This window comes from Cycloclasticus sp., from assembly GCF_019090545.1.
GTDB classification, from domain to species: Bacteria; Pseudomonadota; Gammaproteobacteria; order Methylococcales; family Cycloclasticaceae; genus Cycloclasticus; species Cycloclasticus pugetii.
The window spans coordinates 1-57,101 of record NZ_JAHRVT010000009.1 but is presented as its reverse complement, the minus strand read 5'-3'; the positions used below and the strand labels follow the sequence as shown (position 1 = coordinate 57,101).

The 57,101-nt window shown below is 43.3% G+C and carries 58 protein-coding genes (1 of these 58 running past the window's edge); 22 read left to right on the top strand and 36 right to left on the bottom strand.

What is annotated here, in order from left to right:
• The 21 genes from tatC to def all read right to left on the bottom strand — a co-directional run.
• Window positions 1-279, bottom strand: the 5' end (the start) of a protein-coding gene (tatC, locus tag KUG63_RS02345) for a twin-arginine translocase subunit TatC (RefSeq protein ID WP_015006927.1). It extends 474 nt beyond the left edge of the window; 279 of the gene's 753 nt are visible here — the first part of the coding sequence; it begins with the start codon at window positions 277-279; its stop codon lies beyond the left edge, outside the window.
• Window positions 280-321: 42 nt separating this feature from the next.
• Window positions 322-534 (bottom strand): Sec-independent protein translocase subunit TatA, encoded by a 213-nt coding sequence (gene tatA / locus KUG63_RS02340; protein WP_015006926.1) that lies wholly within the window; start codon window positions 532-534, stop codon window positions 322-324.
• Window positions 535-570: 36 nt separating this feature from the next.
• Window positions 571-888 carry a phosphoribosyl-ATP diphosphatase gene (locus KUG63_RS02335; RefSeq protein ID WP_015006925.1) on the bottom strand — a complete coding sequence of 106 codons (318 nt, stop codon included), beginning with the start codon at window positions 886-888 and terminating at the stop codon, window positions 571-573.
• The gene (gene hisI / locus KUG63_RS02330) at window positions 881-1,270 is read right to left on the bottom strand and encodes a phosphoribosyl-AMP cyclohydrolase (RefSeq protein ID WP_015006924.1); all 390 of its coding nucleotides are present in this window, start codon (window positions 1,268-1,270) and stop codon (window positions 881-883) included. The genes KUG63_RS02335 and hisI overlap by 8 nt, the downstream gene beginning before the upstream one ends.
• Complete coding sequence (gene hisF / locus KUG63_RS02325; RefSeq protein ID WP_015006923.1) at window positions 1,267-2,040, bottom strand: imidazole glycerol phosphate synthase subunit HisF; 774 nt, start codon at window positions 2,038-2,040, stop codon at window positions 1,267-1,269. The genes hisI and hisF overlap by 4 nt, the downstream gene beginning before the upstream one ends.
• Before the next feature lies 1 nt (window position 2,041).
• Window positions 2,042-2,776, bottom strand: a complete 735-nt coding sequence (gene hisA, locus KUG63_RS02320; RefSeq protein WP_287553895.1) for a 1-(5-phosphoribosyl)-5-[(5-phosphoribosylamino)methylideneamino]imidazole-4-carboxamide isomerase — start codon at window positions 2,774-2,776, stop codon at window positions 2,042-2,044.
• 64 nt (window positions 2,777-2,840) lie between these two features.
• Window positions 2,841-3,503 (bottom strand): imidazole glycerol phosphate synthase subunit HisH, encoded by a 663-nt coding sequence (gene hisH / locus KUG63_RS02315; protein ID WP_073023244.1) that lies wholly within the window; start codon window positions 3,501-3,503, stop codon window positions 2,841-2,843.
• A gap of 20 nt (window positions 3,504-3,523) precedes the next feature.
• Window positions 3,524-4,117 carry an imidazoleglycerol-phosphate dehydratase HisB gene (gene hisB / locus KUG63_RS02310; RefSeq protein WP_287553892.1) on the bottom strand — a complete coding sequence of 198 codons (594 nt, stop codon included), beginning with the start codon at window positions 4,115-4,117 and terminating at the stop codon, window positions 3,524-3,526.
• Between the two features lie 86 nt (window positions 4,118-4,203).
• The gene (locus KUG63_RS02305) at window positions 4,204-4,458 is read right to left on the bottom strand and encodes a MoaD/ThiS family protein (protein WP_015006919.1); all 255 of its coding nucleotides are present in this window, start codon (window positions 4,456-4,458) and stop codon (window positions 4,204-4,206) included.
• Between the two features lie 61 nt (window positions 4,459-4,519).
• Window positions 4,520-6,379, bottom strand: a complete 1,860-nt coding sequence (locus KUG63_RS02300) for an aldehyde ferredoxin oxidoreductase family protein (protein WP_015006918.1) — start codon at window positions 6,377-6,379, stop codon at window positions 4,520-4,522.
• A 338-nt stretch (window positions 6,380-6,717) separates the two neighbouring features.
• The gene (typA, locus tag KUG63_RS02295; RefSeq protein ID WP_015006917.1) at window positions 6,718-8,538 is read right to left on the bottom strand and encodes a translational GTPase TypA; all 1,821 of its coding nucleotides are present in this window, start codon (window positions 8,536-8,538) and stop codon (window positions 6,718-6,720) included.
• A gap of 66 nt (window positions 8,539-8,604) precedes the next feature.
• Window positions 8,605-9,003: a rhodanese-like domain-containing protein gene (locus tag KUG63_RS02290; protein ID WP_016390842.1), complete on the bottom strand. Its 399-nt coding sequence runs from the start codon at window positions 9,001-9,003 to the stop codon at window positions 8,605-8,607.
• A gap of 46 nt (window positions 9,004-9,049) precedes the next feature.
• A complete protein-coding gene (locus tag KUG63_RS02285) occupies window positions 9,050-9,646 on the bottom strand; it encodes a class I SAM-dependent methyltransferase (protein WP_015006915.1) in 597 nt (198 codons plus the stop codon).
• Window positions 9,646-11,085, bottom strand: coding sequence for a TrkH family potassium uptake protein (locus KUG63_RS02280; protein ID WP_015006914.1), 1,440 nt, complete (start codon window positions 11,083-11,085; stop codon window positions 9,646-9,648). Before KUG63_RS02280 ends, KUG63_RS02285 begins: the two co-directional genes overlap by 1 nt.
• 2 nt (window positions 11,086-11,087) lie before the next feature.
• On the bottom strand, window positions 11,088-12,488 hold the full coding sequence (gene trkA / locus KUG63_RS02275) for a Trk system potassium transporter TrkA (protein WP_287017738.1): 1,401 nt from the start codon (window positions 12,486-12,488) through the stop codon (window positions 11,088-11,090).
• A gap of 12 nt (window positions 12,489-12,500) precedes the next feature.
• Window positions 12,501-13,868: a sigma-54-dependent transcriptional regulator gene (locus tag KUG63_RS02270; protein WP_015006912.1), complete on the bottom strand. Its 1,368-nt coding sequence runs from the start codon at window positions 13,866-13,868 to the stop codon at window positions 12,501-12,503.
• A gap of 28 nt (window positions 13,869-13,896) precedes the next feature.
• Entirely contained in the window at window positions 13,897-16,044 is a 2,148-nt protein-coding gene (locus KUG63_RS02265; RefSeq protein ID WP_015006911.1) for an ATP-binding protein, read from the bottom strand.
• Window positions 16,026-16,622 (bottom strand): DUF4390 domain-containing protein, encoded by a 597-nt coding sequence (locus KUG63_RS02260; protein ID WP_016390847.1) that lies wholly within the window; start codon window positions 16,620-16,622, stop codon window positions 16,026-16,028. Before KUG63_RS02260 ends, KUG63_RS02265 begins: the two co-directional genes overlap by 19 nt.
• Complete coding sequence (gene rsmB / locus KUG63_RS02255) at window positions 16,604-17,920, bottom strand: 16S rRNA (cytosine(967)-C(5))-methyltransferase RsmB (RefSeq protein WP_015006909.1); 1,317 nt, start codon at window positions 17,918-17,920, stop codon at window positions 16,604-16,606. The genes KUG63_RS02260 and rsmB overlap by 19 nt, the downstream gene beginning before the upstream one ends.
• A gap of 1 nt (window position 17,921) precedes the next feature.
• Window positions 17,922-18,845, bottom strand: coding sequence for a methionyl-tRNA formyltransferase (fmt, locus tag KUG63_RS02250; protein ID WP_015006908.1), 924 nt, complete (start codon window positions 18,843-18,845; stop codon window positions 17,922-17,924).
• A 13-nt stretch (window positions 18,846-18,858) separates the two neighbouring features.
• Window positions 18,859-19,389, bottom strand: coding sequence for a peptide deformylase (gene def / locus KUG63_RS02245; RefSeq protein ID WP_015006907.1), 531 nt, complete (start codon window positions 19,387-19,389; stop codon window positions 18,859-18,861).
• Window positions 19,390-19,529: 140 nt separating this feature from the next.
• On the opposite strand from def, the gene KUG63_RS02240 reads away from it, so the two are divergent.
• Genes KUG63_RS02240 through hemF form a run of 7 tightly spaced genes read left to right on the top strand, consistent with a single transcriptional unit; the run spans window position 19,530 to window position 26,535 of the window.
• Window positions 19,530-20,546, top strand: a complete 1,017-nt coding sequence (locus KUG63_RS02240; RefSeq protein WP_016390850.1) for a LysM peptidoglycan-binding domain-containing protein — start codon at window positions 19,530-19,532, stop codon at window positions 20,544-20,546.
• Between the two features lie 2 nt (window positions 20,547-20,548).
• A complete protein-coding gene (gene dprA / locus KUG63_RS02235) occupies window positions 20,549-21,709 on the top strand; it encodes a DNA-processing protein DprA (RefSeq protein WP_015006905.1) in 1,161 nt (386 codons plus the stop codon).
• A gap of 21 nt (window positions 21,710-21,730) precedes the next feature.
• Entirely contained in the window at window positions 21,731-22,207 is a 477-nt protein-coding gene (locus KUG63_RS02230) for a DUF494 family protein (RefSeq protein ID WP_015006904.1), read from the top strand.
• 8 nt (window positions 22,208-22,215) lie between these two features.
• Window positions 22,216-24,507, top strand: a complete 2,292-nt coding sequence (gene topA / locus KUG63_RS02225) for a type I DNA topoisomerase (RefSeq protein WP_015006903.1) — start codon at window positions 22,216-22,218, stop codon at window positions 24,505-24,507.
• 18 nt (window positions 24,508-24,525) lie between these two features.
• Window positions 24,526-25,041 carry a 5-(carboxyamino)imidazole ribonucleotide mutase gene (purE, locus tag KUG63_RS02220; protein WP_015006902.1) on the top strand — a complete coding sequence of 172 codons (516 nt, stop codon included), beginning with the start codon at window positions 24,526-24,528 and terminating at the stop codon, window positions 25,039-25,041.
• A 7-nt stretch (window positions 25,042-25,048) separates the two neighbouring features.
• Window positions 25,049-25,603, top strand: coding sequence for an L-threonylcarbamoyladenylate synthase (locus KUG63_RS02215; protein ID WP_016390853.1), 555 nt, complete (start codon window positions 25,049-25,051; stop codon window positions 25,601-25,603).
• A 17-nt stretch (window positions 25,604-25,620) separates the two neighbouring features.
• Window positions 25,621-26,535 (top strand): oxygen-dependent coproporphyrinogen oxidase, encoded by a 915-nt coding sequence (gene hemF, locus KUG63_RS02210; protein ID WP_015006900.1) that lies wholly within the window; start codon window positions 25,621-25,623, stop codon window positions 26,533-26,535.
• Window positions 26,536-26,547: 12 nt separating this feature from the next.
• On the opposite strand, the gene KUG63_RS02205 is transcribed toward hemF, so the two are convergent.
• Entirely contained in the window at window positions 26,548-27,213 is a 666-nt protein-coding gene (locus KUG63_RS02205; protein WP_016390855.1) for a phospholipid-binding protein MlaC, read from the bottom strand.
• A gap of 305 nt (window positions 27,214-27,518) precedes the next feature.
• On the opposite strand from KUG63_RS02205, the gene hemB reads away from it, so the two are divergent.
• Both hemB and aroE read left to right on the top strand, forming a co-directional pair.
• Entirely contained in the window at window positions 27,519-28,532 is a 1,014-nt protein-coding gene (gene hemB / locus KUG63_RS02200; RefSeq protein ID WP_016390856.1) for a porphobilinogen synthase, read from the top strand.
• Window positions 28,532-29,344, top strand: a complete 813-nt coding sequence (aroE, locus tag KUG63_RS02195) for a shikimate dehydrogenase (protein ID WP_287017563.1) — start codon at window positions 28,532-28,534, stop codon at window positions 29,342-29,344. The genes hemB and aroE overlap by 1 nt, the downstream gene beginning before the upstream one ends.
• A gap of 31 nt (window positions 29,345-29,375) precedes the next feature.
• On the opposite strand, the gene KUG63_RS02190 is transcribed toward aroE, so the two are convergent.
• Together KUG63_RS02190 and KUG63_RS02185 are read right to left on the bottom strand one after the other, a co-directional pair.
• Entirely contained in the window at window positions 29,376-30,548 is a 1,173-nt protein-coding gene (locus KUG63_RS02190) for an EAL and HDOD domain-containing protein (RefSeq protein ID WP_287553886.1), read from the bottom strand.
• A gap of 59 nt (window positions 30,549-30,607) precedes the next feature.
• Entirely contained in the window at window positions 30,608-31,144 is a 537-nt protein-coding gene (locus tag KUG63_RS02185; RefSeq protein WP_287553884.1) for a gamma carbonic anhydrase family protein, read from the bottom strand.
• Between the two features lie 52 nt (window positions 31,145-31,196).
• Between KUG63_RS02185 and KUG63_RS02180 the strand changes: the two genes are divergently transcribed.
• From KUG63_RS02180 to KUG63_RS02165, 4 genes are all read left to right on the top strand, one after another.
• On the top strand, window positions 31,197-31,769 hold the full coding sequence (locus KUG63_RS02180) for a LemA family protein (RefSeq protein ID WP_015006894.1): 573 nt from the start codon (window positions 31,197-31,199) through the stop codon (window positions 31,767-31,769).
• Complete coding sequence (locus KUG63_RS02175; RefSeq protein WP_277642196.1) at window positions 31,769-32,707, top strand: hypothetical protein; 939 nt, start codon at window positions 31,769-31,771, stop codon at window positions 32,705-32,707. The genes KUG63_RS02180 and KUG63_RS02175 overlap by 1 nt, the downstream gene beginning before the upstream one ends.
• A gap of 101 nt (window positions 32,708-32,808) precedes the next feature.
• Window positions 32,809-34,884, top strand: a complete 2,076-nt coding sequence (gene prlC, locus KUG63_RS02170; RefSeq protein ID WP_287553882.1) for an oligopeptidase A — start codon at window positions 32,809-32,811, stop codon at window positions 34,882-34,884.
• A 1-nt stretch (window position 34,885) separates the two neighbouring features.
• On the top strand, window positions 34,886-35,521 hold the full coding sequence (locus KUG63_RS02165; RefSeq protein WP_016390861.1) for a TIGR04211 family SH3 domain-containing protein: 636 nt from the start codon (window positions 34,886-34,888) through the stop codon (window positions 35,519-35,521).
• Window positions 35,522-35,591: 70 nt separating this feature from the next.
• Here the strand turns inward: KUG63_RS02165 and KUG63_RS02160 are convergent, their stop codons facing one another.
• Complete coding sequence (locus KUG63_RS02160) at window positions 35,592-35,822, bottom strand: sulfurtransferase TusA family protein (RefSeq protein WP_015006890.1); 231 nt, start codon at window positions 35,820-35,822, stop codon at window positions 35,592-35,594.
• A gap of 62 nt (window positions 35,823-35,884) precedes the next feature.
• Here KUG63_RS02160 and ubiD point away from each other — a divergent pair, with 62 nt between their 5' ends.
• Window positions 35,885-37,351 (top strand): 4-hydroxy-3-polyprenylbenzoate decarboxylase, encoded by a 1,467-nt coding sequence (gene ubiD, locus KUG63_RS02155; protein WP_015006889.1) that lies wholly within the window; start codon window positions 35,885-35,887, stop codon window positions 37,349-37,351.
• Here the strand turns inward: ubiD and KUG63_RS02150 are convergent.
• From KUG63_RS02150 to KUG63_RS02125, 6 genes are all read right to left on the bottom strand, one after another.
• A complete protein-coding gene (locus tag KUG63_RS02150; RefSeq protein WP_083857001.1) occupies window positions 37,348-38,568 on the bottom strand; it encodes a heme biosynthesis HemY N-terminal domain-containing protein in 1,221 nt (406 codons plus the stop codon). The genes ubiD and KUG63_RS02150 overlap by 4 nt on opposite strands.
• Window positions 38,569-38,579: 11 nt before the next feature.
• On the bottom strand, window positions 38,580-39,833 hold the full coding sequence (locus KUG63_RS02145) for a uroporphyrinogen-III C-methyltransferase (protein ID WP_287553879.1): 1,254 nt from the start codon (window positions 39,831-39,833) through the stop codon (window positions 38,580-38,582).
• 121 nt (window positions 39,834-39,954) lie between these two features.
• Window positions 39,955-40,698, bottom strand: a complete 744-nt coding sequence (locus KUG63_RS02140) for a uroporphyrinogen-III synthase (RefSeq protein ID WP_287553877.1) — start codon at window positions 40,696-40,698, stop codon at window positions 39,955-39,957.
• Entirely contained in the window at window positions 40,688-41,617 is a 930-nt protein-coding gene (gene hemC, locus KUG63_RS02135) for a hydroxymethylbilane synthase (protein WP_020931938.1), read from the bottom strand. Before hemC ends, KUG63_RS02140 begins: the two co-directional genes overlap by 11 nt.
• Before the next feature lie 65 nt (window positions 41,618-41,682).
• Complete coding sequence (locus tag KUG63_RS02130) at window positions 41,683-42,423, bottom strand: LytR/AlgR family response regulator transcription factor (RefSeq protein WP_020931939.1); 741 nt, start codon at window positions 42,421-42,423, stop codon at window positions 41,683-41,685.
• Window positions 42,420-43,475: a sensor histidine kinase gene (locus tag KUG63_RS02125; protein ID WP_020931940.1), complete on the bottom strand. Its 1,056-nt coding sequence runs from the start codon at window positions 43,473-43,475 to the stop codon at window positions 42,420-42,422. Before KUG63_RS02125 ends, KUG63_RS02130 begins: the two co-directional genes overlap by 4 nt.
• Window positions 43,476-43,566: 91 nt before the next feature.
• On the opposite strand from KUG63_RS02125, the gene argH reads away from it, so the two are divergent.
• From argH to KUG63_RS02110, 3 genes are all read left to right on the top strand, one after another.
• Window positions 43,567-44,958: an argininosuccinate lyase gene (gene argH, locus KUG63_RS02120; RefSeq protein ID WP_015006882.1), complete on the top strand. Its 1,392-nt coding sequence runs from the start codon at window positions 43,567-43,569 to the stop codon at window positions 44,956-44,958.
• 83 nt (window positions 44,959-45,041) lie between these two features.
• Window positions 45,042-45,839 carry a GGDEF domain-containing protein gene (locus KUG63_RS02115; protein WP_016390868.1) on the top strand — a complete coding sequence of 266 codons (798 nt, stop codon included), beginning with the start codon at window positions 45,042-45,044 and terminating at the stop codon, window positions 45,837-45,839.
• A gap of 3 nt (window positions 45,840-45,842) precedes the next feature.
• The gene (locus KUG63_RS02110) at window positions 45,843-48,683 is read left to right on the top strand and encodes a class I adenylate cyclase (protein WP_287553874.1); all 2,841 of its coding nucleotides are present in this window, start codon (window positions 45,843-45,845) and stop codon (window positions 48,681-48,683) included.
• Between the two features lie 76 nt (window positions 48,684-48,759).
• Here the strand turns inward: KUG63_RS02110 and KUG63_RS02105 are convergent, their stop codons facing one another.
• The 5 genes from KUG63_RS02105 to KUG63_RS02085 all read right to left on the bottom strand — a co-directional run bounded on the left by KUG63_RS02105 (window position 48,760) and on the right by KUG63_RS02085 (window position 53,273).
• Window positions 48,760-49,275 carry a peroxiredoxin gene (locus tag KUG63_RS02105; protein WP_020931943.1) on the bottom strand — a complete coding sequence of 172 codons (516 nt, stop codon included), beginning with the start codon at window positions 49,273-49,275 and terminating at the stop codon, window positions 48,760-48,762.
• A 109-nt stretch (window positions 49,276-49,384) separates the two neighbouring features.
• Window positions 49,385-50,266 carry a LysR substrate-binding domain-containing protein gene (locus tag KUG63_RS02100; protein WP_020931944.1) on the bottom strand — a complete coding sequence of 294 codons (882 nt, stop codon included), beginning with the start codon at window positions 50,264-50,266 and terminating at the stop codon, window positions 49,385-49,387.
• 48 nt (window positions 50,267-50,314) lie between these two features.
• Complete coding sequence (locus tag KUG63_RS02095) at window positions 50,315-50,674, bottom strand: diacylglycerol kinase (protein WP_015006877.1); 360 nt, start codon at window positions 50,672-50,674, stop codon at window positions 50,315-50,317.
• Between the two features lie 33 nt (window positions 50,675-50,707).
• Window positions 50,708-52,402 (bottom strand): phosphoethanolamine transferase CptA, encoded by a 1,695-nt coding sequence (gene cptA, locus KUG63_RS02090; RefSeq protein WP_287553871.1) that lies wholly within the window; start codon window positions 52,400-52,402, stop codon window positions 50,708-50,710.
• Window positions 52,403-52,601: 199 nt separating this feature from the next.
• Window positions 52,602-53,273: an alpha/beta hydrolase gene (locus KUG63_RS02085; protein WP_287017575.1), complete on the bottom strand. Its 672-nt coding sequence runs from the start codon at window positions 53,271-53,273 to the stop codon at window positions 52,602-52,604.
• A 97-nt stretch (window positions 53,274-53,370) separates the two neighbouring features.
• On the opposite strand from KUG63_RS02085, the gene lptM reads away from it, so the two are divergent.
• The 5 genes from lptM to KUG63_RS02060 form a co-directional block, all read left to right on the top strand.
• The gene (lptM, locus tag KUG63_RS02080) at window positions 53,371-53,490 is read left to right on the top strand and encodes an LPS translocon maturation chaperone LptM (protein ID WP_015006874.1); all 120 of its coding nucleotides are present in this window, start codon (window positions 53,371-53,373) and stop codon (window positions 53,488-53,490) included.
• Complete coding sequence (gene lysA / locus KUG63_RS02075) at window positions 53,490-54,761, top strand: diaminopimelate decarboxylase (RefSeq protein WP_015006873.1); 1,272 nt, start codon at window positions 53,490-53,492, stop codon at window positions 54,759-54,761. The genes lptM and lysA overlap by 1 nt, the downstream gene beginning before the upstream one ends.
• A complete protein-coding gene (gene dapF, locus KUG63_RS02070) occupies window positions 54,755-55,582 on the top strand; it encodes a diaminopimelate epimerase (RefSeq protein ID WP_319023242.1) in 828 nt (275 codons plus the stop codon). Before lysA ends, dapF begins: the two co-directional genes overlap by 7 nt.
• Window positions 55,579-56,283: a DUF484 family protein gene (locus tag KUG63_RS02065; protein ID WP_015006871.1), complete on the top strand. Its 705-nt coding sequence runs from the start codon at window positions 55,579-55,581 to the stop codon at window positions 56,281-56,283. Before dapF ends, KUG63_RS02065 begins: the two co-directional genes overlap by 4 nt.
• Before the next feature lie 2 nt (window positions 56,284-56,285).
• The coding region (locus KUG63_RS02060) for a tyrosine recombinase XerC (RefSeq protein ID WP_287553867.1) at window positions 56,286-57,101 on the top strand (816 nt) is incomplete at its 3' end.

The following is a 57,101-nucleotide window of genomic DNA, read 5'->3' as shown; positions in this document are numbered from 1 at the left end:
GTAGAAAACCCATGGAATGCTAATAAAAACGGACAACATTAGGGTCAGCTTTAGCGGTGTTAGGAAGGGTGAAATCACTTCAATTGCGACCATGCTAGTGCCTTCTGGCATATGGGTTAGCAGCGGTTGAGCGACCAATGAGTAGATGTCATTCGCGAAAGGAGCCAGTGGCAAAAAAACGACGAGCAGACCAATGATCGCGTGAATAAGACGCGTTCGCAATTCAACTAAGTGCGAAACGAAGCTGGTTTCTTGGTCGTTAGGGTCAATGTCTGACATAAGGTAAAACGTTATCAGCAATGAACGCCAATAAAGCGTTAATTACTGCGTCGAGTCGTCTTTTTTAGTATCGTCGTTAGCAACTGATTTTTGATGATCAGTGTCTTTTTCTTTTTCGCCTTCCTTCATCGCGCCTTTGAAGCCTTTGATTGCGCCACCTAAGTCGCCACCAAGGTTACGTAAGCGTTTCGTGCCAAATAATAAAAGCACAATAACGAGAATAATAATTAATTGCCAAATGCCGATGCCACCCATGGTAACCTCTAATTGAAAGTTGTAGTAAGAATCATTCTACTTGGTTCTATTGGCTTTTTCATCTAGCCCAGATAGCCCAAAGCGGCGCTCAAGTTCCTTCAGCACATCGTCAGCACTTAAGTCTTGTTGTGCTAATAAGACCAGTGAATGAAACCACAGATCTGCCGTTTCGTAAATAATTTGTGTTTTATCGCCAGACTTGGCGGCAATGACCGTTTCTGTTGCCTCTTCGCCAATTTTCTTAAGAATGGTATCAAGCCCTTTATCATATAAACTGGCAACATAGGATGCTGTGGGGTCATCTTGCTTGCGCTGCTGCAAGATGGTTTCAAGTCGCTTCAGTATGTTACTCATTTGAATAAATATTTTTGGGGTCTTTTAAAACAGGGTCTGTGTCTTGCCATTGTTCATCGACTAATTGCCGATAAAAGCAACGTTCCCGGCCAGTATGACAAGCAATACCGCCTTTTTGTTCAACAGACAGTAGGATAACATCTCCATCGCAGTCTAAGCGAATATCATTGATGATTTGTTGGTGACCAGATTCTTCACCTTTATGCCAAAGTTTATTGCGAGAACGCGACCAATAAACAGCGTGCCCTTGTTCAACGGTAAGCTGTAAAGCTTGTTGGTTCATCCAAGCAAACATAAGTATTTTGCCTGTTTTGTGGTCTTGAGCTATAGCAGGGAGAAGGCCTTTTTCATCCCATTTTATTTCGTCAAGCCAGGTGCTCATAAGCGAACCTCTATACCATTATCTTGCATGTGCTGTTTTGCTTCACCAATACTAAACTCTGCAAAGTGAAATATGCTAGCAGCGAGGACTGCATCGGCTTTACCTTTAGTGACGCCATCGACTAAATGGTCTAAGGTGCCAACACCGCCAGAGGCAATAACGGGTACTTCAACCGCTTCGCTGATGGCGCGGGTGAGTTCAAGATCAAAGCCAATTTTAGTACCATCACGGTCCATACTGGTGAGTAAAATTTCACCGGCGCCTAAGGCAACCATTTTTTTTGCCCATTCGATGGCATCGATACCGGTTTCTTTTCGGCCACCATGGGTGAATATTTCCCAGCGTTTGGGTTCGCCGTTGGCGCTAACGCATTTAGCGTCAATAGCGACAACAATGCATTGTGAACCAAATCGCTCGGCGGCTTCCTTAACAAAGTTAGGGTTAAAAATAGCTGCGCTATTAATGCCAACTTTGTCTGCCCCTGCTTTTAGCATGCGGCTAATATCGGCTAATTCGCGAATACCTCCACCGACGGTTAGGGGAATAAAGACTTCATCGGCAACTTGTTCTATAACGTGCACAATGGTTTCGCGGTTATCCGAGGTGGCGGTAATATCAAGAAAGGTGATTTCATCCGCTCCTTCTTGGTCATAACGTCTGGCAACTTCAACGGGGTCGCCAGCATCTCGAATATCAACGAACTTGACGCCCTTAACAACACGGCCATTGTCTACATCTAGGCAAGGAATAATACGTTTGGCCAGTGCCATATTAAGCAAACGTCTCGGCTAGTTTTTCACCTTCAGCAAAATCAAGCGTGCCTTCGTAAATAGCCCTACCGGTTATGGCGCCCATGATGCCATCATCGGCCACCTTACCTAGGGCATAAATGTCATCCATATTGGTAATACCGCCAGAGGCAATAACTGGAATACGAATAGAGCGGGCGAGTTTGGCGGTGGCTTCAACATTGACGCCTTTCATCATGCCATCTCGACCGATATCTGTATAAATAATAGACTCAACACCGTCATTTTCAAAATGCTGTGCTAGGTCGATAACATCGTGATTAGATAGTTTTGACCAGCCATCAATAGCGACTTTGCCATCCTTTGCATCTAGGCCAACGATAATATGGCCAGGGAACTCTGCGCAGACATCACCAACAAAGTGGGGGGCGCTGACTGCCTTCGTGCCGATAATGACGTATTGTACGCCAGCATTAAGGTAGGTCTGAATAGTATCTTCGTCGCGGATACCGCCGCCAACTTGGATGATTAAATCGGGGTGAGCCTGCGCAATATCGTGAACAACACCTGCGTTTACAGGCTTGCCAGCAAAAGCACCGTCCAAGTCAACGAGGTGTAGCCGCTTAGCGCCTTCATTTACCCAGCGTGAAGCAACCTCTATAGGGTTGTCTGAAAAAATAGTTTCATCATCCATGCGGCCTTGGCGTAAGCGAACGCACTTACCTTCTTTAAGATCAATGGCGGGAATAAGAATCATGTTAGTTGTTCCTGGTGGTGTTAAGGGTTGCGTTTAAAGGGTATCTGTTTGATTGGAAAAATAGTTAAGCATGTCCATTTGATTCAGCTGTACCATCCCATTTTAAGAAGTTTCTAAGTAACTGCAATCCTGCATGTTGGCTTTTTTCAGGGTGGAATTGTACAGCGACTATATTTTTCCACATAAGCGCACAGGGAAAGGGGTCTGGGTAGTTTGTGGTAGCAGAGGTGTGTTCTTCGCCCACTTCGCTAGCATGATAGCCATGAACAAAATAAAATCGTTCGTTTTGAGCTATATTATTAAAAAGTGGGTTTTTATTTGTGTAATTAACTTCATTCCACCCCATGTGTGGAATTTTAATAGCATTTCCCTGTTCATCATATGTTCCTGATGGAAACTTTATAACATTTCCAGGGATAATGCCTAAGCATGTAACCCCATTGTTCTCATCGCTATGTTGCAATAACGCTTGCATACCAAGACAAATACCGAGTAAAGGTTTGTTCTGTGCGACTTGTTTAATGATGTCATCTAAACCTGTTTTTTGTAGTGCAGCCATACAGTCACGAATAGCGCCTACGCCAGGGAAAACAACGTGATCAGCAGATAAAATAGTATTTTTATCGGCCGTTACAATAACAGTAGCGTTTGGGGAAGCAGTTTTTAGTGCTTTTTCGATGGAGTGTAAGTTCCCCATCCCATAGTCAATAACGGCAACGGTGGCCATAATTTAGATCTCGTTTAGTGTTACAAGCAACCTTTTGTTGAAGGGATGATGCCTTCCATACGGGGGTCTCTTTCTAATGAAAAACGAAGAGCCCGGCCAAACGCTTTAAAGATAGTTTCAGCAACGTGGTGTGCATTAAGGCCTTTTAAATTATCTATATGTAAAGAGATGTTGGCATGGTTTACGAAACCTTGGAAAAATTCACGAAATAAATCAACGTCAAAATCTCCAATTCTTGCGCGAGGGAATTCGACATCGTAAACAAGTCCCGGGCGCCCAGAAAAATCGATTACAACCCGAGATAAAGCTTCGTCTAGTGGTACGTAGGCATGACCATAACGATAAATGCCTTTGCGGTCGCCCAGCGCGTCAGTAACAGCTTTGCCCAATGTAATGCCTAGGTCCTCAACGGTGTGATGAGCGTCGATATGCAAATCGCCCTTGGCATTAATGTCCAAATCTATCATGCCGTGACGAGCAATCTGGTCAAGCATATGTTCGAGAAAGGGGATTCCCGTAGAAAAGTTTGTTATACCGTTACCGTCTAAGTTAATAGAAACTGAGATTTGGGTTTCTAGGGTGTCGCGATTAACAGTTGCTGTTCTGCTATCCATTTTTAAAGTATATGCTATGTTGCGAGTAAGCTGGCATTTTCCCAATAACGAGAAAGGATAGCAAGCAGGAAATAGGCGTTTATCTGTTAGCCGCCAACAACCGGAGGCCAGAGACTTAACGTGTCGCCATCTTTAAGCAGTGTGGAGTCACGTTTGTCTTTGTCGATATAAGTGCCATTTAAAATAACTAAATGGAGAGTCTTATGCGATAAATTTTCACGATCGGCAATGCTGGTGATGGTATCACCTGCTTGAATAGGAACCGTTCTAATTTCTCCGCCTATATTTTCAGGTGCTATTTTAGCTAAAGAGGCGAAAAGTTTGAGGGTGATTGTAGGCATGTTCTATATGGTAAAGACAGAGCAGTCACAACGACTGCTCTGTCGGATAAAAAGTGATAATTTACAAACTTAGGCGTTGTTTTGTTGCTTCTTTAAGTGTGCCGTCTTGATTCCAACCACGAACTTCGTAGTATTCGGGCAACATTCTATCTAGCTCACAAACTTCACCTTTTGCAGGGCCTGCTTTGACAGGCTCACTTAATAAGCGAGGTGGAAGCGTGTCATCGGCAGCTGTGAAACCAGCATTGTTGTTGAACTCACGCTCAAGGTTCCAAACGCGCTCGCCTAATTGGCCGAGTCTTTCAGCTGTCCAGTCGCCTTCGCATGCAGCATCAATTTGTTCTGCCACTTCTTCAATGCCTTGTGCGAAGGATGAGAAGGTGCAGATGCCGGCAGAATCAAACACACTGGTTGTATCTTGGAATGCCATCAGTAGTTCTGCTTTTCCTTCATAGGCTAATGGATCTGTTTTGAAAGGTATCCCGGCTGTTTCTGAGCCGTTAGTGTAACCACGTACGTGACAAGCGCCACGGTTTGATGTGGCATATCCAAGGCCCATGCCTTTTACAGCGCGAGCATCATAGGCTGGGAACTCTTGCCCTTTAACAACAATAGCGAGGTCTGGGCGGCCGTATTTTTCACAAAAACGAAGTGAGCTTTGAGCGAGTTCTTGTCCAAAGCCTTCATGTTTTGCAATCAGTTCAATACATTCCACCATCGCTTCAGCATTGCCAAAGTTCATTTCAATGCCGCCGGTATCTTCTTTTGTGAGTATGCCTAGCTCATATAATTCCATGGCTGCAGCAATAGTGGCGCCTGCTGAGATGGGGTCAAGAGCTTGCTCATTACAGACAAAGTTAGCATAGGTCACGGCGTCTAAATCATCAACGCCGGTATCGCAACCCAATGCCCATGCTGCTTCATATTCGTTACCACCAGAGTTGCCTTTAAAGTGCTTGTGGATGTCATCACGGTTTTTAATGCTGAAATGCTCTGGGTCGATTGTTGAGATGCGTCCGCAAGATATAGTGCAGGCAAAGCAGCCGGCATTTCGTGTTAAATTTGGCTTGCCGTCACTTTCTCTTGGCACAGCCATCGCTTCACTTGACAGTTTAGGTGCATTGTCAAAGGTGCTGTCTTGCCAGTTTCTAGCCGGTAAAGCACCCACTTCGTTCATATGGTTCATCATGACATTGGTACCTAAGGCGCTGAGACCTTGAGTCATTTCACTGTCAGCGATAATTTTTTTAGCTTTGTTGGTGGCTTCGAAGAAACGTTTTGGATCTTTTATATTGCCAACACCTTTGCTGCCTCTAAGGGTCACCGCTTTGACATTTTTTGAACCCATAACAGCGCCTACGCCGGAACGCCCAGCAGCACGATGTAAGTCATTAACGATAGCAGAATATAGGTTGCCCTTTTCACCAGGTAGGCCAATAGCAGCGATTCTTAGTTGAGGGTCTTGGTGTTTATTATGAAGCCATTCATCGGCTTCCCAAACAGATTTGCCCCAAATTTCATCCGCCGGCAGGATCTCGCATTTTTCATCAACGATGCTGATATAAACTGGGGAGCTTGCTTTGCCTTCTAGGATAATCATATCCCAGCCAGCACATTTCATTTCGTTGCCAAAAAAACCACCTGAATTTGAGCAAGCCAGAGCATTGGTTAAGGGGCTTTTAGTGACACAAGAGTAACGACCACCCGTTGAAGCCATGGTGCCTGTTAGTGGGCCTGTTACCATATACAGCTTGTTTTCTGGCGCTAGAGGCTCGACGGTTGGGTCCACTTCTTCTGTAAGGTACTTTGTCGCTAGCCCTCTCTGGCCTAGATAAAGTTCTGCCCACTCCATATTGAGAGGTTCTTCAGAAGATGTCCTGTTTGTTAGATTTATGCGTAATACTTTTTTAGTCCAGCTCATGATCTACACCCTGAATATATTAGAATTGGTTTAGTATAGTAAGTCTGATGTGGATGAAAGACAATATGTTTTGATGAAATAAACGTTGTAGGGTGTAAGGATATGCTTACCCTGATTGAGGTTGTAGATGATTATTTACTAGGGATATCAGGTCTATACTTTTAACGTCGCTAGAAAATTTATGAGAAGGATCTCACCAAACAAGGATTGTTTGCTAGGGAAGTGTAAAGGATTACACAATCAGTATGGATGCTGGTAAGGGTCAAATTTTTTGCCAACCAAGCAATGCGACCACTTAACCGGCGGAGTTTACTCCGCCGGTTTTTTTGTGCCTGATATTAAGACTTTGGTGCGCGTGAGGCACGTTTACGTTCGTTTTCGGTTAGTAATTTTTTTCTTAGACGAATATGGTGAGGTGTGACTTCAACTAACTCGTCATCTTCAATAAACTCAAGCGCTTGTTCTAGCGTCATGACGACGGGAGGAACGAGTGTTAAGGCTTCATCTGTGCCCGATGCACGCACGTTAGTAAGCTGTTTGCCTTTGGTCGGGTTGACGACTAAATCATTACCGCGTGAATGAAGCCCCACGATTTGTCCTTCGTAGACTTCTTCGGCATGACCTAAGAATAATTTACCTCTTTCTTGCAGGTTGAATAAGCCGAAAGCCAATGTTTTGCCTTTGACCATAGAAACTAAAACGCCGTTTTGTCGAGAGGTGATTTCGCCGTCTTTCACTTGACCATAATGATCAAAGACACTGGTCATGATACCCGAGCCAGACGTCAGCGTTAGGAAGTGACCGCGGAAGCCGATTAAACCACGCGAGGGGCTCATAAATTCAAGTCGTATGCGTCCTTTACCGTCAGGCTCCATATTGGTTAGCTCGGCTTTACGTAAACCCATTTCTTCCATAATGGGTCCTTGGTGCTGTTCTTCAATGTCAATTACAACCATTTCGAACGGTTCCTGCATTTTGCCATCAATTTCTTTTTGGATGACTTCAGGGCGAGCAACACCTAGTTCAAAGCCTTCACGTCGCATGGTTTCTATCAGCACAGATAAGTGCAATTCGCCTCGACCAGATACGATGAATTTGTCAGGTGAGTCGCCGGGCTCAACACGCAGAGCAACGTTATGGATAAGTTCTTGGTTAAGACGGTCTTTAATATTGCGCGAAGTGACAAACTTACCATCTTGTCCAGCAAAAGGTGAGTTGTTAACAGAAAAGGTCATGCTAACGGTTGGTTCGTCTACAGACAGCGCAGGCATGGCTTCAACATGATCAGGATCGCAGAGTGTGTCAGAAATTCCAAGACCGTCGATGCCGTTAATGCAAACGATGTCGCCAGCGAATGCTTCGTCAACGTCTATACGTTCAAGGCCTAAATGACCTTTTACGTTTAGTACTTTGCCTTTACGCTGTTTGTCATTGCTATCAATAATAGTAACGGTTTGCCCTGGTTTTAAGCTGCCACGAGTAATGCGACCAACACCAATAACACCCACATAGCTATCGTAGGCCAGTGATGAAATTTGCATTTGGAATGGGGCGTTTACATCAACAACAGGCGTGGGAACGTTGTCTCTAATAATTTCAAATAATGGGGTCATATCATCGGCTAGCTCATCTGCTTCTGGGCCAGCAATACCATTAATGGCAGAGGCATAAATAACAGGAAAATCGAGCTGTTCATCGGTGGCGCCAAGTTTGTCGAACAGGTCAAAAACCTGGTCAATAACCCAGTCAGGGCGTGCGCCTGGCCTGTCAACTTTGTTGATAACAACAATGGGCTTTAAGCCTTGTTCAAAAGCTTTAGAGGTTACAAAGCGTGTTTGTGGCATTGGGCCATCAACTGCATCAACCAATAATAGGACACAATCAACCATTGAAAGAACTCGCTCAACTTCGCCACCAAAATCGGCATGGCCCGGGGTGTCCACAATATTAATATGAAGACCTTGCCACTCAATCGCTGTGTTTTTTGCGAGGATGGTGATGCCGCGCTCTTTTTCTTGGTCGTTAGAATCCATGATTCTTTCTGTACCAGAGTTTTTACGGTCTAATGTGCCGGATTGTTCTAGTAATTTGTCAACGAGGGTGGTTTTGCCATGGTCAACGTGGGCGATAATGGCGATATTACGGAGGTTCTGTTTCACGAAATTAGGTTCCTTTGATTGGGTGAGTATCGGTTGATATGAATATGAGTTATGTATAGAGCGACGTTAGCTTTGTTCCCAAGGGAGTTGATGATAGCGCCAGCCCCCTAGCTTGCCTCGATGGTTGTTTTTATCTTTATCGCCTTCAAAGCCTTCATTCATGTTGTATAAGGACTGGTAGCCAGCCTCTTCTAATAATTTAGCCGCTTCCATTGAGCGTGCGCCACTGCGGCACATTAAAACAATGGTTGTTGACTTTGAAGGGACGTGCTTTTCAACCTGTTCAACAAAATCGGGTAAAGGTTTCCAGTTAGGTGGTCTTTTAAGCGGTACGTGGATAGCGCCAATGGGGTGGCCTACAAAAGAAAATTCAATAAATGTACGGGTGTCGATCAATACGGCATGAGAGTCGTTGTTAAGAATTTCGTAAGCCTGGGTAGGCGAGGTGCTTTTGATGCTAGTCATGGATTGACCTAAATTAACGTTAGCCGCTTATTATACAATGATATTTCTAGTTGAGTGGGGGTTTCAGCATTGCGGGCTTTTGAGCAATGAGAATGGCTTCATTTCGAAGGCCTTTACTAGCGTCGCCAATAAGGCCCTCCTCATGATAAATAATAGGTGTTAGTTGAGAAAAAAGGGATAATAACTCTCCTTTTTTCAGCAAAAAATCAGGGTTGCTTGGCCCGCCCGGTTGCGCTTTTTCACGCGTAAATGTTTGATAAAAAAGCAGCCCTTGTGGCTTTAGTGTGGTGATGATGTCGTCAATGTGTTGTCGGTCTAGAAAGTATGAGACCGTAACAATATCGTAGTAATTTTTTGCAAACACACCATCGTTAATATTAACAACCGAGGTGCGTATATTGTCTGCAGGCCCTTTGCGCTGATCGATCTGACTGATAGCAACCGGTGAAATATCCCAAGCATCGACAGTTAGTCCTCGTTGAGCTAAAAAGAACGTATTGCCGCCCACGCCACAAGCTAGATCGAGGGCACGTCCTTGCTTGGGCAATAGGTGTGAATATTGAGATAACATAGCAGCCGGTTTAGGATCAGCTGCTTCTCGCTGACTATAGATACGGTCCCACTTGTGTTGTAAATCCGACACTAATCGCGCCAAAAAACAGGGCTAAATAAGACCAGCAAGGTGAAAATTTCTAGTCGGCCAAGCAGCATGGAAAAGCAGGCAATCCACTTGCTTGTGTCTGGAAGGGTTGCGTAGCTACTACTAATATCGCCTAGCCCCGGTCCGAGATTGTTAAGGGTTGCTGCAACGGCTGAAAAAGCGGTGATTTGGTCTAGTCCTGTCATCATCATTAAAATCATTAACAGACCAAAAGATAAAATATAGGCAGAAAAGAAACTCCAAACTGCATTGATAACCGGCCTTGAAACGACACGTTGATCAAGTTTTATTGGCATGTCGGCATGTGGATGGATCAAATGTGTTATCTCTTTGCCAAGCTGTTTGAGCAAAATTAAAATGCGGATAACCTTAATGCCGCCTGCTGTAGATCCGCCGCAACCACCATAGAAACTCATAAAAAGAAGTAACACCGGGATGAATAAAGGCCAGTTGGCGTGGTTGGAGGAAGTAAACCCTGTCGTTGTGGCGAATGAGACGACTTGAAATAGGGTTTGTTCAATAATATCAACATGACCTAAAAAAAGTAGGACTCCCGATATCAACAGAGTGTGTACAACGAGAATGCTGAGATAGGTTTGAAACTCATTATTATGAGTATAAACTTTAAGGCTGAGTGATTTGGCTGCTCTAAAGTGAAGTGCGAAATTTATACCCGCAACAAGCATAAATACAATGCAAATATAATTTAAGGCGGTACTGTCAAAAAAAGCAAAGCTCAGGTCATGGGTTGAAAAGCCTCCAATAGAAACGGTACTAAAACTATGTGTTAGTGCGTCAAAAAATGTCATGCCACCGATCCAATAGGCCAGTGTACATGCGATGGTTAAGCCAAGGTAGATCTCCCATAGTGCTTTGGCTGTTTCGGTGATACGGGGTGTCAATTTTGCATCTTTAACGGGCCCAGGCATCTCAGTTTTATAAAGCTGCATTCCACCGATGCCCAGCATAGGTAAGACGGCAACGGCGAGTACGACAATACCCATGCCACCAAACCACTGGAGTTGTTGACGGTAAAAAAGAATAGACTTTGGCAGCGTATCGAGCCCTGTAATAACTGTTGCCCCAGTAGTGGTTAAGCCTGAAATGGATTCAAATATAGAATCGGTTAATGACAAGGAAGGCAGACTAGAGAAATATAGTGGGATGGCTCCGGACAGTCCAAGGCTAACCCAGAAAAGAGTAGCAATAACGAAGCCATCTCGTGTTCTTAAATCTCCTTTAGCATTTTTGGCGCTTAACCAGAGCACAAAGCCGGTTAGGAAAATAGTAAAAAAACCGATCAAAAACGGTTGGTGGTTTTGTTCGTCGTAAATAAAAGACACGGCTATGGGTGGTAGCATGGTGATGCTAAATAGGCCTAATAATAGACCTGATACGCGTCTAATAACGTTGTAATGCATATTTAATTAATAAATCGGCGAAGGAAGGATTTTGGCGGCTGAAAAAGCGCCTCTACCTGGTGAATTAAAGACTTATCTGCAACAAAAATAATCAGGTGGTCACCACTTTTGATAATGACATCCTGTCTTGCTGGAATGGAAATATTCTCTCTTACTAAACCAATAATCATGCTGCCGTTAGGTAGCTTAACATCCCGTATGGCTTGACCATCGAGGTTATTCTTTTGTCCCCTACTTGAGACAATCGCTTCAAATGCTTCGGCTTTGCCCCGCAATAAAGAATGGACACTCGCAATAGCGCCTTGTCTGATATGCGATAATATTTTTCCAATGGTGGTGTGTTGAGGGTAAATGACATTATCAATGGCCCCGTTATCTACCATGCTCATATAGGCATTTCTATCGACTAAGCTCATGACAACCTTTGCGCCAAGGCTTTTGGCCAACATGGAACATAGAATATTCGTTTCATCGTCGCTTGTCAGCGTGCAAAAGACATCGGTTCTGTCAATGTTTTCATCCAGCAAAAAGGCCTCGTCTGTGGTGTCGCCGGACAGTACGATACTATGGTCTAACTGTTCTGATAGCTCGTAGGCTTTTTCGCTGCTTTTAGTGATGATTTTAACTTGTAAGGTGTTCTCAAGCTCTTTAGCTAAACCAAGACCAATGCGGCCGCCACCTGCAATAATTAATCGTTTATAGGCTTTATCTTGATTGAAGAGTACGCTCAGTACTTGCTGAATATCCTTAGATGGCGCAATAAAGAAAACGCGATCATGTTCTTCAATAATGGTGTGATAGTTGGGAATGATGATTTCGCTATCTCTATAAATGAGCGCTATTCTGGCGTAAACGCCACGTAATAAACGGGTCAAATCATCAAGTGATTTCCCGACTAATGCGCAATCTCGGTTGCATTTTGTTTCTACAAGGCTGAGGACGCCGTTAGCGAAGGATAAAACTTGCTGTGAGCCGGGATGCAAAATGAGGTTTTTTATAAATTGTACGATCTCATTTTCGGGGTTGATAATAACGTCAATTGGGATGGCGTTAGGGTTAAAAAGTTGTTCTTGAACGTCAATGAAGGTTCTTGCTCTTACGCGCGCGATTTTTTTCGGGACCTTAAATAAGTAGTGAGCGACTTGGCAAGCGGTCATATTTGTTTCATCGCTGTCTGTTGCGGCGATGATGATATCGGCATACTTGGTGCCGGCGCTTTCTAAGACATCTGGATGAGAGACATTGCCGCAGATGGCTGAAACATCAAGCCTTTCACAGACAGCGTCTATTACTTTTTGATCTTTATCAATCAGTGTGATATCGATATTTTCGCTAGACAAGTTGCTGGCAACGGTAGAGCCTACTCGACCGGCCCCTAAAATAATAATTCTCATAGGATACAGCGATAGCGCGAGTTAGCGTTTTCCTTTAAACTCAATGCCCAAGGCATGAAGTTTGCGGTAAAGGTGAGTTCTTTCCATGCCAGTTGTTTCAGCCAGTTTAGTAACGCTGCCTTTGTGCTGATCAAGGTGGTAATCAAGGTAGGCTTTTTCAAATTGTGCTCTAGCATCTTTAAGGGGTAAATCATAAAAGATTGGTATGTCGTTTGATGTTATGACGGATCTTGCAGATTCACCGAGCGTTGTTTTGACTTCAGTTAGACCGATCTCGTCCCCAATGCCTAGTATTAAGAGGCGTTGAACCACATTCCTTAGTTCGCGTATATTCCCTAACCACGTATAATCGCTTAAAAATTGTTGCGCCGCAATGGTGAATTTACGTTTTGGTAAGTTTTCTCGCTTTATGTAGTGCTGGAGATAGAAATCTAATAGTAAAGGGATATCCTCTTTTCTATCTTTTAACGAGGGCAAATGAAGGCAGGCGACATTCAGTAAATAGTATAAGTCTTTTCTAAATTGACCATTTTGAATGGCTTCTTCCAGGTCTCGTCGGGTCGAGGCGATAACTCTTACATCAGCTTTAACTTCTTCGTGGCCGCCAATGCGTTGAAATGATTTAGATTCTAATGCACTCAGTAAGCGGTGTTGGGTTTCACTGTCCATGTCACCAATTTCATCGATGAACAAGGTACCGTGGTTTGCTTTTTCCAATAAACCGTAGTGAATAGAGTCGCCGTCTTCACGACCAAAAAATTCTTCTAAGGCATTATGGGAAGTGATAATACCTGTATTCAACTCTATAAAAGGCCCTTGTTTTCTGGTGCTATGTTCGTGAATATATCGTGCGAGTGTTTCTTTACCGCTACCAGGTTCGCCCGTTAATAATATGCGAGTGTCATGCTGTCCGAGCCGGCGTGCCTGCTCAAGAAGTTGTTGAATTTGTGGGCTGCTGCCAAGAGGCTCCTGAATGGTATTTGAATATTGTTTAAGGTCGATATTCTCTTGTTTAAGTTTTTCAGCTTCCAGTGCGCGTTCAATGGTCAGTAATAGTTTGGCAATGGATAATGGCTTTTCTAGAAAGTCATAAGCGCCTAAACGCGTGGCTTCCACAGCGGTTTCAACGGTGCCGTGCCCAGACATCATAATGACCGGGCAAGATAAATCTCCCGATGTAGACCAGTCTTTTAATAAGGTGACGCCGTCGGTATTCGGCATCCAAATATCCAGTAAAATTAAGTCATGGCGACACTCATGACGTGCTTGCTGAGCGGTTACAGCGCTATCAGCAGTAGATACTTCATAGTCTTCATCTTCGAGAATATCCCTAATTAGGCTGCGAATATCGGGTTCGTCGTCAATAACAAGAATATGAGGTTTGTTCATAAAGTGTATCCGTAATGATTAGGTTTTTTTAGGGAGTCGTAATAGGGAGTTGAATAATGAAATTAGCCCCGTGTGGAGTAACCGGCTTGGTAATGATCGTGCCGCCATGTTCCTCGATGATTTTTTTAACAATAGCCAGTCCAAGCCCAGTACCTTTCTCTTTGGTCGTCGCATAGGGCTCGAAAATGCGTTCAATATCGGAATTATCTACGCCTGGGCCATTATCAGCAATACAAATCTCGATTGAATCATTGGCTTTATTGTAGTTGGCCGATATGTTGATTTCTCCAAATTCGTCGTCAGCAATGGCTTCTTGCGCATTTTTTATCAGGTTAATGAAAACTTGTCGTAATCGAACTGGGTCTGCATAGGCGTTGGGTAAATCGTTATCAATAGTTACTATAAGGTGTTGAACTTGGCCTTGATACAAAGAAGCGATGTCATCGATAAGCTGGCTTATTGATATCACTTGGGGTTTGGACTGTGGTGGGCGTGCGAAATTCGAAAAGTCATTGACCATGCTTTTTAAGGCGCTGACCTGTTGTACGATGGTCTCTGTCGATTTTTTCAGTACTTTATTGGCATCATCATTGAGCTGTGAGTGAAGTTTTCTTTGTAGCCGTTCAGCAGATAATTGAATCGGGGTTAAAGGGTTTTTAATTTCATGTGCTAGACGTTGAGCGACTTCGCTCCACGCCGCGTTTCTTTGTGACTGGATAATGGGGGTAACATCATCAAAAATTAACACGTAACCAGATAATGTTTTATCGGCGGCATACAAGGGAGTGCCTTTTAGACGTAGAGTTTTCTTTTGATGGTTAATATAGAAGATGAATTCTCGTTGCCATTCTTTTTCTTTAGCGGAAAAATTATCAATCAGTAAACTGGTAAAGGCTTCTAATTCTGGGAATTTAGCGGCAATGTCGGCAAGTGAGTATTCAATACAGGCCGATAAGGGGTGTTCGAGAATCTGGTTGGCACCATAATTGGTTGTTTTAAGTCGTAACGTAAGGTCAAAGCCTAAAACACCATTAGAAAGGTGGCTTAATATGGTTTCTAAATGAGCATGTTGGTTCTCCGCGTCTCGTTGGGCGTTATAGGCTGCTTGTCGAGAGCTAGATATTCGCAATGTCATGGCATTAAAAGAATTAATGAGGAAGCCAAGTTCGTCTTTTCGATTGGTTTTTAGTTTCTTTTCGTAATTCCCTTCGGCAATAGCTTGAGTGCCTTTGACTAATTGGCGAATCGGTGCGACTAGCTCTCTTGCAAACACAAAGGCTGCCCAGCTAGCAGCTAAAATACTAAATAGTAGAGCAAGAGAGAGTGTCAGGGTGAAACTAAACTTTAAAGAGTCTCGTAAATAACTGAATTCTTGATAGGTCGTATAAGCATCTTCTACCGAGTCGGCTAATTGACTAATATCTTCGGGTATCTCATAGATGGCTTGTAGGTAGCGCCTTGGATTGGTGTTTTTAATTTCCACGATGCTGCGGACAATTAAGCCTTTATCGGAGCTAGGTTCGAAGCCAATAAATTCTCGGTTTTGTTTGGCGAGCAGAAGCGTTGAACTGTCAGGCGTATTGGGAATGAGTACGCTGGGATCAATGTTAGTTGTGGCAATAATCTGCCCTTGTCTTGAAAAGGCGGTGAGTTCATTGGCATTGGTTTGTGCGCGTAGGCCGGCTAAGGTTAGCGATAAAAAGATATCTGGTTCGCTTTCTAGCTGACTAGCTAATTGACGAGTCTCCTTCATTAAGGAAAGAGTACGGTTATCTAGGGATCGGCGGCTCAGTGTTAATGAGCTTTCCATCGCGGTGTCTATTTTTGCATCAAACCAACTGTCAATACTTTGGTGTAGGAGCTGACTAGAAAAGTAAAAAACAATGCCAGTTGGGATCACAGAAATGGCAAAAAAAAGCAGCACAATGTGTACCGTAATACGTGAACCAACGGCTTGAGTTGAAAACTGTTGCCAAAGCCAGCGAATGTTTGAGAATAGCAGTCCGAATAAGAAAATAGTGCCTGCGATATTGATCAGAATAAGTGCAGAAAACAAGCCATTGAATTGAGAGTTAGACTCTGTTGCATGGCTCATCAAGTACAGGCTAAATAGCAGGCTGAGTAACACACCTGCGGGAATAAAATAGGCTCTCTTTTTTACTGGGCTAGTGGCCATTGAAAGGTATTGCTACGTAAGTGCCAGCCAGGGGTTATATAAGCTAAAGGGCGCATTGGAAGTGGTAATGCTTCAATATTTAGGTAGGCGTTTAAAGAAGCATTGGCATTAATGTGAGGGCTGTTTGTTAATGTGTATATAGGGATGTCAGTCAGTGTGCCTAATGAGTGAAGCGCTGCCGAAAGGCTGGAAAAGTTAAGTCGTATATTATTGGTGGTATCAGAGACTTGATAGATTTTAGCTAAAGTATGGTATCTCAGTTGATAGGGTAGGGTGAGGTTTGTATGGTGTTTGTTCCAAAGCCATTTTCTAGGTTCAGTGATTGAAAGGTCAATGTTGAAGGTAAGAGTGACTCCGTTGTGCAAAGCTTCGATGGCTTCATCGCTGAGGTTATAGACTATAAGACTGTTGAGCAAAAAAGTGCTGTCTTGCTGCGTTAGTGTGGCTGTTTTTATGGTGATATTGGGTTTTTCATCGGCCAGTAGGTTTGCTGGTAATAGCAGGCAAGCAAAAAAAAGCATGAAGAAGGAGAGTCGACAATAAAAGCGAATCGCCGGCATTAGATTTTTGTTAAACATGCGTAATAAAAACCATCCATATTGTTATCACCCGGTAAAATTTGCTGGCCATGTTCACAAGTGTGACCCCATTCAGCATTTATTTTAATTTCTTTTGCATCAGGGTGTTCGGCCAGAAAAGTAGATATTTGTTGGCTGTTTTCAGCTGATAATATAGAGCAGGTTGCATATAAAAGCACACCCTTTTTATCGAGCAAGGGCCAGATGGTTTTTAATAGCTTGCTTTGTAGTTCGATAAGAGCAGGAATGTCGGATGGTTGACGTAATATTTTAATGTCGGGGTGGCGTCTGATTACGCCTGTAGCGGAGCAGGGTGCATCTAGTAGAATGCGTTGAAAAGGTTTTTCATCAAACCATTCGTCGGCTTCTAGTGCATCAACGGTCATGACCTCAGCGTTGAGCTTTAATCGTTGAAGGTTTTCTAGAACACGTTGATTGCGCTTTTCATCAATATCAAGCGCTAGCAGAGAAACGGTGCCGGCGGCCTGTTCTAAAATATGGGCTGCTTTACCGCCTGGCGCTGCGCAGACGTCTAATATGCGTTGCCCGCCTTTAATGTCTAACAGTTCAGCCGCTAGTTGAGCTGCGCCGTCTTGTACTGAAGAGGCGCCCTGCCAGAAGTCAGGCAGTTGATCAACATTGACCGGTTTTTCCAGTGTTAAACCTACTGTGTTGAAAGGGTTTTTTGTTGCGTGAATAGCGTTGTCGCTTAATTGCTGTAGATAGTGGTCTCGCGTGACTATTTTTTGATTAACCCGAATGGACATGGGCGGGTACTGGTTGTTTGCGGCAAGAATTTTTTTAGTTTGCTGTCCCCAACTTTTTGATATTTCTTTGACGAGCCAATCTGGATGAGAGAAGCGTTGGTTAGGTTGTTCGTCAACGGTTTTTTCAAGTGATTCTCTGTTGCGTAAAAAGTTGCGTAAAACGCCATTAAGCACACCGTTCGCCCAGCTTTTTTTTCCACGTTTACATTGGCTTACAGTCTCTGATACGGCGGCGTGGTCAGGTGTGCTGAGATAAATGATTTGGTACAAGCCGATTAAGGCCAGTACAGTAATATCCAAGTCTTTAGCTTTAAAGGGTTTCTTCAATAAAAGGTGGAGAATGGCATCGAGACGACTGTGCCAGCGAAGAGTGCCGTAGCAAAGTTCTCGACAGAATGCCTTTTCACGAGGCTCTAAATTTTCACTTAAACTTAAGGCATCGGTGAGTGATTTGCCGTGTTGGATAACGGCGCATATAACAAGAACAGCCGTTTCCCGGGCAGAGTGGCTAGTGTTTTTCTTTGCGTTCATCTTAGCCTAATGTTAATGCGTTGATGTGATGTGCAGATAGATAATCGGACGCGGACATGCGCCGTTTATTAGCAGGTTGAAGCTCGTTAACTTCAATGAAGTAATCGCCACAGGCAACAAATAATTTATTTTTCTCAGTGTTAACCTCTCCTGGCTGCCCGGAAGTGGGAAGTTGGGTGACGGTTGCCTGCCAAATGCGTAAGGGTTTGTTGTTGAGAAGCGTGTGGGCTACCGGCCATGGGTTGTAACCTTGAATACTGCGTTGAACGTCAGCAGCTGGTTTGCTCCAATCTATCAGGGCTTCTTGCTTACTGAGTTTGTGAGCATAGGTCGCTTCATTGTTGTTTTGGCGGCTCGGGCTAAGTTGTTGTGCGTCAACGAGGGGCAGTAAATCTATTAAGGCGTTGGCGCCTAAGGTCGATAATTTATTGTGGAGGCTGCTGGAAGTGTCCTCGGGCTGAATAGGGAGAACAGTTTTTGACAACATATCTCCGGTGTCGAGGCCGGTATCCATTTGCATTAGGGTAATGCCAGTTTCTTTATCGCCCGATAAAATAGCACGTTGAATAGGTGCGGCGCCGCGCCAGCGAGGCAATAAGGAGGCATGGATGTTAATGCAGCCAAATTTGGGTGTATTCAAGACAAGGTCTGGCAAAATAATACCGTAGGCGACAACAATCATAAGGTCTGCCTGATACTGTTCTAGCGTTGTTATCGATGCTGCTGATTTGAAGTTAACGGGCTGTTCAATGGGTATATTAGCGTCCAATGCGCATTGTTTGACGGGGCTAAGTTGAACTTTTCGTCCCCTGCCGGCCGGTCGGTCTGGTTGTGTATAAACAGCGCAGACATGATGCTGACTAGCCATAAGCGCTTGAAGCGTTGGCACTGAAAAATCAGGCGTGCCTGCAAATATAATGTTCATGTTTAAAGGCCAGCTATAGCGAGTTGGATTGAGTTGTTTGTTCGGCTCGTTCTTTATCCATTCGCACTAGCTTCTTTCGAATGCGATTGCGTTTTAAAGGAGATAGGTAATCGACAAATAATTTTCCGTCTAAATGATCTATTTCATGTTGAATGCATACGGCCAATAAATCGTCAGCTGTTAGCTCGAAAGGCTTGCCATGTTCATCTTGAGCGCTAATCGTTACTGACTCTGCTCTTTCTACGTCTTCATAAAATCCAGGGACCGATAGACAGCCTTCTTGCATTACTTCAATGCCTTCTTTATGAGTGATAACTGGGTTAATGAGGCAAAGCTGTTCGTTTTTATCTTCAGAGACGTCAATGACAATGAGGCGTTTATGGTAATTCACCTGCGTTGCGGCAAGTCCAATACCGGGCGCTGCGTACATGGTTTCAAACATATCGCGAATAAATTGCCTTAATTCGTCATCAAAGACGGTGATATCGGTGGCTTTTGTTCGTAGCCGTTTGTCAGGAAAATGCAGAATATTTAATTTTGTCATATTGGAAGGGGGTGAAATATGCGACGGTGGCCAATTGTTTAGAGTGAATTCTAACGAATTTAGGTTAAACTTTGAATAGTCAATATTTTAAGCTAGACTTAGAGTGTTATTAAATCGCCAATAAAAGGAAGATCGTGGCCATGAAAAAATTATTAGTGTTAGTGGTTGGAGTGTTGTTGAGTTGGAGTGTACTGGCAAACGATATTAAGCTGAACCCATCACACCCGGATCGCTACGTGGTTGTAAAAGGAGATACACTTTGGGATATTTCTGCACGTTTTCTACAAACGCCATGGCGTTGGCCAGATATATGGCAAGCGAATGATCAAATTGCGAACCCACACTTAATTTACCCCGGCGATATTATTGAGTTGTCTTTTGTAGATGGCGTGCCAAGGTTGACTTTAAAAAGAGGTGATGGAAAATTATCGCCCTCAATTCGGCGTTCTAGTTTAGCGGATGCCATTCCTGCAATACCGATTGATGCCATTGCACCCTTTTTAAATAGTCCAAGAGTGATGACGGAAGAGGAGTATGAGTCTGCGCCTTATGTAGTGGCATTTGATGATGAGCATATTCTCGGAAGTCCGGGCTACAAAGCGTATGTCCGTTCATTTCAAGACGGCATAGCCGATGGCTACATTATTGTGCGACAGGGCGAAGAATATTTGGATGGAGAAACTGGGGAGTCATTGGGTTTCGAGGCGGTCTATATCGCAGAGTCGACGGTAGAGCTGAAAGGAGACCCAGCGACTGTGATGTTGTCTAAATCAACGCGTGAAGTACGAAAAGGTGATCGTTTGTTACCGGCTATCGAAGGACCGATTGTTCAAAACTACTTCCCTCATGCGCCAAAGAGCAATATTAGAGGGCAAATTGTTGGAATCGTTGATGGTGTGTCGAAAGTAGCAAAATATGATGTGGTGGTGATTGACCGTGGCGAACAAGACGGCGTTGAAGTGGGTCATGTGTTACAAATTGATCGAGCAGGCGAAACGGTTAGAGACATCATTGCTGGTGGTGGCGCAGAAGTGACGTTACCGGATGAAAAGGCCGGCGTGTTAATGGTATTTAGGGTGTTTGACCGAGTCAGCTATGGTCTCGTGATGGAAAGCTCTCGCGTGATACACCGCCACGATGTTGTTCATACCCCGTAGTATTGGATAGCTCCAACGGGGAAGACGGGCGAGTTTCTTCAACGAGCATTCTTGCTTCTGATTATCGTCCTTGGTTAGCTTTATGGCGAATTACTGGCGTTGGTGCTAAAACATATTTATCGTTATTGGAGGTCTTTGGTACGCCGGAAAATGTTCTTGGCGCCTCCGCAGCATCGCTCAAGCAGGCTGGGCTTTCTTCAGCGGTTATTCAGCAAATAAAAAACCTGGATGAGCGTGAAATTGAGCCAGATTTAAACTGGCTCAAACGTGAAGATTGTCACCTTATGTGTTGGTACGATGAAGATTACCCGCTTTTGCTTAAAGAAATTCCAGACCCGCCGCCTATTTTATTTATTCGTGGTAATCGTAGCTTGTTAGGATCTTTGCAAATAGCCATGGTAGGAACAAGAAACCCTTCACCAATGGCCATGAAAACAGCGCATGCATTTTCAAAAAGCTTTGCCACCTTTGGCTTAACAGTAACGAGTGGTTTAGCATTAGGCGTTGATCAAGCGGCGCATGAAGGTGTTTTAGAGGCCGGCGGAAAAACAATCGCTGTCGCTGCTACAGGGCTCGATAGGGTTTACCCCGCTGGTCACAAGCCGTTGGCTGAAGAAATTATTAAATCTGGTGCGTTGGTGTCGGAATTTCCAATTGGCACACAACCAAAACCGGGCTATTTTCCGAGAAGGAATAGAATTATTAGCGGCTTAAGCTTGGGTGTTTTGGTGGTTGAGGCGGCGATAAAGAGTGGAACCTTGATAACAGCAAAACATGCAATGGAACAAGGCCGGGAAGTGTTTGCAATCCCCGGGTCGATTCACAATCCGCTTGCAAAAGGCTGCCATCATTTGATCCGACAAGGGGCTAAATTAGTTGAAACGGCTGAAGATGTACTTGAAGAGTTAGGTAACTTATCGTTGGCGGCTCTCAGTGAAGATGATGGGCAGAACGAAGAGCTTAGGTTGAATAAGACATCAATAACGGGTGATTATGCTGTTTTACTTGAAAAAATTGCGTTTGACCCCACCTCCGTAGATGAACTAATAACAGAAACTAATTTTACAGCCGAAGAGATTTCGTCTATGTTACTGGTATTGGAGCTTCAAGGTTTAGTGTCATCTGCGCCTGGAGGCCTTTTCTATCGGTGTTCAGCCGAATAAATAGAGATAAAATTAAAATAAATGAAAGAAACTATTTTTGAAGTACTTGTGTATTTGTTCGAGCATTATATTGATGCGGGCGATGAAAAGGCCCTTGAGCAAGGCAAGTTAAAAACTGAATTGCTGGAAGCAGGATTTACAGAAAACTATGTTGATCGAGCCTTTGATTGGATGGGTGAGTTAACGACTCAACCATCGCAGGTGATAGAAAACTATGTTGGTCAAAGTGCGATCCGGGTTTATTCAGCCGAAGAACGATTACGTTTTGATGTTGATGCGCAAGGCTTCTTGTTGTTTTTAGAGCAGACAGGGATTATCGACTTAACACGCCGTGAGCTGATCATTGATAGAGCGATGGCCTTGGGTGATGCGCTTCTTTCTGTAGATCATGTGAAGTGGGTCGCGTTAATGGTGCTGTTTAGTCAATCTGGCATGGAAGGTCATTATTCACAAATGGAGGAGCTGGTTTACGGCGATACTCCATTCGAACTTCATTAGGTCTTATTATGTCAGCTCTTGTCATTGTTGAATCGCCAGCAAAAGCAAAAACCATTGAAAAATACTTAGGCAAAGGATTTACTGTTCTAGCGTCATATGGCCACGTGAGGGACTTGGTTCCGAAGGAGGGCGCGGTAGACCCGGACCATGATTTTGCGATGAAGTATTCTTTGGTCGAAAGGAATCAGCGTCATGTGCAGGCGATTACAAAGGCGATGAAAAAAGCCGATGAGCTTTATCTTGCAACCGACCCGGATAGAGAGGGTGAGGCCATTTCATGGCATGTTTCTGAGTTATTGAAGGAAAAAAAACTGCTCAAAGATAAGCCGGTACATCGAGTGGTTTTTCATGAGATTACTAAAAAATCAATTCAAAAAGCGATACAGGAGCCGCGTGAATTATCAATGGATATGGTTGATGCGCAGCAAGCTAGACGCGCACTCGATTATTTGGTTGGTTTTAATTTGTCGCCGTTGTTATGGAAAAAAATCAGACGCGGCTTATCTGCTGGACGGGTTCAAAGCCCAGCGTTAAGATTAATTGTTGAACGTGAATTAGAAATAGAAGCTTTCAATAGTCGTGAATATTGGAGTATTGAAGCGGCAACTAAGGCGGCTAACCAATCTTTTAAAGCCAAGCTAACACATGTGGATGGCGAAAAGCTGACCCAGTTTAGTGTCGAAAACGCGGCGGATGCGAATAAAATAAAAGACGATATTGTGGCTGTTGCCGCCAATAAATTATTGGTTAAAAAGCTACAAAAAAAACAGCGTAAACGTAACCCAGCCGCCCCCTTTACAACCTCCACACTTCAGCAAGAAGCATCTAGAAAGTTAGGTTTTACAACTAAAAAGACCATGCAGATTGCTCAGCAGCTTTATGAAGGGGTAACCATCGGTTCAGAATCAATTGGTCTGATAACGTATATGCGAACAGATTCGGTGAACTTAGCGGCTGAAGCGGTTGATGAAATTCGTCAATTGATTGAATCGCGTTATGGTAAAGAGAATCTACCTAAACAAGCGCCGGTTTACAAAACCAAATCAAAAAATGCTCAAGAAGCCCATGAGGCTATTCGTCCAAGCTCAGCAGCAAGGATTCCTGATGAAATTAGAGGGTCGTTGTCGAATGACCAATATAAACTCTATTTATTGATCTGGAAGCGCGTGGTGGCCAGCCAAATGGTTCATGCGTTGATTGATGGGGTGAGTGCAGACCTAACCTGCGGCAAGGGCTATGTTTTTCGGGCCACAGGTTCAACGGTAAATAAACCCGGTTTCATGTCAGTGTATCTTGAAGGTAAAGATGACAGTAAAGAGGATGATGACAATAAGGAAAAAATGTTGCCACCTCTGGAAGAAGGTGCGCTAGTTGATTTGCAAGAGGTGATAGCGAACCAACATTTTACTGAACCGCCCCCTCGTTATGGTGAGGCAAGCCTAGTTAAAGCGCTTGAAGAGCATGGAATTGGCCGGCCATCGACCTATGCATCGATTATTTCAACATTACAAAATCGCGACTATGTAGAGCTAGAAACGAAACGCTTTTATCCGACTGATGTTGGGCGAATTGTAAATAAATTTTTAACGCAGCATTTTACGAATTATGTGGATTATGACTTCACCGCTAAATTAGAAGATGGCCTGGATGCCGTTTCAAGAGGTGAAATGCAGTGGTTGCCATTAATGAAGACGTTTTGGCAGCCATTTAAAACGCTGATTGATGATAAGGAAGTCAGTGTTCAACGTAGCGATGTTACGCAAGAGGCGCTGGAGGAAAAGTGTCCAGAGTGCGGTAAACAGCTATCGATTCGCTTGGGTAGAAATGGACGGTTTATTGGCTGTACAGATTACCCCGAATGCAGTTATACGCGTAACTTGAATGATGATGCCGCTTCTGCAGAGCCTGAAGTTGTTGAAGGGAGAAAATGCCCAAAGTGTGAATCTAATTTAATTATTCGCACCGGTCGATATGGCAAATTTATAGGTTGTAGTGCTTATCCAGATTGTAAGCATATGGAACCTTTGGAGAAACCAAAAGACACGAATGTTGTTTGTCCTGATTGTAAAAAGGGAACAATACTTGAACGTAAATCTCGAAAGGGTAAAATATTCTACTCGTGCTCTAATTATCCTAAGTGTAAATATGCATTATGGAATGAGCCGATTAATGAGCCATGCCCAAATTGTAATTGGCCTATTTTGACATTAAAAACAACTAAAAGACGTGGCACTGAAAAAGTCTGTCCACAACAAGAATGTTCCTACGTAACGCCATGCGAAGAAATGGCTAAAACTTAATAAATTAAAAGGTAAATGATGCAAGATAATAAAACATTTGTAGCCGTTTTAATGGGCTCTGACTCTGACTTTCCTGTTATGCAGGCAACACTGGATGTATTAAAAGGATTAGACATTCCGTATGAGGTGAGAGTGACCTCAGCACATAGAACGCCAGTAGAAACACATGCCTACGTTACCGATGCCGATAAGAGAGGTTGCGCGGTCTTTATTGCAGCAGCAGGTCTGGCTGCTCATTTAGCAGGAGCAGTGGCGGCTAATACCGTTAAGCCTGTTATTGGTGTGCCGCTTGATGCGGGTTCTTTACAAGGGCAAGATGCATTATTGTCGACCGTACAAATGCCAGCAGGTATCCCTGTTGCTAGTGTAGCGATTGGTAAGCCGGGTGCAAAAAATGCGGCTTATCTTGCCGCTCAAATTATCGGCTTGTTTGATGAGGGCGTTGCACAACGAGTACGTGCAGATAGAAAAGCGTCAGGCGAAGCTGTTATTAAGAAAAACCAAGCCCTGCAAGAAAAGCTTCAACAAGGGTAATCCGGTTGTGCCATCGGTTTGGCAAAAAAAACGGTTTGTTGCTCAACTTCAAGCCGGTGGTCTTGTAGCCTACCCAACAGAGGCCGTGTTTGGGTTAGGCTGCGACCCATTGAACGAAGGGGCAGTTTATCGACTGTTAGATTTAAAAGGGCGATCGGTTAGTAAAGGCTTGATTCTTATCGCATCTGATTTTTGTCAACTTGAACCTTATGTGCAGCCCTTATCTGATGACCTTATGTCAAAAATAAAGGGCCAGGTATCGGAGCCAACAACTTGGTTACTGCCTGCAAAAACATCGGTGCCAGCATGGTTGACAGGTGGGCGGAGTAATATAGCGGTTCGTTTGACACAGCATGGCCTAGCTAAAGAGCTGTGCCAGTTAGCTGGTACAGCGATTGTGTCTACTAGTGCTAACATGTCGGGTTGTGAGGCAGTAAGAACGGCATATCAAGCGCGTCTAAAGTTTTTGTCGAAAAATGTTTATACAATAAGTGGCCAAGTAGGTGGCTTTTTGAATCCCAGCCGAATCATCGACCCCTTTTTAAATAAGCAATTACGTTAACCTAAGAGATTTTATTGATGTCTGCACCCAATCCCCAGCGTGTTAAAGACTACCTGTTGGCTTTGCAAAACAACATTTGTAGCAGTATTGAAGGCCTTGAGGAAGAGGGTGGTTTTAAAGAAGACCTATGGGATAGAGGGGGCGATACAGGCGGAGGGCGTACGAGGCTGATAGAGAATGGCAAGGTGTTTGAGCAGGCGGGGGTTAATTTTTCGCATGTAAGAGGTGACGCCTTACCCGGATCAGCAACACAGAATCGTCCCAAGTTGGCGGGGCGAAATTTTGAAGCAATGGGCGTTTCATTGGTGATACACCCTCGTAATCCTTATGTACCGACATCACATGCTAATGTGCGATTTTTTATCGCAGAAAAAGACGGTGAAGCACCAATTTGGTGGTTTGGAGGCGGCTTTGATTTAACGCCTTATTATGGCTTTGAAGATGATGCAAAGCATTGGCATCGGCAGGCAAAAAAAGCGTGCGAACCTTTTGGTGATAATGTTTATAACGATTATAAAAAATGGTGTGATGAATATTTCTTTTTAAAACATCGTAATGAACCACGCGGTATCGGAGGGCTTTTCTTTGATGATTTAAATGAAGGGGGGTTCGAACGTTGTTTCAAGCTGATGAAGAGCGTGGGTGACCACTATATTTCTGCCTACCAGCCTATTGTCGAGCGACGTAAAAGCTTGCCGTATACTGACAAGGAACGAGATTTTCAGCTCTATAGGAGAGGCCGCTATGTAGAGTTTAACTTAGTGTATGACAGAGGGACCCTGTTTGGGTTGCAAACAGGTGGCCGTACGGAATCCATTTTAATGTCATTGCCACCACAGGTTAGCTGGCGTTATAACTGGCACCCAGAAGCAGGGACAGCTGAAAGCGAACTGTATGATGTTTTTTTACAGCCTAAAGATTGGCTTGCTTAAACAGAGCTGTTATTAAGACTTGTTGCTCGTTTCTTCTCGAACAAGTTGGCTGTCTGTTTCTGATAACTTGTTTTTTTCGGCTAATTGTTGAATAACTTGATCGAGTCCGCCGGCGCTTTTGATGGTTTTAGAAAAGCTCGCTTTGTAATTAGTTACCATGCTAATCCCTTCGATGATCACATCATACGCTTTCCATTCGCCAGCTTTGTTAAGGGCCATTCGGTAATTAACAGCAACGGGTGGACGAGAAGGTTGAATAATTTCAGTTTTAACCATTAGCCTTGTGTCTGTTGGGTCGAAGGTCATTGGTATGAAATGTATGGTCCATTCATCAAATTCTTTAAAGGCAGTAGCGTAAGTATTTACCAATAAGCCCTTGAACTCTTTTTGGAATGAGGTTTTTTGCTCTTCGCTTGCTTTACGCCAGTGTTTACCTAAAACAAGTCTAGAAATTTTATTTAAATCAACACGAGGTTCAAGTACTTCGTTGACCAACTGAAAAACATAATCAAGGTCATCGAGTTTACTTTTATCCTTTTGAAGGATGTCGTGTAACAGGTCAGATGTTTCTTGGATGACTTGTTGAGGAGGGTTTAAGTCTTCAGCGCTTGCAAATGAGCTAATTGTTAATGCAAAGGCGAAGAGCCCGACGGTTAAAAAACCTTTTAGTTTGTTCATTGTCTATATCCTGTTCTTATTTTGTAGTGCCGGGTTATCCCCTGGAATAGATTATTTTCTTGTCCTATTGCAGCTTCATTTATCGTCATTGCCCCTCTCTGGTGGCAGGGGTTGTAAAAAGACGCTAGTGTAGGCATTGTCGGGCAAGATACAATACTTAATTAAAGTTTATTAGGTGTTTAATTAAGCGGCCTTTGATCTGTGTTTGTAAAAAGTATAGTCGATCAGTTTAATTTTTCTACAGTGTTTTGTCGACTAAGTCGTTAAAATGTCAAAAATGATTATAGCTTGAAATGGTGGGTAAAATGAAGATCAATAAAACAAACTCGATTCTAGTCAGAAGGCAACGACGTATGCGATCAAGCCAGTTTAGTCGCCGTTTAATGCGTGAAACAGTGTTAACAACGGATGATCTGATTTACCCCGTATTTGTGATTGAGGGCGAGAGCCAACGTCAAACAATCGATTCTATGCCGGGTGTTGAGCGACTTAGTATTGATTTGTTGGTGGACGAAGCGCGTGAACTCGTGACACTAGGGGTGCCTGCGATTGCCTTATTTCCTGTGACGCCCGCGAGTGTTAAAACAAGTTCAGCAGAGGAAGCGTGGAACCCGCAAGGTTTGGCGCAAAGAGCAGTTCGGGCGTTAAAGGCTGCATTGCCGGAGCTAGGTGTTATTACCGATGTCGCCTTAGACCCTTTTACAACTCATGGTCAGGATGGGTTGATTGACGATACTGGTTATGTGTTAAACGATGACACGGTGGAGGTGTTGGTAAAACAAGCCTTGTCCCATGCAGAAGCGGGGGCTGATGTGGTGGCACCCTCTGATATGATGGATGGTCGTGTGGGTGCAATCCGCGAAGCACTGGAGGTAGAGGGCTATACGAATACTAAAATTTTGGCCTATTCGGCGAAATATGCATCCAGTTTTTATGGCCCGTTTAGGGATGCAGTGGGTTCAGCGGCTCAGTTAGGAGCAGGCAATAAGTACAGTTATCAAATGGACTGTGCAAATACCGATGAGGCATTGATTGAAGTCGGCTTAGATATTGAAGAAGGTGCTGACATGGTAATGGTCAAGCCAGGCATGCCCTACCTAGATATTGTTCGTCGGGTGGCTGAATCGTTTGACACCCCCGTATTTGCTTATCAGGTGAGTGGGGAGTACGCAATGATAAAGGCAGCGGTGCAAAATGCTTGGCTTGAGGAGCGAGCTGTTGTTTTAGAGTCTTTACTGGCATTTAAACGGGCAGGTGCGCAGGGTGTTTTAACTTACTTTGCAAAAGATGTGGCACGCTGGCTAACGGAAGAAAAATAATGACGGATCGCTACGCAGTATTTGGGTTTCCCATTGGGCACAGCTTATCGCCTATTATTCACCGACAGTTTGCTGATCAGACTGGGCAGCAATTAAGCTATGAGGCGCAGGAAGTGAAGCCTGACGTGTTTAATGAAGCGCTTGCTGATTTTTTTAAGGCTGGTGGAAAAGGTGTTAATTGCACCGTACCTTTGAAAGAGCTCGCATATGAAGCAGTAGACCAATTAACACAGCGCGCTAAATTTAGTGGGGCGGTTAATACGATTAAGCGTTTAGACGATGGTTCTTTATTAGGTGATAATACCGATGGTATAGGGCTGTTAACTGACCTTTGCACAAATTTAGGGGTGGTGATAGATGATCAGCGAGTCCTTGTGTTGGGTGCTGGCGGAGCATCTCGTGGAATACTAGGGCCGTTGCTCGAGGCAAAGCCTAGGCAACTTTATTTGGCTAATAGAACTGTCTCAAAAGCAAAAGCAATGGAAGTTTTATTTTCTTCATTGGGCCGAATTCAGTCTTCAAGTTATGAAGACTTAGCAGGAAAGCAATTTGATTTGATCATTAATGCGACATCGGCCAGTTTAAGTGGTTCTTTGCCTGAGATAGCAAATGGCTTATTGTCGCCGAACGGGGTTTGCTATGATTTGGCGTATAGTGAGCAGCCGACAGCATTTGTGTGTTGGGGTATGCAAGAAGGCGCCCGCTTATCAGTGGATGGTCGGGGTATGTTAGTCGAGCAAGCAGCGCATGCGTTTCATCTTTGGCGTGGAGTTATGCCTGAGACTTCAGCCGTCTTAAAGGGGCTAAAGTAAAGCGCATTGAAATGCTGTTGAGCTTGTAAAGTTAAATGGATGAGCTAGCATCATCAGCCCATTGGCATGCTTTTAAATAGTCGTTTGAATAGTTATCACCTATGGGCCAATTAAGTTGCTGCTCATGTTTAATGATTATTTTTAAGACCTCACCCATCTCACCTTTTTGTTCAACTAAGGCGTCTATAATCTCACTTTTCAAGGGTAGGGGTTTAACGGCGTCCTTCATTGTCATGTCTAATAAGGCATCCAATGTAGACAGCAGCCCCATTAGAAAATAGCTGTTTGGGTGTGCTTTGTCGTTCTTTACGGCAATGTTTTCTGCCAATTTAGCACGTACTAAGGCATGCTTTATAAGCTCTAAGGGTTTAGAAGGGATGCTGCGCAAGCTAATTAATGTCGCCCACTTCTTTGTTTCATCAATACCTAAGATAACAATGGCTTGTTTAATTCGTTCAATGGGGTTTTTGAACGAGAAGCTGGCAGAGTTTAAATACTTTAAAAGCATATGGGTAAGATTAGGGTCCTTTTCAATGGTGCTTTCGAGTTCAGACATTGAAATGTCCACCTGGTTAACATGGGCTAGAAGTTGGATGATAGCAAACGTGCTAGCGCTAACAGTACGCCCTTTTATTAACTCTGGTCTTGAAAAAAAATATCCCTGAAATAGCTCGCAGCCTATTTGCTTATAGGCATTGAAGTCGTCGAAGGTCTCTATTTTTTCAGCTAAAAATTGTATAGCACAGGGTTGGAGTTTTTCAATTAAGGCTTTGTTGACCTCGATGGAGGTGAGGGTTAAATCAAACTTAATAATAGAGGCTAATTCGATTAAAGGGTCCCATTTTGGGCTGTACACGAAGTCATCAAGAGCGAAAGCAAACCCCTTTTCTGAAAGCTCTTGAGCTCTTTCGATAAGACTAGCGTCAGGTTGAATGTCTTCTAATAACTCTAAGATAACTTGCTCAGAAGGCAGAGCTTCAATCAGAGGGCTAAATAAATCTTCATACGATATATTGATAAAAACAAAGTGGTTGTTTGCTGCTTTTTGTAACCCTAAGTCTAAGGCAGAAGAAGCGATAACCTCAGCAGTAAGAGAATGTGTTTGTTGCTTTTCATCTTCAATCGGGCGATACAAAAATTCATAGGCGTGAAGTTCTAAGGAGCGGTTTAGTATGGGTTGTCGAGCAAACGAGAAATGACGCATGACAGTAGCCCTTAGGATAATTAATGAATGATACCTTTCAGTTTAGTTGAAGAAACGCATTAGGTTGCCTCGTTAAGGTATTTATTTTTCAATCGAACGTAGTTCTGCGGTGAATAGGTTAAAAACTGGGCTTCTTTTTCATTAATGGGCCGAGCTTTTTTGACTGGAGAGCCAATATATAAATAGCCACTTTCTAATACCTTTCCCGGAGGGACAAGACTCCCAGCACCAATTATCACTTGGTCATTGACGATAGCGCCATCCATCACAATAGCGCCCATTCCAATCAGGCAACGATTACCAATGGTGCAGCCATGCAGTGTCACCTTATGCCCAACGGTTACGTCTTCTCCAATCACTACAGGGTAGCCCCCTGGGTTAAAGTCACTGGCATGGGTAACGTGTATAACGCTACCATCTTGAATATTAGAACGACGACCAATTTTAATACTATGAATGTCGCCACGAACAACGGCTAATGGCCAAATAGACACATCGGCAGCAAGTTCAACGTCGCCAATAACAACGGCGGTATCGTGGATAAAGGTAGAGTCTTCAGTTCGCGGTGTTTTAGAGTCAAAAGATTTAACGTGCATGTGCGATTTCCTGTTCTATACTTTAGTGAGTATTTGTTAAAGGGAGAAAGACATGAGTGTATCAGGATTTATGGCATTGGCCGTTATTGTTGTCTTAGTGGGCTATGGAATAGCGTTGTATAACAGCTTAGTGAGCTTGAAACATAGCGTATCAAAAGCGTGGTCAAACATTGATGTGTTGCTTAAGCAGCGACATGATGAGTTACCAAAATTGGTTGAAACGTGTCGGCAATACATGAAACATGAGCAAGACACCTTGGAAAAAGTTATGTTGGCGCGCTCGGGCGTTTCAAATGCCCTAGGCGAGTCAGATGTGGCGGCATTAGGGAAGGCGGAAACACAGATGCGGCAAGGTCTCATGAACCTATTTGCCGTTGCCGAAGCCTACCCTGAACTAAAAGCAAATGAGTCGTTTAAAGAGCTGCAAAATAGAATAAGTCAGCTAGAGAATAACATCGCGGACCGACGTGAATTTTATAATGAAAGCGTGAATTTAAATAATGTCCGTATTGAGCAATTTCCAGATGTATTGATAGCAAAATTCTTTAACTTTAATGATTTTGATTTATTAGAGTTTGAAGCGTCACAAACGGCCGATGTTAATGTTAAAAAATTATTTGAATAATGAATGAGTGGGCAGAGGCCATTGAACGCTTGCCGGCTGATGAGTTTTGGGTATATTTTATTGCTACATGCCTAATTTCCTTGGCCTGCCTATATTTTTATTTTCGTTATTTGTGGCGTTATCGCATTATGCAGGACACGCCGACGGCACTGATCAGGTCGGCATCACAAGGTTATAACGAGTTTGCTGGCATCGCTAGATTATTACCTGGCGAGCCTATTATTGCGCCCTTAACGAAGCAAAGCTGTGTTTGGTATTGGTATAAAGTAGAAGAGAAACAGTCGCATTATGTGCGGGGGCGTAGCCGTACCAGTTGGAGCCTTTTTGAAACTGGTATTAGTGACGGCGTGTTTTCTCTGCATGGTAAAACGGGGCGGGCAATTGTTAACCCAGATGATGCTGAAGTAATCCATTCGGTTTCTGATACTTGGTATGGCAGTTCACCTTTTCCAACCGCAGGTCCAAAAGGCTTTAGTTCAAGTGCGTTTGCTCTTGCTAAGCGATACCGTTATAGCGAAAAACGCATTCATGAAGGTGATCAATTGTATGTTCTTGGTGACTTTAAGTCGTTTAAGGAACTGGCGTTGCCAACAAAGGATGAGTCTTTAGCGGCGATATTAAGGCAATGGAAAAGCAACCCGCGGATGCTATTAAACCGTTTTGATGAAGACCGCGATGGGCACATTGATTCAGCGGAGTGGGAAAAGGCTGTTCTTATTGCAAAACACCAGTTGGCAGAGGAGTTAGCCCGTCAGCATCGTGGACCTGTTGAGCATATAATTGAAAGACCAATGAGTAGCCGTAAACCATTTTTAATTTCAACAAAAAATGAGGCAGTGCTTACCGCGAGGTTTCAATATAAATCTTGGGTGTCGCTGTGTTTGTTTTTTGCCATAAGTGGGGTGGCGCTGTGGATGATGAATGTGCGTATGGGCTAGTTTTCTAAAGACCAGTGTCGATTTTCTTTGGCAGTCAGCTAGGCTTCTTAGTTTAAGTATTCGTTATGCAAAGTGTTGAGGCTTGGAAGCTGCACTGAAGCATGCGAAAATACTTTATTTTTCAACTGTATAAAAATATGACAAACCCTTTATTAGAAGAATTTGAGCTTCCGCACTTTAGTGAAATAACAGCAGCCGATATTGAGCCAGCTATTAATGAGGTGCTAGCAAAAAACAAAAGAGAAATAGCTTCTTTGCTTGAGGGGGGCAAAGAATACAGTTGGGAAAACCTGGTGCACCCGATTGAATTGATGGATGATTATTTAAACCGAGTGTGGTCGCCAGTCAGTCACTTAAACTCGGTGATGAACAATGACGAGTGGCGTGAAGCGTATTCTAATTGTTTACCTAAGCTCAGCGAATACTCAACAGAAATTGGCCAAAATAAAGAGCTCTACCTTGCTTATCTTTCGATTAAAAAAGGGGCTGAGTATAAGGTATTGAGCACGGCACAAAAAAAGATTATTGATAATGCGTTGCGCGACTTTGAGTTGTCGGGGGTGGCTTTGCCGAGTGATAAAAAACAACGTTATATGGATATATCGCAGCAATTGTCGACATTAACGAACCAATTTGAAGAAAATTTAATGGATGCCACCAATGATTGGAGCCAATTGGTGACAGATGAGGCTGATTTGCAAGGCTTGCCCACATCGGCGATGGATCTACTCCGTCAAACAGCGCAGCAAAAGGACCAAGACGGTTGGATGCTGACGTTAGAGTTCCCGTGCTATATGGCAATTATGACGTATGCAGATAACCGTGAGTTACGCTATGCCATACATCATGCTTTTGTAACAAGGGCGTCTGATCAAGGAACTGGCAAAGAAAGCTGGGATAATTCACAGTTGATGAAAGACATCGTGGGCTTGCGACATGAAAAGGCACAATTGTTAGGTTACAAAAGTTATGCACATTTATCGTTGGCCACCAAAATGGCCGATAAGCCTGAGGATGTACTGACATTTTTAAATCAATTGGCCGATAGCTCTTTGCCAATGGCTAAAAAAGATTATGCGACCTTATGTGACTTCGCTGCTAAGCAAGGACATAAAGGTGCTGTTGAATCGTGGGATGTCGCTTATTATTCAGAAAAGCTACGTCAAGAGAGGTATCAGTTTTCTCAAGAAGAAGTGAAGCCATATTTTCCTGCAAATCGTGTATTAACAGGGATGTTTAAGGTGGTTGAGAAACTGTATGGGCTTAATATTTCAGAAGTAAAAGACGTTAATACCTGGCATAAAGATGTGCAGCTTTTTTCCATTACGGATGAAAAAGGTGTTCACCGAGGTCGGTTCTTTATTGATCTTTTTGCTCGTCCGCATAAGCGAGGAGGGGCTTGGATGGATGAGTGCGTGACCCGTTTTAAAAAGAAAGACGGGGTGCAAACGCCGGTTGCGTATCTAACGTGTAATTTCACCCCACCTATCGGTGAAGACCCATCGTTGCTAACTCATGGCGAAGTAGAAACGCTCTTTCATGAGTTTGGACATGGCTTGCACCATATGCTGACACAAGTTGATTACTTAAGTGTGTCCGGCATACATGGTGTGGAATGGGATGCCGTTGAGTTACCTAGCCAGTTTATGGAAAACTGGTGCTGGCAAGCAGAGGTAATGCCGTTAATTTCTGGTCACTATAAAACGGGTGAGGTGCTGCCGCAGGAAATATTTGAAAAAATGTTGGCAGCGAAGAACTTTCAGTCGGGTATGCAGATGGTGAGGCAGATTGAATTTTCAATATTTGATTTTCGAATTCATTTGGAATATGACGCAACAAACGATTCGCAAATTTATGATGTGTTGGAACAAGTTAGAGCGGATGTTAGTGTTGTTAAAACACCAGAATTTAATCGTTTTCCGAATAGCTTTTCACATATTTTTGCAGGAGGTTATGCGGCAGGCTATTACAGTTATAAGTGGGCGGAGGTTCTATCTAGCGATGCTTTTTCGTTGTTTGAAGAAAAAGGAATCTTTGATGAGCAAACAGGGCGTTCTTTTTTACACAACATTTTAGAAAAGGGAGGGAGCGATGATGCGCTTGAATTATTTACAGCGTTTAGAGGAAGAAAGCCAACAATAGATGCTCTCTTGAAGCATTCAGGCATTGCAGCATAAGATGTTAAAGCACGTTTTCTTTTTGCTGTTGTTTTTGCCAGCCATGGCGAATGCAGCACATATAACTGATAAATTATTAGCTGGCATGTATGCTGAACCTAATAATAGTGAACAACCTACACAGTTACTCCCAAGTGGCACACCTGTTGAATTAATAGGTGAGGCTAAGGGCTTTGTAAAAGTGCAGTTGGTGGGTGGTGAAACGGGGTGGGTTGAAAAACGGTTTTTATCAGAAGAAAAGCCGGCAAAGGTTAGGCTGCTTTCACTTCAAAGTAAATACAGGCAGCTTCAAGAAAAGCTAGATCGTGCAGAAGCGACATTAACGAAATTAAATCAGCCGACTGAAGAGGTTGTGCCGAATGAGCAAAAGAACGATCAACGTATCACTGAAGAACTACAAGAGGCGTTGGCTAAGGCGGAAAAGACCATTCAACAGCTACAGCAAGAGAATGAGCAACACCCGTTGGTAGCCAATGTGACAAAAACGGTGCCGCCAACAGATAATGAGCCCGTCAGCTTTTCTTTTACAGGACTAAGTCTGTTGTTATTGATTCTTAGTATGCTTATTGGCGTGTATCTGGGTATAAAATTTCAAGATGCCCGTCAGCTGAAACGGCATGGTGGGTTTAGAATTTAAGCATTTCCAACAACAAAGGCGCTTTGATTAGCGCCTTTGTTGCATTTTGGTGATGTAAGCAGTAGTTCTATTAATCGGCCACTTTAATGTAAAAGCATTGAATATCATCATCGCGTTCATGCCTTAACATTTGATGGTTTGATTTATCAATAAACACGCCAACATCAAGATGAGAGGCAGGGTCGGTTGCTAACATTTTAATAATGTCGCCCGGGCTAGATTTTTGAAGCTGTTGCTTGAGTCTTAATAACGGTAGCGGGCAGTTTAAGCCTTTCGCATCCAGTGTTATATCGTATTTCATATCTTAGTTTTTATATTGGTGTTACTTTATAATCTCATCATAATGAACAGTCTAAAGTAAGTATGGATTATAAGGATTTACGTGATTTTATCTCAAAACTTGAACAGTTAGGTGAGTTAAAGCGAGTCAATCAAGAGGTTGACCCTCATCTTGAGATGACAGAGATATGTGACCGGGTGTTGAAACAGGAAGGACCAGCAATACTATTTGAAAACCCTAAAGGTTATTCGATACCGGTTTTAGCTAATTTATTCGGAACGCCGAAACGGGTTGCTTTAGGGATGGGGCAAGATACTGTTAGTGCATTAAGGGATGTCGGTGAAGTGCTGGCAGCACTTAAAGAACCTGAGCCACCAGAAGGTGTAAAGGATGCTTGGGCAAAATTACCGGTTTATAAGCAAGTACTTAATATGGCGCCAAAGGTGGTTAAAAAACCCGTGTGCCAGCAGGTTGTTATTGAAGGAGAGGCTGTTAATTTGGCTGATTTTCCGATTCAAACATGTTGGCCTGATGATGCGGGGCCACTGATTACGTGGCCATTAGTCATCACTAAGGGGCCATTAGCAAAACGGCAAAACCTAGGTATTTATCGTCAACAGGTGATTGGGCGCAATAAAGTCATTATGCGGTGGTTAGCGCATAGAGGCGGAGCGCTAGATTTTAAAGCATGGCAAGCAGAACACCCAGGGGAGCCCTTTCCAATAGCCGTTGTGTTGGGCGCTGACCCTGCCACCATTTTGGCGGCGGTAACGCCTGTGCCGGATGCGTTATCAGAATATGCATTTGCAGGGTTATTACGTGGTTCTAAAACAGAAATTGCAGATTGCTTAACGCATGATCTACAAGTTCCTTCTAGTGCTGAGATTGTTCTGGAAGGCTATTTATACCCTGATGAAATGGCAGATGAAGGGCCGTTTGGTGACCATACAGGCTACTACAATGAAGTTGAACGTTTTCCTGTTTTTACGATTGAAAAAATAACGCATCGTAAAAACCCTATCTATCATTCAACCTATACGGGCAAGCCACCTGATGAGCCTGCTATTTTGGGTGTTTCGTTGAATGAAGTATTTGTGCCGATTTTAAAAAAACAATTTCCTGAAATTCAAGACTTTTACTTACCACCAGAAGGCTGTTCTTATCGAATGGCGATAGTCAGCATTAAAAAGCAATACCCAGGGCATGCAAAACGAATCATGTTTGGTATTTGGTCATTTTTACGGCAATTTATGTATACCAAGTTTGTTATTGTGACGGATGATGATGTGGATATTCGTGATTGGGAATCAGTTATTTGGGCCATGACCACACGTGTTGATCCATCCAGAGATACGACGTTGATTGAAAACACGCCGATTGATTATTTAGATTTTGCGTCGCCAGTTTCTGGCTTAGGTTCAAAAATGGGTTTGGATGCGACAAACAAATGGCCAGGGGAAACCACGCGAGAATGGGGTAAGCCGATTGAAATGAGCGTACCGGTTAAGCTTAAGATTGACGAACTATGGTCAACCTTAGGGCTAGATTAGCTGGATTGGCTTGTTGATGGAGCCAGGTTTAGTTTGTTTGCGTTTATGCTCAGCTCAAGCCCCGTTTTATAGTGGGCGCTTGCCTCGTTATTAGGGTCACCTAACTGTTCTTGCACTTGGCCTAATAGCAGATAGGCTAAGCTAGACGGTTGCAGTGAAATGCTGTCGTCTAGGTATGATTTAGCTTTGCTCCAATGCTCTTGCTCTATGCAAAGTTGCGCCAGTGCATTAAAAAATTCGCTGCTGGCCCCATGTTTTCGTAACCATTTTTCTAGCTGCTGCTGTTTTTTTTCTGCTGGAATAGTTAATTGCATATACCGAGCCAGTAAGTCAGGGTTTGCTTGTGCATTTAGGCCCTTAATCAATAGCTCTTCAGCGGTGGCATTATCGCCTGTGCGAATCAGTTGAGAAGTGTAAGCGATCAGGTAACGAGGGTTTAGCTTCTGTTTTTTGTCGAGTGCCTTCCAAATCATACTAAGCGTTAATTGGCCAGACTCAAGGTTGTTTGAAAATAACTGTGTTAACACTTTTTCTTCAACCGGCAGCCACTCTTGTGAAGCAATTTTTCGGTTGTTTTTTATGGATGGTAGTAAATGATAAAGAGCTTCCCACTCGTTTAACTGTAGGTGTGTTTTCATTAACAACGTTAAAACAATAGGGTGGTTAGGTGTTGCTGTTCTTAGCTGTTGCAGTGTGGCAAGCGCCTGTTCAAATTGACCAGCGGCGAGTTGTAACTTAGCACGTGTTAGTTGAATGGCATGTATTTGGTCGGGCAACGTCTTGCCTGCCTTAAATAAATATTCATCTCGGCGATTATAAGCGCCTTGAGACTGGGCGGCATGGGCGGCGCTAAGGTAGTTCAATAAAGGGGTGTCACTTTGTTCAGCATGCTTGACTAAGAGTTTTTCAGAGCGCTGCCAATTGCCTTCGGCAGAATTAATCAGGCCTTTATTAATTTCTTTTTGTGAGCGGGTCGTTTTACGTTTTTGGTTCCATCTGCTGATGCTTTTGGGACTACGTTTAAGAGTGAGCAGGGCTCTTAAAGAGAAATAAAAACCAATGAAAATAATCAATGTAACAAACAACAGGACTGCCAGAGACGTCTCAATGGATACGTGCCCATAAGTTAAAAGGGCGTATCCAGGTTCCAGATGTACCTGATAAGCAAGTCCACTAGCGATGACTAGAGCGAGTATGAGAAGAAGTATTAGTTTCATAGTGCTTGCCTCTATTGCTCTGCTTTAGTAGGTTCCGGAGCTGCCGAAGTTGGCATGTTATTGTCTATTGCGAGGGGGGCTGGTTCTTCAGCTGGTGGCTGTGAGCTGAGATCCTTTTTTTCTATGGAAGCAGGGGTAGCAATAGTGATTGAAGGGGCGGTACTGTCTTCGGCTGACATGCTTAATAGGGGCAAATCGCGCAGCATCTTTAACGATAAGGCAATAGAGGGAAGCTCAGCTTTGATGACTGTATTTTCAAGCTTATCAAGTTGCTTAAGGGCCGTTTTTACAGCAGGGTTGTTATTATCAAAGTAATCACCTAGCCAAGTTTTAGCAATGGCGATGTTCGCAGTGTAAAGGGCTTGTTGCTGGTTAATTAAGGCTAGCCTGGCTGATTCAAGCTTTAAGGCTAAATTTTTTCTAATCAGTTCAATGCGCTCTGGTGTCATCAACGCGGCTAAAGGTTTATCGCTGCGCCGAACGACGATTAATTTACTGAAGCTCTCCCAAGCATCGTTAAGGGTGTCTTGAATATTTTCTGGAATAGGGGAGGCATCACCTTTACCAATTTCAGGTGCTTGAGCGGTACCGGCATGAGGCGCTTTAATACCCATGCTAGAAACGGCGTCTTCTAGGGCCAAAAGTTGCGACGAAAGACCTACCGTATCTGGTAAGAAGGTACTGTTGAGAAGGTTTATTTCTTTTGCTATTTGTTGACGAATGGCAAATGTTAGGGGGTCGCCATTTTCTTTAAGTCGTTGATCAGCGGTCTGTAGAGCAACAATGGCGGTATCAACGTCTCCGGCTAATTGTAAGCGGGTATTGGCCACACTCACTAAATACTCAGCTTCAGCAATAAGCCATTGACGCCTATTTTTGCCGACTTGTTGTTGTAATAAAGTGATTCTTTCATCTGCCGACTGCTCGAGCTGCTCAACGTGTGAGTTAAGGTCTGATAACTGATTGCTGACTTGACGGGTTTTAGATTGGAGTTCGTTTGAAGCTCCGGACGTGTCGTTTTTAAGTGCGTCGATGCTGCTCGACAGCTGACTAATGTGTTGAGTGAGTTGCTTAAAGGTGAGGTACCCAGCCATGGTGGCCAGAATAACTAAAAAAATGGCCAGCCAAGCAATCGCACTTCTTGATTTTTGTTTGGGCTGATTAGTAGATGATGTCTTTGCCACTACCTTTTCAGGCTGCTTACTGCTTGCCTTAGGGTTAGGTTTGTCTTCAGTGTGCGCTTCCTGTTTTGATGAGTCATTCATGACAGATATCCGTGAGTGATAAAGATTAGGTCATTTCAATACATAGAGCCTAATGGTTGTAAAGTCAGTTATGGTCCTCTTCAGTATAGCGCCGAAACAGCTACGATGCTTAAAAAATTTGTTAGCGTTTTTTGTCTTGGTTGATGGCAGAGACTAAGCCTTTATCGCTAGCCCCATGACTAATGAGCAGATGTTGGCAGTCAAGACTGCTGGCGTAGCGGGCAAGTCGTTCGCTAAAGACCACGAAAGTACACTGTTGTTTAAGCTCACCAATAGGCCTTGGCGGGATTAGAAATAGGTTGTCTAAGGCCAGTTGACTAGTGATAGTGATGTAGGCGGGTTTCTTGATGTGGCTTGTCTTGTAATTATTAGGTAATGTGCGTTGGTATACGTCAAGAGTATCAACGGTCATGCCGCGTTTTTGTAGTTGTTCAGCCAATAAAGTACGGCCTCCTTTGCCTTTAATGATGAGCCCTTTTTTTTGCTTAAGGTCGCTTGGAAGCTGTGTAAGTAGGCGCTCAGAATTAAAGGGTTTAGCGGCAGTAATGGCAGGTTTTAAACCGAGTTGGTCCAGCGTGTCGGCTGTTTTAGGCCCAATGGCAATAATGCCAGAAGGTGTTTTTTGCCATTGATGATCTATTAGGCGATCGGCCTGTATAACTGCATTTGCACTGATAAAAATCAGGTAATCGTAGTTACTATGCTGGTATAAAGTGTTGCTAATATGCGCTGTATTTTCAACAGCTTGAATCGCTATGGTTGGGTAGCGAATTGGTGTAAAGCCTGCTGCCGTTAACAGGCCACATAGGTGATCTGATTGATGGGCTGGCCGCGTGACTAAGACAGTTTTTTCATTACTCTGCATGATCGTACAGTTTGTCTAGAATCTCTTTAGCACCGGCAGCTAAGAGACGGTTAGCAACGGTAACGCCAATCTTTTCTGCATCCTCAAGGGGGCCTTCTAGTTGTTCAGTGATCATTACACTGCCATCAGGTTCTGCGACCAAACCATGTAGGCGTAAAATATCACCTTTAATTCTTGCGTGCCCCGCGATGGGGGCTTGGCACCCACCTTCCAGTGTGAAATTCATGGCGCGTTCGGCCTGCACACGAATAGCTGTAGGCTTGTCATGTAAGCATTCAATGAGCGCTAGTGTTGCCGTGTCGCCCTGCCTACATTCTATGCCGATAGCGCCTTGGCCAATAGCCGCCAACAATGTGTTAACCGGAAGGGCCATTTTTATTCTGTTCTCAAAACCAAGGCGAATCAGACCCGCTGCAGCAAGAATAATGGCATCATAATCGCCGTTATCTAGCTTTTGCAGGCGACTATTTACGTTTCCTCGAAGTGATTTGATGTGTAAGTCAGGGCGCATTTTAAGTAGCTGGCTCTGACGCCTAAGACTTGAGGTGCCAACAACAGCGCCTAGGGGTAAATCGTTAATGCTTGAGTAGGCGTTGGAAACAAAGGCATCCCGAGGGTCTTCACGTGACAAAATAGCGCCAATTTCAAAGCCCTCTGGTACTTGAGCGGGTACATCTTTCATCGAGTGAACGGCGAGGTCTGCATCACCATTTAGCATTCCCTGCTCAAGCTCTTTAATAAAAAGGCCTTTACCACCAATTTTTGCTAAGGGGGTGTCAAGAATTTTGTCACCTTGTGTGACCATTTTAACCAACTCAATTTCAAGTGAAGGGTGTGATGCTTTTAGCAATTTAGCGACGTGTTCAGCTTGCCAAAGGGCTAATGGGCTTTTGCGAGTTGCGATTTTAATCAGAGACATGACGGTAACAAAGGATTGTGAGATAGGCGGATTATATCAGCCGGGGGCGACATGTTTAAGGAGACTCAGTCTTTCTGTCGCAGAAAACGGTTTAATTCGGCTTGGTGTCGTCGACTGATGCTCAAGGTTTCTTTATAGCCTTTAAGCTGCAGCTCGAATTGGCCCGAGGCAGATTTTGTAATAGCGTGTATAGCAGTTGTATTAACCAGGGCATTACGATGAATGCGAAAGAATTGTGTGCCGAATTCTTCCTCCAGTAATTTCAGCGAGTCTTCGATTAATATCGACTCTGTTGCAGTCGCCGCGAGAACGTATTTATGGTCAGCTTTGAAGAATAAGATATCGTTGACGTTTAGGACTTTAAGGCCATGATGTGTATGAGCGCAAAGGTGTTGGCGTGGTCGTGATAATAATGGCGCGGCTTGTTTGATATCGATGGGCTGCGCCATGTATTGCGCTGCTTTATCAATGGCTTGATCTAATCGAGCTTGTTTAACCGGCTTAAGCAAATAATCAATGGCATTTTTATCAAAAGCCTCAATAGCGTATTCGTCGTAGGCGGTGACAAAGACTACCCGTGTTTTTAATTGAGCGTTTGCTATTTCAGTAGCGGTTTGCAAACCATCCATTTTTGGCATGCGAATATCCAGTAAAGCCAGCTCAGGTTGAATATCAATGCATTGCTTTAATGCGTCAACCCCATTACTGGCATCGGCATAGACAGTGTGGTGGCTGCTAATTGCATCGACTAGTCTTTTTAAACGTTGCCTTGCCAGTGGTTCATCATCTGCAATTAAGATTTTCATAAGAGGGACTTTTGGTATGGAAATTTAAGTTGGGTCTGGAATTCTAAATCGCTTGAGCTGACCAGTAACTGGCTTTGCCCTGGGAAGCATTGCTCCATTCGAAGGCGGATATTATGCAAGGCCATCTTGTTTCCGCCACGTTCCTTTGATGCGTGTTCATTGCCAATAGGGTTTTTGACGAGTAAACGAATAATACTTTTTTCCATACTGCCAGAAATATTCAGCTCGCCGCCGTCACCGACCGTTTCAATACCATGGTAAACGGCATTTTCAATGATAGGTTGAATGCTTAACGGCGGGATGAGGGCATCGCTTGGGATGTTTGAAATATCTAACCGTATGGTTAACCGATCACCTAAACGGGTTTGCTCGATATTTAAATATTGTTGAATGAAAGCAAGTTCTTGGCTAAAAGGAATCAGTCGTTTAGATGTTTGCATATTAGCTCGAAATAATTCAGCTAAGTCTTCTGTCAGCGACTCAGCCAAGGGTGGGTCTATTCGCGTTAGGCTGGCAATGGTATTTAGGCTATTAAATAAAAAATGTGGTCGAATACGGGCCTGTAATGCATCAAGTTGTGCATCGGCTTCTGCCTTTATTTGTCTGCGCCATTGAAATTGAATGTATAGAAAGCGTAATAAAATAAGGCTAAAGATAATACTGATACCCGTATTTCTTAAATAGATACTAAGGTAGCTATTTGGGGAACTTGCAAATAGGTCTAGCTGGGGTAATAAAAAAGAGATGACCCAGGTAATGAACAAGGTTGTAAGGTTGATGGTTAAAAACATCAGAAGACATATCTGGGTTGAAGAACAACGGTTTATTTTTTCTTTCAAAGCGCAAAAAATAGCAGCGCATGTAAAGGCAACCCATAAAATAAACAAGGCATTTAAACTAAGCGCTACCCAAAAGTCACCACTTATAAAGCTGGTATTTAAGGCAAGAATAATGGCCAGTAATTGAGAAATAAGCGTGAGATACAGGACATTCTTAGCAAGACACATGTCCGGCAAAAAATAAGCTTGTTGTGTGAGAGAACTTTTGTCCATGCTGGAAGTGCTAGCCTATGTTCTATTCGTTCTAAAGTAAGCGATTCTTAAGTGATATACTAGGTGAAAATTCACTTTTATAGCTAAAGACATGTCACTAGATAAACAAAATAAATTGTGGGGCGGCCGCTTCACTGAAAGCACCGACGCCTTTGTTCAGGCATTTACAGCCTCCGTTGATTTTGATCAACGTCTAGCACCGTATGATATTCAAGGCTCAGTCGCTCACGCCAAAATGTTGACCAAGGTGGGGATTCTAACTGAGCAAGAATGTCAGCAGATAGAGGAAGGCTTAGCGGATATCTTAAGCTGTATTCAAGCGGGTGAGTTTGAATGGTCTGTTGCATTGGAAGATGTGCACATGAACATTGAGGCGGCGTTAACCGAACGTATCGGCATGGCAGGTAAAAAGCTGCATACAGGGCGTTCACGTAATGATCAGGTGGCGACAGATATTCGTTTGTTTTTGCGTGACCAGCTAGGGATGATTCAATCAGAGTTGAAGCGTTTACAACAAGGTCTGGTCAGTTTGGCCGAACAGCATACTGATACGATTATGCCTGGCTTTACACACCTACAAGTGGCGCAACCGGTCACCTTTGGGCATCACTTAATGGCGTGGTTTGAAATGCTAAAGCGTGATGCCGAACGGTTTGCAGATTGTGCAAAACGGGTTAATGTTATGCCGCTGGGATCAGCCGCGTTAGCCGGAACGAGTTACCCGATTGACCGCTTTATGACGGCAGAATTGTTGGGTTTTTCTCGCCCGTCAGCCAATTCTTTAGATGGTGTTAGTGACCGTGATTTTGCAATAGAATTTTGTGCGGCCTCTGCCTTGTTGATGACGCACTTATCTCGCTTTTCAGAAGAAATTGTTTTATGGACGAGCGCGCAATTTAATTTTGTTGATTTGCCAGACGCGTTTTGTACCGGTTCATCGATCATGCCGCAAAAGAAAAACCCCGATGTGCCTGAATTGGTGCGCGGTAAAACAGGGCGCGTAAACGGTCACTTGGTGTCGTTGTTAACGCTGATGAAGTCCCAACCCTTAGCCTACAACAAAGATAACCAAGAAGATAAAGAGCCGTTGTTTGATACCGTCGATACGGTTTTAGGGTCTTTGCGTGCGTTTGCCGATATGGTGCCGAATATTAAGCCAGTAAAAGCATCGATGCTGAAGGCCGCTAAACAAGGCTTTTCCACAGCAACAGATTTGGCAGATTACTTGGTAGGTAAAGGCATTGCATTTAGAGATGCACACGAAATTGTAGGGTTGGCAGTGCGCTTAGGAACTGAAACGGGCCGTGATTTATCGGAGTTGTCGCTTGACGAGTTGCAGGGCTTTTCACAAGACATCGGCGATGATGTCTTTCAGGTGCTGACCCTAGAGGGCTCTGTGTGTGCGCGAAACCATTTGGGTGGAACAGCGCCAAATCAAGTACGCCAAGCAATAATGGATGCAAAGACGTTGTTAGCAGAATGAAGAAAAGCTAAGAAAAAACAGTATTTTTGAAAAAATCAGCAATACTTAGGGTACGACTAATAACAGTAACTTTTAGCTAAAAGATGTTTGATTCATTGTCAGGAGGGTGGGGACAGCAAGCACTAGATGTTGCAGATTTTGGTGTGTTGGTAATGAATGAGCAAGGCGTTCAATGGCTTAACCCTTACCTGTTATCTTTGCTTCAACAAGAAGAAATACAAGATAGTACGACGTTCAAAAGTAGTGAGTTGACTTCTTTGTTACTGAGCGCCGGTAACCCCTTTCCTGTGCCGCCGCAGCAAACTCAGCAACGGTGGCTCAGGCGCGAACATATCAAGACGCCTGAGTACGATATCTACTTTTTTCATGATTGTACGGACTTAGTCATTATTGGTAATGAGTGCAGACGACTACAGGATGATTTGTCTGGCTTAAACTTAAAAGACCCAACAACTGGGATGATGAGTAATGATGTGATTGTTGAAATGCTGGATGGGCATATTAGTCGTAGTCGTCGTTACGATAACCCGTTATCGTTGTTAAGAATCAGTTATTTTTTTCCAGATCAAATGGATAGCCAACTATTCTCGCGTTGCGTCAAACGCATTGCTTATTTTCTTAAAGACCAGCTGCGCTGGGCCGATCAAATTGGCATGCTGGATCCTCATACCTTTCTGGTGATACTGCCCGAGACCAATTATCAATCTGCTGCTTCATTGTTAAAAAAATTTAATGAAGAGCCGCATTTGTCCTTGTTTGCCAAAGGTGATGGCCGCCCAGTTTCTTTTTCGGTTGGGCTAACCGAATGGTCAAAAGGGGATACGACTCAGGCAATGTTACAAGCACTACGAGATGATATCGACCTGACGGCAGTCATGTAGCGGATGGTTGGTTCAGTAAAAAAACCTGTTCAGGGGCGTCATTTAAAATGCATCAGCCTTGTCGGTCCGAATGGTGATATTAGTAAGAAAGATTTAAAAGTAGTCAAGCAGCGATTTTTAAACCTTCATAAGTTAAAAATGCAACGGGCTATAGATGCTGTTACCCCTCGGCAGAAAATATTCTTAGAATTATTACCGTTGTTATTTCACGTTAATCACCCTGTGTTGCCCGGTTATGTGTCCAGCGAAACGCCTGCCGGTATTGCTGATTATTCGCCAGATAAGCTTTCCATTGATAAAGCTAAAAAGTTGGGTAAAGGCTTTGTTTATAGCAAACGAGCCAAACGTGCTTTCGGCATTGAGTCCATTTTTTTGATGGGGAGTGTTGGCAGTATTGCATATGTTAAAGACAGTGATATGGATTTATGGCTGTGCTATGCGCCAACTTTATCAACGAGCGCCTTGGCGCTGTTGCAAGAAAAAGCCAGTAGTATTGAAAAGTGGGCAACAACGCTAGGCCTTGAAGTGCATTTCTTTTTGATGAATGCGGAAAAATTTAAACAAGGTGAAGCAACGCCCTTGTCCTCAGAAAGCAGTGGCAGTACGCAGCATCATTTATTATTAGAAGAGTTTTACCGTACCGCCTTGTATGTTGCTGGTCGTTACCCAGTGTGGTGGCTGGTACCACCAACAGAAGAAAACAACTATCAAGTGTTTGTTGATAATTTATTAAAGCAGCGCTTTATTGATCAGCATGATGTCATTGATTTTGGAGGGCTTGAAAAGGTTCCTGCCGAAGAGTTTTTAGGGGCCTCATTTTGGCACTTATACAAGGCGATCGACTCGCCCTATAAATCGCTATTAAAGCTGATGTTAATGGAATCGTATGTTGACCAGTACCCCAGTTCTCATTGGGCTGCATTATTAATGAAGGAACGAGTGTATGCAGGTGAGTCAGATGCTAATAAACTCGATGCTTACCTTATTTTGTATGATGTGCTTGAAGCGTACTTCATTGGAAGGGACGAGCCTGAGCGTTTGAACTTAATGCGGTATTGTTTTTTCAGCAAGCTTAATGAGCATGCGCGAATAGCGGCTACGCCCGATTGGCGACAACGTGTTTTTAGTGACATGCTGGCTAAATGCCAGCCGTTGCCTGATTACATTAAACATTCGTTGGACAATAAGGGCTGGAATATTTCCCAAGCGCAACAAGAAAAACAGCGTTTAACTCATGAGCTGACATACAGTTATCGCTTGTTGGTTAAGTTTGCAAAACAGAGAGTCGAAAAATCAAGGCGTGATAATGAGGAATTCCTGCTATTAGGGAGAAAGCTTAACGCGACGTTTGAAAAACGTCCTAGTAAATTAGAGCGCTCTACGATCAAACACACCTTGTTACAGCCTGAAACTAAAGTTGTATTAACGCAGGTAGTGAAAAATACGCAAACAAGCTGGCTATTAAATAGGCTGGGAGAGGGGCGCGATGAGCAATTTATACGACAGGCCCCTAGCTTAATTGGCTTGTTAGCGTGGAGTGTTGATAATGGCGTAGTCGGTAGCAGAACAAAGGTTGCCTTAAACCCGGGGGCAAGCCAGATAAGTTCACGCGAAGTCGCGCAGACACTGCATTCGATCCAGTCGTTTTTTGATGCGCTGCCAAAAAAACCGGTTCACTTGAAGGCGTATTGTCATGAGTCAGTGGTGACAGATGTCCTGTTAGTGATTAATTCAGGTTTAGATTCAATGAGTAGTTTCACTGAAAAAGGGGTGAACCTAACCAGTGAGCGGTCAGATGCCTTAAGTTTTGGCTCTCAGCGGCGGAACTTGGTGTATACGGTAGACATGCTGCTACGCAATTCGTGGAACGAAGTTATTATTGGTAAATACGAGTCAGCAACCGGTCTAATGAATTGTTTTTGTGATATTTTTGACTATAAAACACTCGGTCCTGCACAAGTGCTTCCACGTTTGGTCAGTGCTAGTTATAACTCGCCCAGAGCGATGAGTGTCGCTAAGCGAATACAAGCGTTGTTTAAAGAAGTGGCGATTGTTTTTAGACAATATGCGCATGGTGTGTCACCACGTTTCGTTATTCAGCTGGCTCGCTCGTTCTATATTATGCAGGTTAACGATGGCAAAATGACAGCCACCGGCGTAGCGGAAAATCATTTGTTTGAAGAGCTAGCAAGGCCTCAGCCAGTTTTTAGTCCAGTATATTTTGATAATAAAATTGACCCAAAAGGCTTACTGCCTGTTATTTATAGACATCATAAGGCAGGTCATACAAACCTTTATTACAGTCAACTCGGTGATAATAAGGCGCAAGTTTATATTTTAGATGAGAACGGTTCGATGTTTTTTGACGAGCAGACATTTGTGTACGAAACGTCATTATTGCAATCGTATCGGGTATTAATTGATAGTGTTTTTCATCGCCGAGGACTGGGTGCTGAGCAATTAAGTAGTACCGCTTTTGATGCGGAAATAATGTGTTATAAACTGGAGAAAATTGGCCAACATTGGGGGCATAAGCAAGTGTTCGTGTCCGATAAGATAGAACCGGATATGATAAATGTTCGGGTGGTTTATGATGAACAGACCAAAGGGACATATATTTATTGTAACGATCAAGTGTTCTCAAGCGTTGAGCAGGGTGATCAACTGTATAGCAGTGTATCGCGGTTTATCGTGCAGGCACGAAAATCTGCAGAAAAGTACCCAATATATATTACTGATATCGATGTTCCGTATTATGAACTCGGGGCAAGCAGTGATGATGCGCTGCAAATGGTTCATTATCTAAATTACAAGCAACGCATAGAGAAAAAGCTAAACGTTTAAGGCTTTAAGGTATTAACGACGACTAAAGAAATGAGTCCCCAGCCTTTAAAAAGGCTGGGGGTTTGTAAGGCTTAATTTAAAGTTGCTTAAGAACAGTATCAACATCACTGCAGGTAAAAGGGTCATCTGCGCAGTTGTCTTCTTTTCCTGGTTCACTGAATAAAGCAGTGATCTTTCCATCATCAACGATCATAGCGTAGCGCCAAGAACGCTCACCGAAGCCCAAGTTCTCTTTTTTAACCAGCATGTTCATTAAACGTGTGAACTCACCATTACCATCGGGTAGCATTTTCACGTTTTTAATACCAAGGTTTTTACTCCATTGGTACATGGTAAAGGCGTCATTCACGCTTAAGCAGTAAACTTCGTCAACACCTTTTGCTTTTAACTCTGCATACTTGGCTTCAAAGCCCGGTAGGTGGGTACTTGAACAAGTGGGTGTAAAGGCACCGGGTAATGCAAAAAGAACAATTTTTTTACCAGCAAAGATGTCATCTGTTGTGAGGTCTTGCCAGCGATAAGGGTTGTCACCTTCAATGCTGGTATCTCTTACGCGTGTTTTGAACGTGCACTGAGGTACTAACTGTGTCATAGATATCTCCTATTGGTTTAAATGGTTGGTTTATCGCTACAAGTGATAGTTTAGTCTTGATGCTTGATCAGGTAAAATCAATTGTTATTATTAATTTAATAGGTATTATCTATAGTTGATTGTTGTTAACACAAAGGTTTTTGAGCTGTTTTATAAGCTCAGTGCGTGGGTTTGTTTGTCGGCTGACTAAATAAATAGTGCGTTTCGGTTTAGGTTCTTCAAAAGGTATGTAGCGAATATTGTCATCATTGTTTTGAATCGCAATCGTAGGCATAAACGTAATGCCTGTGTCAGCAATGACCATTTGTCTCAATGTTTCAAGGCTGGTGGCCCTTACATTTTGTTCTTCATCTATACCGCTGAGCTGGCAAAACTGTAAGGCCTGATCTCTTAGACAGTGCCCTTCGTCTAATAAGAGCAAGGGTTGATTGGTTAATTCATCTGGATTAATGATGGTTTGTTCGGCTAACGGATGGTGTGTTGCCACAGCGAGTTTAAATTCGTCATCAAATAATTTTTCTGCGATCAAGCTTTCATCATGGATAGGGCCCGCTAGTAGTGCTGCATCGATGAGCCCCGTTTTTAGTTTATGGAGCAAGATGTCAGTTTTTTCTTCTACTAAGATTAAACGCAGGTTAGGAAGCTTTTTTTTAATAAGTGGAATTAGTTTGGGAAGAATATAAGGGGCGATGGTAGGAAATGCGCCTAATGTAAAATCACCGGCGAAAGGGTCTTGTTCATGTTTTGCTAAAATGCTGATGTGTTCAGCATCTTGCAAGATACGCTTTGCCGTTTCAATAACCTGCTTGCCTATCTCGGTGACTAAAACATGTTTGTTGTTACGTTCAAAAATTTTAATATTTAATGAATTTTCGAGCTTTTTAATTTGCATGCTCAACGTGGGTTGGCTAACAAAGCATTGTTCGGCGGCCTTAACAAAGCTTTTTGTTTCTGCGACAGCAACAATGTATTTTAAATCCCGAAGGTTCATGGTTTGTATGTTTAGTGAAAGAAGAGAGTTAACAATAGATTATTGTATTTAAAGTAGAATTAAAAGCCAGGTTAAAGCAACTAATAAGCTGCCGAATAATACGGCAGCTGAAGCTATATCTTTAGCCTTTCCAGATAACTCGTGGTACTCGAGCCCGATTCTATCTACCGTTGCTTCGACTGCAGAATTTATTAATTCTATTATAAGGAGAAGTAGCAAACTACCGATAAGCAGGGCTCTTTCAGTAGGTATCTCGGTGATATAAAAGGCTAAGGGGGTGGCTAGTACAGTCAGTACTACCTCCTGTCTAAAGGCTTCTTCATGTGCCCAACATGCCTTTACTCCTGCCAGCGAGTTGCTCCAAGCTGCTTTTAGCCGTTGTATACCCTTTAAGTTTTGTCCGGCCAAGGTGGTTTCCTAAGAAAAGTTAGTATTTGACGGTTAATTTAGCGTAAGTTCTTGTTTGTGAGAGATAGAAACAAAATCAATCATTTTCTTTGGGGTGAATGGTGAACCAATCATACGTTTCCTAGCAATAAAATGTTTATTAAAGATACTTCTAGTCGGGTTATTACCTATGAAATCTATGCCTGCCAAGTCAGCCCAACTATAAATAAAGTCAGACGTTTGATAAGGGTGGTTTAGGGTTTTTTGAATTGAAGAGGTTGGATGCATTTTTTTCCATTCAGGAGATAGCCAGGCAATAAAAGGGACGGTATACATTGCGGGTGTTGGTTTGCCTTCATTCCTGCCACAAAATAAATCATCTTTTGTGTCGTAAACTTCTTCTCCATGATCTGAGAAATACACTAAAGAACTGTTTGTTGAGGTCTCTTTTAGAATGTTAATTAAGCTTGAGACAACGTAGTCATTGAATAAGATAGCGTTATCATAATCATTGTATTCCTCAGCGTGTTCATCTGGTACCCAGTCTGGCATACCAGCGCGACCAGTAAATTGTTTGAAACTTTCTGGATAACGATAATTGTATTTACGGTGCGTCCCAAGTAGGTGTACGACAATAAATGTTGGGCCATCACTATTACTTAAGGCGTTTTTGAATGGCTTTAGGACACCATCATCAAGCTGACTAGAGTTTTGAACACGGTTGTTGTTTAAATATACTTGCTCATCTGCTTGCTGGGAGAAGGTGAGTAATAAGGTGTTGCGCTTTGTTTGTGTTTGTTGGTTTGTAATCCAAAGCGATTTATAACCAGCTTGACGCATCATGTTTATTAGAGTTGGCTTGGTTAAGTAAACATCAGGGTTTTTCTGGTCGGCGAATGTTAGCACTTGTTGTAAAGCTTCAATTGTAGAAGGCCTTGGACTAATCACATCGGTATATGTCAGTAATTCGCGCCGCATATTATCTAACTGTGGAGTTGTGTGGCGAGAGTATCCGTATAAACTCATCCTTTGTGAGTTAGTAGACTCACCTATAACAAGCACCATGGTTTGCTTATTATTTGAATAAACAAGGTTACTTAGAGGCGGTATTTGAGTGCTTTCCGCCAACTGTTCATTCATTGCGTCTAACACTTTTGTGTATTTAAAATAACCAGCAATCATATTCCAAGGTGCCGCAGGCTCAATTTTATCTTGAAATGATTTAATAGAATAATCCCAGCTTTTGCCATAAACGATGAGGGGTTTTAAAAAACCACCTCCAAAGATCAGTGAAACAATACAAATAGTAATGAGCTTATTTAATCTAGGTAGATAAACGGGCGTTATTTGGCGCCATAAGTAGATACCCGTGAGAGCATGAGTGATAGCCAAGAGAATGATTTTATAATCAAGGTATGATTCTATAAATTCCTTACTTTCTGAGACATTTGATTCAAAAATGATGAAAAGTACGCTTTGAGAAAAATCTTGCCCGTAGATGTAAAAATAACTGAGGCTAACTAGAGAGGCAGGCCAAATTAATAGGCCAATAAAGGCTGAAATTTTGCGCGTATATTGAGGCCAAATTAAATTGGGAACCAGCCAAATAGTCGATATAAATAAAGCTTGCCGTATGCCAACTGTATTTGACATGCCTGCAGCATAAATTAAGATTTGGGTTAACCCAGAGAAATAAAAAAAATACAGGTAAAGCTTGCCTAACGATTTCCAACTAAAGTTTGATGACATAAGGTTCCTATATCAGTAGATGCATGGTTTGCATTGTAGTGACGTAATATTAAGGAAGCCTTAAACGGGGAAATCATATTAGGGTTTTGTTTGAAAGTGTGGCGATGTCCAAATGAAATGGGTGAATGAGGGTCTCCGTCTTTATTGGGCTTGTGCTGTTATCGAAGGAAATTTTTTTTTGATAAAAAGTCAGTGCTTGTCAAGACAGCACGGTTGTTAACCAATCTTTAATGTGATGAATTTCTTGTGGGCAAACGGAGTGTTCCATCGGGTAAGCATGCCAGTCAACACAATAGCCTGACGCTTCAAGAAAGCGGCGTGATGAGTCTGCTTGTTCAAGCGGTATCACAGGATCAAAGTCACCGTGCCCATAGAAAATTGGAATCTTAGCGTGACCGCTTTGTTCAGCGGTTGGCAATGTATCTTGCATAGGAATATAGGTTGAAAGGGCCATAATGCCTGCAAGCGTTTCAGGAAAGCGTAGGCCTGCGTCAAAAGCGATGACCCCACCTTGAGAAAAGCCAGCAATAACAATTTTTGAAGGCTCAATGCCTGTCGCGATTTCGTCATTGATCATGTCAGTAATGGTTTTGCTTGACGATACAATGCCAGCATTGTCGGCACGTTTCATTAAGTCCATTTCGGTAATGTCATACCAAGCGGGCATGACAGCGCCGCCGTTGATAGTTACCGCGATGGAAGGGGCATGAGGAAAGACGAATCGTATGCCTAGTTCATCTTGAATACCTAGCTCAGATACGATGGGTGCAAAATCATTGCCATTAGCGCCTAGGCCATGTAGCCAAATAACGGAACAACGAATAGGTGTGTTTGGGTTTGAGATAATGGCAGGAAGTCGAGTAGCTAGCATGGCGATAGATTCAATTGGTTTCTAGAAAGGGTTAGAGTATGCCAAAAAATGCCAAACGTTTATACTGTCGATTACTGAAATAATTAAAGGGTACAAAATGTCGCGTTTATTAAAAATGATGCTAATTTGTGGGTTACTGGCCATGCTAGCTGCTTGTGGACAGAAAGGGCCGCTGTATATGCCGAGTAATCAAATCGCACAAGAATTAGGTTTGTAATGGATTATTTTCAGTACCAAGATAAGCAACTTTTTGCGGAAAATGTTTCGGTTCAATCAATCGTAGAGCAATTCTCTAGCCCCACCTATATTTATTCTCGGGCGACATTGGAACGCCACTGGAAGGCATTTGATCAAGCCTTTGAAGGACGTCCGCACTTAATATGTTATGCGGTTAAAGCGAACTCGAACATTGCGGTGCTAAATGTACTAGCACGCTTAGGTTCAGGGTTTGATATTGTGTCTATCGGTGAGTTAGAACGTGTGTTAACAGCGGGTGGGCAGCCTGAAAAAATTGTTTTCTCAGGGGTTGGTAAACGGCATGATGAAATACGCAGGGCGTTAGACGTTGGTATTCGTTGTTTTAATGTGGAAGTCTCTGCAGAGTTAGACCGTATCAATGAAATTGCGGGTGAGTTAGGTCATATTGCGAATATTTCTATTCGCGTTAACCCCGATGTAGATGCGCAAACGCACCCTTATATTTCTACGGGGTTAAAAGAAAATAAATTTGGCTTAGATATTGAAACAGCCTTTATGGAGTATCAACGCGCGAATGCGTTGCCGCATTTAAATATTACGGGCTTAGATTGCCATATAGGCTCGCAGTTAACGGATGTTGCGCCGTTTGTGGATGCGCTGGATCGGGTATTAAGTTTATTGGATCGGTTACAAGGTGTGGGTATTCGTATTGATCATTTGGATTTAGGTGGAGGTCTTGGTATTTGTTATCGAGACGAGCAACCACCATTGCCTGCCGACTATGTAAAAGCCTTGTACCAAAAGCTAGGCGATCTGCCCTATGAAATATTATTAGAACCAGGCCGTGCAATTGCCGGAAATGCAGGTATTTTAGTGACTAAGGTTGAATATATTAAACCGGTAGAAGGTAAGCGGTTTGCTATTGTAGATGCAGCGATGAATGACTTGATGCGCCCTGCACTATATCAAGCGTGGCAAAATATTGTGCCTGTTAATTTAACGTCAACAGCTAAAACAGCTTGTTATGATATTGTTGGTCCAGTTTGTGAAACAGGTGATTTTTTAGGAAAAGACCGTGAGCTGGCTATTGAAGAAGGCGATTTATTAGCGGTCCGTTCTGCGGGCGCTTATGGGTTCACAATGAGCTCGAATTACAATTCAAGACCAAGTGCTGCTGAGGTTATGGTGGATGGAGAGCAGATCCACTTAATTGGCGCACGACAACGGTTAGAAAGCTTATGGCAAAACGAATCACTACTACCGAATGAAACTGAGGACGCAGGTTGTTAATTAACTTTAGTAAAATGCATGGCTTAGGTAATGACTTTGTTGTTATTGATGCCATAAACCAAACGGTTCAGCTAACGGCCGAGCAAATTAAAGCCTTAGCCGATCGCCACTACGGTATTGGCTTTGACCAACTACTCTTAGTAGAACCGGCAAAAATGGGTGCGGACTTTCGTTATGTTATTTATAACGCAGATGGTAGTGAGGTTTCTCAGTGTGGTAATGGCGCACGTTGTTTTGCGCTATTCGTGACACAAAAAGGCTTAACCAATAAACGCTCAATTCGAGTGGAAACAGACGCCGGTGAGTTGGTTTTAACGGTTAATGAGGAACAGTTGGTAACGGTTGATATGGGGGTTCCAAAATTCGATCCGGCAAATGTTCCATTAATAGCGAAGCAACAACAATTACAATACAGCGTTGATGTATTGGATAGGACTGTAGCGTTTTCAGCGTTATCAATGGGTAATCCTCATGCAGTACTTCAAGTTGAAAATGTCGCGACAGCAGAGGTCGAGGCAGTGGGTGCCGCTCTGGAAAGTCATAGCCTTTTCCCAGAGCGGGCGAATATTGGTTTTAGTGAAATAACGGGGCCGGATAGCCTCGCATTACGTGTTTATGAGCGCGGCGCCGGTGAAACCTTGGCTTGTGGAAGCGGTGCTTGTGCGGCGGTTGTTGCCGCAGTTCGATTGGGTAAAGTAACCACGCCAACAACGGTTGCCCTAACCGGTGGCGAATTAACGATTGATTGGCAAGGTGAAGGGGCTCCGGTAATGATGAGCGGGCCGGCGACATTTGTTTTTGATGGTATGATTGATATATGAGTACACAAGCAACTGCAACAACAGAAGGGTTAACGGCTGAACAAGTACGTGAATACTTGTTAGCCACACCAGATTTTTTTAATCAATATCCAGAGTTACTCGACGATATTCAAGTGGTAGAGCAGCACGGTGGGGTGGTTTCTCTTACGATGCGTCAACTAGCAATTTTACGAGATAAAAACGAAAAGTCTCAAAAGCAACTTGAAGGCCTATTAGCGATTGCGCGTGAAAATGATGCCTTATTCGGGCGAATGCAGCAGTTAACAACCACATTAATTGATGCTCGTTGTGTGGAAGATGTATTCGCAACACTTGATGACACCCTGCGAGAATGTTTCGGTGCAGAGTTTTTTGCTATTCGCTTAGTAGACGAAAATAGCGACAGTGTCTTCCCCATCAGTGATGTTCTCTGGCAAAAAGATAATCCTCAGTTAGAGCATTTTAAACGCTTGCTTGAGTCACAGAAGATTAAGTGTGGCTTGCCGACACACGCACAGGCGAAGGCATTATTTAATCAACAAGCGGATGAGGTTAAGTCTGCTGCGCTGATCCCACTCAAGGTCGCCCAACAAGATGGCATATTGGCCATAGGCAGTAAGGATTCAGACCGTTTTCACACAACCATGGGTACCTTGTTTTTAGAGCACCTTGGGGAGCTGGTTGCCAAACGGCTTAACTCACTGCAAGAGATAAAAGAGTAACGATGGAACCAGCGGCTGTTGAGGCACGTCAGCAGTTTTTAGATGCATTAAACGTTGAGCGTAGATTCTCTTTAAATACGTTACAAGCCTATGCGCGTGACTTATCTCAATTAGTTAATTATTGTGATGAGAATGAGCTCGTTTCATGGTCGCAACTTGATCCACACCATGTTCGGCGTTTTGTCGCACAGCGACACCGAAAAGGCTTGAGTGCTCGAAGTTTGCAGCGCGAATTATCGGCCTGTCGGAGCTTTTTTAGTTATCTCATTAAAACCAATGTGCTGTTGAATAACCCTGCGTCTGGTATTCGAGCGCCGAAATCAGCGAAAACCTTACCTAAGGTGTTGGATGTCGACCAGATTAATAGTCTGTTAGAGGCGGTCCCCAATGATGACCTGGAAATTCGTGATGTAGCGATGTGGGAACTGCTTTACTCGTCGGGTCTACGGGTCAGTGAATTAGCGAATATAGATTTAATGGACTTGGACTTAAGTAGCCGAACGGTTCATGTTGTCAACGGAAAAGGAGGTAAGTCCCGCTTATTACCGTTGGGCCGGAAGGCTGTCAACGCTATTCGTAAATGGTTAGCAGTGCGGATGGATAAGGTTAAAACGGGTGAAATGGCGTTGTTTGTCGGAAAGACAGGTTTGCGCTTAAGTACAAGAAGTATTCAGTCGCGTTTAGAGCGATGGCGAAAACGCCAAGGCTTGCAAGGGCGCTTGCACCCACATATGTTACGACACTCATTTGCGAGTCATATGTTGGAGTCAAGCCAAGACCTTCGAGCGGTGCAAGAATTATTAGGTCACAGTAATATT

Excerpts from the sequence above, each read along its gene's own strand:
- tatA (WP_015006926.1), bottom strand. The coding sequence starts at position 534 with ATGGGTGGCATCGGCATTTGGCAATTAATTATTATTCTCGTTATTGTG.
- KUG63_RS02335 (WP_015006925.1), bottom strand. The coding sequence starts at position 888 with ATGAGTAACATACTGAAGCGACTTGAAACCATCTTGCAGCAGCGCAAG.
- hisI (WP_015006924.1), bottom strand. The coding sequence starts at position 1,270 with ATGAGCACCTGGCTTGACGAAATAAAATGGGATGAAAAAGGCCTTCTC.
- hisF (WP_015006923.1), bottom strand. The coding sequence starts at position 2,040 with ATGGCACTGGCCAAACGTATTATTCCTTGCCTAGATGTAGACAATGGC.
- hisA (WP_287553895.1), bottom strand. The coding sequence starts at position 2,776 with ATGATTCTTATTCCCGCCATTGATCTTAAAGAAGGTAAGTGCGTTCGC.
- hisH (WP_073023244.1), bottom strand. The coding sequence starts at position 3,503 with ATGGCCACCGTTGCCGTTATTGACTATGGGATGGGGAACTTACACTCC.
- hisB (WP_287553892.1), bottom strand. The coding sequence starts at position 4,117 with ATGGATAGCAGAACAGCAACTGTTAATCGCGACACCCTAGAAACCCAA.
- KUG63_RS02305 (WP_015006919.1), bottom strand. The coding sequence starts at position 4,458 with ATGCCTACAATCACCCTCAAACTTTTCGCCTCTTTAGCTAAAATAGCA.
- KUG63_RS02300 (WP_015006918.1), bottom strand. The coding sequence starts at position 6,379 with ATGAGCTGGACTAAAAAAGTATTACGCATAAATCTAACAAACAGGACA.
- KUG63_RS02290 (WP_016390842.1), bottom strand. The coding sequence starts at position 9,003 with ATGACTAGCATCAAAAGCACCTCGCCTACCCAGGCTTACGAAATTCTT.
- KUG63_RS02280 (WP_015006914.1), bottom strand. The coding sequence starts at position 11,085 with ATGCATTACAACGTTATTAGACGCGTATCAGGTCTATTATTAGGCCTA.
- KUG63_RS02270 (WP_015006912.1), bottom strand. The coding sequence starts at position 13,868 with ATGAACAAACCTCATATTCTTGTTATTGACGACGAACCCGATATTCGC.
- KUG63_RS02265 (WP_015006911.1), bottom strand. The coding sequence starts at position 16,044 with ATGGCCACTAGCCCAGTAAAAAAGAGAGCCTATTTTATTCCCGCAGGT.
- KUG63_RS02260 (WP_016390847.1), bottom strand. The coding sequence starts at position 16,622 with ATGTTTAACAAAAATCTAATGCCGGCGATTCGCTTTTATTGTCGACTC.
- rsmB (WP_015006909.1), bottom strand. The coding sequence starts at position 17,920 with ATGAACGCAAAGAAAAACACTAGCCACTCTGCCCGGGAAACGGCTGTT.
- fmt (WP_015006908.1), bottom strand. The coding sequence starts at position 18,845 with ATGAACATTATATTTGCAGGCACGCCTGATTTTTCAGTGCCAACGCTT.
- def (WP_015006907.1), bottom strand. The coding sequence starts at position 19,389 with ATGACAAAATTAAATATTCTGCATTTTCCTGACAAACGGCTACGAACA.
- KUG63_RS02240 (WP_016390850.1), top strand. The coding sequence starts at position 19,530 with ATGAAAAAATTATTAGTGTTAGTGGTTGGAGTGTTGTTGAGTTGGAGT.
- KUG63_RS02230 (WP_015006904.1), top strand. The coding sequence starts at position 21,731 with ATGAAAGAAACTATTTTTGAAGTACTTGTGTATTTGTTCGAGCATTAT.
- topA (WP_015006903.1), top strand. The coding sequence starts at position 22,216 with ATGTCAGCTCTTGTCATTGTTGAATCGCCAGCAAAAGCAAAAACCATT.
- purE (WP_015006902.1), top strand. The coding sequence starts at position 24,526 with ATGCAAGATAATAAAACATTTGTAGCCGTTTTAATGGGCTCTGACTCT.
- hemF (WP_015006900.1), top strand. The coding sequence starts at position 25,621 with ATGTCTGCACCCAATCCCCAGCGTGTTAAAGACTACCTGTTGGCTTTG.
- KUG63_RS02205 (WP_016390855.1), bottom strand. The coding sequence starts at position 27,213 with ATGAACAAACTAAAAGGTTTTTTAACCGTCGGGCTCTTCGCCTTTGCA.
- hemB (WP_016390856.1), top strand. The coding sequence starts at position 27,519 with ATGAAGATCAATAAAACAAACTCGATTCTAGTCAGAAGGCAACGACGT.
- aroE (WP_287017563.1), top strand. The coding sequence starts at position 28,532 with ATGACGGATCGCTACGCAGTATTTGGGTTTCCCATTGGGCACAGCTTA.
- KUG63_RS02190 (WP_287553886.1), bottom strand. The coding sequence starts at position 30,548 with ATGCGTCATTTCTCGTTTGCTCGACAACCCATACTAAACCGCTCCTTA.
- KUG63_RS02185 (WP_287553884.1), bottom strand. The coding sequence starts at position 31,144 with ATGCACGTTAAATCTTTTGACTCTAAAACACCGCGAACTGAAGACTCT.
- KUG63_RS02180 (WP_015006894.1), top strand. The coding sequence starts at position 31,197 with ATGAGTGTATCAGGATTTATGGCATTGGCCGTTATTGTTGTCTTAGTG.
- KUG63_RS02175 (WP_277642196.1), top strand. The coding sequence starts at position 31,769 with ATGAATGAGTGGGCAGAGGCCATTGAACGCTTGCCGGCTGATGAGTTT.
- prlC (WP_287553882.1), top strand. The coding sequence starts at position 32,809 with ATGCGAAAATACTTTATTTTTCAACTGTATAAAAATATGACAAACCCT.
- KUG63_RS02165 (WP_016390861.1), top strand. The coding sequence starts at position 34,886 with ATGTTAAAGCACGTTTTCTTTTTGCTGTTGTTTTTGCCAGCCATGGCG.
- KUG63_RS02160 (WP_015006890.1), bottom strand. The coding sequence starts at position 35,822 with ATGAAATACGATATAACACTGGATGCGAAAGGCTTAAACTGCCCGCTA.
- ubiD (WP_015006889.1), top strand. The coding sequence starts at position 35,885 with ATGGATTATAAGGATTTACGTGATTTTATCTCAAAACTTGAACAGTTA.
- KUG63_RS02150 (WP_083857001.1), bottom strand. The coding sequence starts at position 38,568 with ATGAAACTAATACTTCTTCTCATACTCGCTCTAGTCATCGCTAGTGGA.
- KUG63_RS02145 (WP_287553879.1), bottom strand. The coding sequence starts at position 39,833 with ATGAATGACTCATCAAAACAGGAAGCGCACACTGAAGACAAACCTAAC.
- KUG63_RS02140 (WP_287553877.1), bottom strand. The coding sequence starts at position 40,698 with ATGCAGAGTAATGAAAAAACTGTCTTAGTCACGCGGCCAGCCCATCAA.
- hemC (WP_020931938.1), bottom strand. The coding sequence starts at position 41,617 with ATGTCTCTGATTAAAATCGCAACTCGCAAAAGCCCATTAGCCCTTTGG.
- KUG63_RS02130 (WP_020931939.1), bottom strand. The coding sequence starts at position 42,423 with ATGAAAATCTTAATTGCAGATGATGAACCACTGGCAAGGCAACGTTTA.
- KUG63_RS02125 (WP_020931940.1), bottom strand. The coding sequence starts at position 43,475 with ATGGACAAAAGTTCTCTCACACAACAAGCTTATTTTTTGCCGGACATG.
- argH (WP_015006882.1), top strand. The coding sequence starts at position 43,567 with ATGTCACTAGATAAACAAAATAAATTGTGGGGCGGCCGCTTCACTGAA.
- KUG63_RS02115 (WP_016390868.1), top strand. The coding sequence starts at position 45,042 with ATGTTTGATTCATTGTCAGGAGGGTGGGGACAGCAAGCACTAGATGTT.
- KUG63_RS02110 (WP_287553874.1), top strand. The coding sequence starts at position 45,843 with ATGGTTGGTTCAGTAAAAAAACCTGTTCAGGGGCGTCATTTAAAATGC.
- KUG63_RS02105 (WP_020931943.1), bottom strand. The coding sequence starts at position 49,275 with ATGACACAGTTAGTACCTCAGTGCACGTTCAAAACACGCGTAAGAGAT.
- KUG63_RS02100 (WP_020931944.1), bottom strand. The coding sequence starts at position 50,266 with ATGAACCTTCGGGATTTAAAATACATTGTTGCTGTCGCAGAAACAAAA.
- cptA (WP_287553871.1), bottom strand. The coding sequence starts at position 52,402 with ATGTCATCAAACTTTAGTTGGAAATCGTTAGGCAAGCTTTACCTGTAT.
- KUG63_RS02085 (WP_287017575.1), bottom strand. The coding sequence starts at position 53,273 with ATGCTAGCTACTCGACTTCCTGCCATTATCTCAAACCCAAACACACCT.
- lptM (WP_015006874.1), top strand. The coding sequence starts at position 53,371 with ATGTCGCGTTTATTAAAAATGATGCTAATTTGTGGGTTACTGGCCATG.
- lysA (WP_015006873.1), top strand. The coding sequence starts at position 53,490 with ATGGATTATTTTCAGTACCAAGATAAGCAACTTTTTGCGGAAAATGTT.
- KUG63_RS02065 (WP_015006871.1), top strand. The coding sequence starts at position 55,579 with ATGAGTACACAAGCAACTGCAACAACAGAAGGGTTAACGGCTGAACAA.